The organism is Microvirga splendida (assembly GCF_016427565.1).
In the GTDB taxonomy this organism is placed as follows: Bacteria; Pseudomonadota; Alphaproteobacteria; order Rhizobiales; family Beijerinckiaceae; genus Microvirga; species Microvirga splendida.
In genome coordinates this window covers 1-50,417 of the sequence record NZ_JAELXT010000031.1, presented here as the reverse complement: position 1 = coordinate 50,417, position 50,417 = coordinate 1, and the positions used below count along the sequence as shown (strand labels likewise).

Here is a 50,417-nt window from a genome sequence, read left to right as displayed (position 1 = left end):
TCTCTTCGAGCCACAGGAGTGTTGGAACTTCCTCAAGGCAGCCGGATATGCGTCCGTGTAATCGTCCGGTGCTCTAGGGCCAGCCAGGCCAGGGTCAGGACCGCGGCTGGTGTCCCAGCGACAGCGATAAAATACGCCTCACTGATGCAGCCAGCCCACAAGGCGCCCCCACCAGCCAGCAGATAAAAGGCCGGAGCAAGAGGATAGTAGAAAAGAAACCTGTTTGAACGGACTTGCTGCGGTCGCCCTACACTTCGTTGGTTAGCGATCTCACTGGCTACAACAGCGGCCCACGCCAAAATCATCACGGCAGCAGGCGTGCCGAGAAAGGCCAAGAACTCGACACCGTTGAAGTGCCCGGTTTGCACAAGGTACCAGCCGATCACCAACATGATGGCCGGGGGAATCAGGAGCCCGAGAGCATACCTGAGGATCATGATAGACCTTCAACGATTGATCCACTTAAGGAGAGCTCGATTAAGGGCTGTGCTCCAGTTCTCTAAAGGCGTGTGGTGCATTGTATTACTTTCGAGAAGTGTTCTTCTGGTCTTGCTCAAAAAGATGGTCCCAGTTGCCTGACGTCAGCTCTGTGGTCGGGAGGGGGAGCCCCAGCATCGCGCGCGCTGCCGCCCAAGCCCGGTAATCCGCCACTCTCGTCCGAGCATCAATCTTATGGACGAGGCTCAGAAGCTCCTGCTGCTGAACGAAGAGAGCTGACACGTCTGTTGGCGCTTGGTCGGCTGTGCTTTCCTCCATGGTGCGCTCCAACCATTCGAGACCGATCCAGTCGACGATGTAAGCAACAATCGCAGGGGTTCCCTTCAGTACCGCGCTGCTTGTCGAGGTATTCTGGTAGGGACGCTTTCTTGTGAGGATGCGCCCGTGTCCTCGACACCATTGTTCGAAGCTGTAGCGCCAGTCCATACGGGCTTGGAGCGGCCCCTCGGCCGAAATATGAATCTCGTAGGCTGGTATCTGCCGATCAACAACCTGGATCGAACTGCTGAAGACCAGGGTCGGATAGTCGGGCAGGCTGTAATCGAAACACTTCATGAGGGGCCTAAACGTCATTCGATCCTATGTCTCCTTCACGAGCCGTAAGCCAGCCGAAATGGCTGCGTTAGATGAGCAGCAAACCATTCGACTGGTTCGGAAGGGACTATGCCGAGAGGTAGGGGGCAGTTTCCAGCGGGTAAGACCATTTTGTAGAGTATACTCCGTGTAAGAATACTCCACAAGGCGGTGCGATCTCGGGTATGTCGATCCGGGATGTGCTCGCCAAGAATGTAAGAAGATACCGAAAGGCTGCTGGGCTTTCGCAGGAGGAGCTTGCCCATCGGGCGGAGATTGACCGGACCTACATCAGTTCGATCGAGCGCAGTGTCTACGCGGCTACCATTGACGTGGTGGATCGGCTTGCCAAGGCTTTAGGTGTCGAGGCAGCCGATCTTCTTGTTAGGCCGCGAAAGCGGTCCGCGCCGGAGACACCTTCGTCCGCTCGCTAAGCGAGAAGCGTTATCGAATGCGTGCAGTCTGTCATTTCAAGTATGGCTGCTGTTCCCGGACAATCTTGGTCGGCTCCACGGACGTCAGTCAAGTAATCACGACTGGTGGGCGTCAAAAGGATTGAGATTGCGCCGCCCGGACATCGCAGTGATCGGCGAGCAGGCGCTCCACTACGGCTCGCCACCAAAACCATGAAGGCCAGACCTATCCCGAGGGATTGAAAAACAAGAAGCATGGATTCCTCCATGCTCCGTGCATTACGATGTATTGCAATGTATGTATCCATCGCAACATTATGTTACTCAATTCACTGAAGATATTGATCTATTTGCCACTCACTCACTTACGATGTACGCTTAGGGCATAAGTCCCAGAGGCCGCGTTTTCGTATTCGGCTATGGGCTGGGATCCGCTCAGTCGAACCGGCCGCTGGCGTGGGCCAGCATCGTATAGACCTTGCCGGTCTCCGACGTGAGGTAGGTCTTCGTCAGCATGGAGTCCCGGTCGTCGCGGGAGACCTCGGCGAGCAGGCGCTCGAACTCCTCCACGTAGCGGTCTACCGTCTGCCGGAACTCATCGTCACGGCCGTACTTGCGACGGATCTCGTCGAAGGTCTGCTGACCCTGAAGGGTATAGAGCCGGCGGGTGAACACGTTGCTCTCGCCCCGGCGGTAGCGGTCCCACAGCTCCACGGCCGCGTCATGGTCGATCATGCGGGCGATGTCGACCGAGATCGAGTCGAGCGACTCGAGGCTGTTGACCCGTGCACGGTCGGTGCGTCCTGCATTGCCGCGGGCCGGTTCTACCGTCTCCTCGCGGGAGGCGCGGTTCAGGAGGTCCGACAGCCAGCCGCCACGGGCACCGGCCTCAGGGGCGGGGGCCTCCTGACGGCGGGGAGCCGGGCGCTCGGCCGCCGGAGCAGCCTGACGCGCAGGCGCCGGAGCAGGGGCCGGCGTCGGAGCGGGAGCAGGCTTCGGCTCGGCCTGACGGGCCACGGGGGCAGGCGCAGGGGCGGGTGCCGGAGCCTGGGCGATGCGCTGCTCGACCGCGGCGGCAACCGCCGCCATGGTCGCGGCGACCGGGGTCTCGTTGACGGCGGCCTTGCGCGGCTGGGCCGCGGGAGCTGCGTCGACGAGGCGGTTGGAGCGCGAGACCAGGGCGGACAGCTCGTTGAGAGCCTTGATCTGGTCGGCGACCACGCGGCGCATGTTGGCGGTGGTCTCCTGGGTCTCCTGCGGCAGCTCGACGACGCCGCGGCGGAGTTCGGCCCGGGTGGCCTCCAGCTCGCGCTGGATCTGGCCCGTCATGCCGCGCAGCTCGCCCATGGCGTCGCGGAACTTCGTGGTGGCGCTGCTCAAGGCGCCGGCCATCTCGGCGGTCGCCTGCTCGTAGCTGGCGCGCAGGGCCTCGGCCGTCCGCTCGCTCTCCGCACCGGTGGTAGCGCGGATGCGCTCGAACTGCTCGCCGATGGCGGTCGTGGTGGTGTCGGCCGCGGAGGCCAGAACCGAGCCGATCTGGCGCGCCTTGGCCTCGGCGTCCTGGAGCGAGCCCTCCACCAGGGTGGTGAAGGAGCGGGTCACGGATTCGAGATCCTGCGAGCGCTCGCTGATCCGGGTCAGGAGCTCGTCCAAGGCCTGCTGGCGGCTGGAGAGAGCCTCGTTCATGCGGGCCTCGACGCGCTCCAGGGCAGTCGCGGCCTCGGTGAGGGTGCGGGTCTGCTCGCCCGTGGTGCTGGCGAGCGCCTGGCCGCGCTCCTCGAGGCTGCGGGCCAGTTCCTGCGCCTGCTGGATCGCACCCGACGACACGTTGCGCAACTCGTCGACCTGCTCCGCCACCTGGTCGGAGGCGCGGCCCGTCTGGGTGGCGATCTCCGAGAGAAGCGTCTCGATATGCAGGACGCGTCCGGCCAGGCCATCCTCGACAGCGCCGAGATTGCTGCTGGCGGAAGCGGCCACCTGCTGGAGCATGCGGTTGGCGTCGGTCAGGCGGCCAAGCACATCGGTGAGCTCGCCCCGCAGGCGCTCGTTCGCGCTGGTGAGGGCCTCCACCGTCTGCTCGGTTCCTTCGCTGAGCGAGACGCGGACGGCCTCGGACGACTGCATGTAGGAAGCGGTGAGCTCCATCGTGCGCTCCTGGAGCGACGAGAGGAGGGTAGTGCTTCGATCCTGCAGGCTCTCGATGACGGCGTTGCTGCGCTCTTCGAGGCTGCGCAGGGTCGTGTCGCTGATGGCCGCAACCTCGCGGCCGATGACCTCTCCCCGGCTGCCCAGGCTCTCGACGAGCGAGGCGCCCTCGGTGTCGAAGATCGAGCGGATCTCGCCGATGCGGCCGGTGAGGGAGCCGAGAATGGCTTGGCCGCGCTCGTCGATGGTCTCTGCTGCGCCGGTCAGACGGTTGACGACGCTATCCTCGAGCATCGTGACGCTCTGGTTGAGAGCGGCGGCCAGCTCCTCGGTACGGCTGCCGAGGGTCGCGGCGATCTCTTCCGCGCGGCTGCCCAGGGTCTGGTTGATCTCGAAGGCGCGGGTGCCGAGGGTCTCGGCGATCTCATCGGCACGGCTGCCCAGGACCTCGTTGATGGAGGCGATGCGGCCGTCGAGGGACTGGCCGATCTGCTCGGCCCTGGAGGCCAGGGTGTCGGCGATGGCGTTGGTCTTGGCGGTGATCGCCTGACTGATCTCGTCCACGCGGGCCTGGAGGGCCGTGGCCACGTCGCGGCCGCCTTCGGCCATGACGCGGGCCATCTCGCCGGTGCGCACCACGAGGGCCTCGTTGAGGGCCGTCGAGCGGGCGCCGAGCACGCTGTCGACACGTTCGACAATGGTGTCGAAGCTGGCCGTGATCTCGGTGGTGCGGCGGGAGGCATGCTCTTCGAGAGCCGAGAGCTGCGTCTCGATGGCGGTGGTCGCCTCGCGGGCACGTTCGGCGAAGGACTCGGCTACGGTGCGACCCTGGACGGTGATCAGGCGGTCCATCTCTTCGAGGCGGCCGGTGATGGTTTCCGTCATGCTACCCACGTCGCGGGAGATGCGCTCGGCCACTTCGCTGCCGCGGGTGGTGACGTCCTCCAGGGCCGTGAGACGGGCCACGAGGGTCTCTTCCATCTCGCGGGTGCGGGTGTCGACGGTGGTAGACAGGGTCTCGGCCGTGCGGTTGAGGGCCTCGTTGACGCGCGAGCCCTGGCTGGCGATGGCGAGCACGATTTCCTTGGCCGTGTTGGCAAGACGGGTCTGCGCGTCCTCGGTGTGAAGGGACAGGGTCTCGGAGAATTCCTGGCCGCGGTGTTCGAACGCGGAGCGGAACTCCTCCACCTGGGTCCCCATGAGGGTCGACAGGCGCTCGCCGGCCTGGGTGAGGCTGGTCTCGAGGGCCTGGCCCTGGACCGTGACGGATTCGCTGACGCGCAGGCTGGCGCTTTCGAGGCGCGTGGCGAGATCCTCGACACGGGTGCCGATGGACTCGTCGGCGAGCCGTACGGCGCCCTCAAGGTGCTCCCGCACCTCGGTGCCGCGCTGGCCGATCTCGCGGGTGACGTCCGCGGCGGTGGCCGCCAGATTCTCGCGGAACTCGTTGCCGCGCAGAACGATCTCCTCGACGACGCCGGCGCCGGTGCCGGCAAGCTGCTCGCGCAGGGAGCTGCCGCGGGTGGCAAGCTCTTCGATCAGCGAGCCGGCCGTGAGGGCAAATTCCTCGCGCACGGTGCTGCTGCTGGTGGTGAGGGCCTGGACCAGCGTGGTCCCGGTCTCGGAGAGCTGCTCGCGCATCTGGGTGCCGCGGGTCACGATCTCTTCGCTCACGGATGTGCCGGCTGCTGCGATCTGGTCGCGCATCTCGGCCGTGCGAGCGGAGATGTCGTCGGCGATCACGCCGCCGGTGGCAGCGAGCTTCTCGGTGATCTCGGCGCCGCGCTGGGTGAAGCTGTCCTCCAGGGTGCGGGCCGTCTGCTCGAAGGCCTCGCGCACGTCGTTGCCCTGCTGGGCGAGGGCGTCGATCACGCCGCGGCCGGTCTCGGCCAGAGTGCGGGTCACCTGGCTCGCACCGTCCTGCAGGTGGCGGGTCAGCAGGTCGCCGGTGCGCTCGAAGGCGCCGGTGATGTCCTGAGCCTTGCTCTCGAGGGCGGTCGTGATGGTCACGCCCACTTCCGAGATGCCGTTCTTGATCTCGTCGCTGGAGCCTGCGAGGCGCTCGACCAGCTCGACGCCGCGGCTCGCCATCTCCTCGACGACGCGCTCGCCGGCGCGGCCGAGAGCCTGGGTGATGTGATCGCCCTGCTTCTCCAGCGAGGCGGTGACCTTGTCGCCCGCGCCGCTCACGGCGGACACGACGCGCTCGCTGGCGCCGTCCAGATCCTGGATCAGGTTCTGATGCACGCCGGTGATCGAGCCGCGCACGCGCTCCGCGTTCGACACGATGGCCTCGCGCTGCGCCACGAGCTCGTCGATGAGGGAGCGGATGCGGATCTCGTTGTCGGAATAAGCGCGCTCCAGCGTCGAGATTTCGCTGCGCACGAGAGTCTCGAGCTCGCCGGCACGGGCGAGCGCCCGCTCGACGCCGTCGCCGACGGCCGCCACTTCGCGGCGCACGGCCTGGGAGACGGAGAGGACGGCGTCGGTGGAGAAGTTCTCGGGCTGGGCTAGGCGGGCGGCCACCTCGCCGACCGCGCGGGCCACCAGCTTCATTTCCTGCGAGCGGACGGTGAGCATGGCGGCGATGAAGAACAGGAAGACCGGAGCCACGAGGCCCACGGCGCCCAGCGCCAGCTGGGATGTGGAGAAGGCAGCGAGCAACTGCTCGGGTGTGGTGATACCCTGGGTGTAGACGAGGGCGCCGATGCCGCCGAGCCACAGGAGGGACAGGAGAGCCGCCATCCAGTAGGCGCGGCGGGAGGGGCGAACCTGAAGGGCCTGCAGCATCACTCCGACATTCTGGCGGTCATCGTTGGCGACGGCATTCCGGTCGGGGGCGACGAAACCGGAGCGGACCATGTCGTCGAGCCGCGGATCGTGATCGTCGGCCTGCGCGGAAAGGGAATCCGACCCAAGGCCGAAGGGGCCCTTGGTGAAGTCGTGGTCGTCGATGTCGGGCAGCTTGGGATCGTCGCCGAAGGGCTTGTCGCCAAAGGACTTGTCTCCTGACCGACCCGGAGTGTGGATCACGAAAGTCTCGTCAAGGTTCAGTGCCTGCTCGACAGCCGTCAGGGCTGCCTCAGCCGGGTCCTTCATCTTCTTGTTCTCGGTCGCCATGATCCGCCCTCGTGACGCAACTGATGATTCTGAAGCCGCACTCAATCCACGAAAAGCAAGGTGAATGCATGGCCTCAGCCGCTACGGATGAACCTAAAGGCACTTCCGCACGGTAATCTGTCATTTACCAAGCAATTCTAGCGGCCGAACTGAAACAAGGAAACCAATTGTCCCCTGCCACTTGCGAACGTCGTTAACGGCTTAGTAACCTGCAGTACGGGGCACAATGCGGCAAAAAGACGGCATAGATGGAGCCCGTCTCTCGTATTCCGATGCAGGCTGTCATAAGTATGCGCCGACAAGCAGAGGTCCGCAATGATCCAGATCACGTTCATCGATGCCGAAGGAACCTCCCGCACCGTCGAGGCGGAGGAGGGCGCAACCGTCATGGAAACCGCCATCCGCAACGGCGTTCCGGGTATCGAGGCCGAGTGCGGCGGCGCCTGCTCCTGCGCGACGTGTCATGTCTATGTCGCCGAGGAGTGGGAGGCCGCCACGGGCCAGCCCCAGCCGATGGAGGAGGACATGCTGGACTTCGCCTACGACGTGCGCCCGAACTCGCGGCTCTCGTGCCAGATCCGTGTGCGGCCGGAACTCGACGGCCTCGTCGTTCACACTCCCACGCGGCAAGGCTGATCCGGAGGCAGACCCATGTTCAAGACCATCCTGGTTCCCGTCGAACTCGGTGACGTGGAGGCGGCCCAGCCCGCCATCGACAAGGCGGTCGAGCTGGCCAACGGCTCGGGCGGCTCCCTGCGCCTGATCTATGTGCGCGCCATCGTGCCTGTGACCTACATGGAATTCATGCCGCCGGCCTTCGACGAGGAGCAGCAGGGCCAGGCGGAGGCCAAGCTCGCCCAGATAGCGGCCGGCATCGCGCTTCCTGCCGAGCGCGTCTCGGCGGTGGTCCGTCTCGGCTCTGTCTATGCCGAGGTGCTGGACGAGGCGGAGAAAACCGGCGCCGACCTCATCGTGGTCGGCTCGCACCGGCCCACCATGGCCACCTACCTGCTCGGCTCCAACGCCTCCACCATCGTGCGCCACGCCCGGTGCTCGGTGCTTGTGGTGAGGGCAGGGTGAGTTCCCGTCGTCATGCCCGCAACAAGTGCGGGCATGACGACGAAAGGTGATGCGCGAGCGTTCAACCCGCCTTAGGCAAAAGCTCCTCCGGCAGCGCTTCCGTGCGGAAGCGGCGGGGCTTGTTGAGGCGGATCATCGGCTCGATCTGCCAGTAGCCGACGACCGCCAGGAGTATCCCCAGGAGCGCAACCGGGGTCGCTCCCATCTGGAAGGCCTGCCAGACCAGATAGGCCATGGCCAGGAGCGAGGCGACCGCGAGCGCCGAACTCGGCAGCCACAGGCCCATGGGCTTGCCGGCCACGAACCGCGCCTCGGGGTTTGCCCGAACGATGGCCTCGCACAGGGCCTTCACGAAGGCGCGGTACTCCCGGGTCAGTTCCTGTGCCTCCACGAGGCTCTTCCAGTCGAGGGAGTTGAAGGTGAAGGACTTGCCGTCCTTCATAATGACCTTTGTGCGGAAGGACCGTTGCGCCAGCCGCCCGGGCTCGAAGGTCATGCGCACGGTGTCCACGGCGCCGAGCTGGACCTCGTGCATCTTGCGGCCCGTATCCACCGTGAGCTTGTCGCCCTTGAGGGTGAAGGAAATCGGCCCGCTGAAAGGCTTGGGGCTGTGGCTGTAGGTCTGCTTCATCGGTTCAACGTACCAGTTCGCGCATGGCGTGGTCGATGCCTTCGAGATTGAGCGGATACATGCGCTCGCCGAAGGTCTGGCGGATCAGATTGATCGACTGCGTATAGCCCCAGTGCGGCTGCGGCACCGGGTTCAGCCACACGGCTTTGGGGAAGTGATCGAGAATCCGCCGCAGCCAGGCCTGGCCGGACTCCTCGTTCCAGTGCTCCACGGAGCCGCCGGGATGCGTGACCTCGTAGGGGCTCATGGAAGCGTCGCCCACGAAGACCACCCGGTAGTCGGACGGGTAGGTGCGGATCACGTCGAGGGTGGGGATTGTCTCGTCGAAGCGCCGGCGGTTCTCCTTCCACACGTTCTCGTAGACGCAGTTGTGGAAGTAGAAGTGCTCGAAATGCTTGAACTCGAGCCGCGCGGCCGAGAACAGCTCCTCGGCGATCTCGATGTGCCAGTCCATGGAGCCGCCGACGTCGAGAAAGAGCAGCACCTTCACGGCGTTGCGGCGCTCCGGCCTCAGGCGCACATCGAGATAGCCCTTGTGGGCGGTCTCGTGGATCGTCTCGTCGAGGTCGAGCTCTTCTGCCGAGCCGGTGCGGGCGAAGCGGCGCAGGCGCCGGAGCGCGATGCGCATGTTGCGCACGCCGAGTTCGACGCTGTCGTCGAAATCCCTGAAATCGCGCTTGTCCCACACCTTCACGGCGCGGAAGTTGCGGTTCTTGTCCTGGCCGATGCGCACGCCTTCCGGGTTGTAGCCGTAGGCGCCGTAAGGCGAAGTGCCGGCGGTGCCGATCCACTTGTTGCCGCCCTGGTGACGCCCTTTCTGCTCGTCGAGACGCTTCTTCAGGTTCTCCCAGAGCTTGTCCCAGCCCATGGCCTCGATCTGGCGCTTCTCCTCGTCGGTGAGGTAGCGCTCCGCGAGCTTGCGCAGCCATTCCTCAGGGATCCCGGTCTCCTCGACGGCCTGGCCCATGCTTTCGAGGCCCTTGAACACATGGGCGAAGACCCGGTCGAACTTGTCGAAGTGCCGCTCGTCCTTCACCAGGCAGACGCGGGAGAGATAGTAGAACTCCTCTACGCTCTTGTCGGCGAGGTCCCGGTCGAGCGCTTCCAGCAGGGCCAAGTACTCCCGGAAGGAGACCGGCACCTTGGCTGCGCGCAGCTCTGTGAAGAAGGTCAGGAACATCCGGCCAATGTCGCGCAAGGGCCGGGAAGGTCAAGCGCCAATCGGCAGCGCCGGACCGAAGCCGTCACTTCCCGATGGTCCGCCGCGCCCGGAACTCGATGCGGTCGGGCTTGCGGGTGTTCTTCGTCTTGAGGATTTCCCGGAACTCATCCCGCCGCTCGTGGATCGAGGCGATCACGAGGCCCATGGGCACGCCGATATCCGCCAGCACCGCCTCGCTCAGCTGCAGGGAGGCCTCGATGGTCTCCGGCACGGCATCGTCTACGCCCAGGTCGTAGAGCTGGGCCGCGTGCTTGTCGTCGCGGGCGCGGGACACGATGGTGATGTCGGCCCGCTCCTGCCGGGCTGCCGCGACCACCGCTCCGATGGAACTCGGCGTGTCCAGGGTGATGACGAGGGCGCGGGCCTGCTCGATGCCGCAGGCGCGCAGGAACTCCGGGTAGGAGCCGTCGCCGAAATAGACCGGCTTGCCGGCCTTGCGCTGCTCGGCCACGCGGGCCGGATCCATGTCGATGGCGAGATAGGGCACCTTGTGGCGCTGGAGCATGTCGCCGACGAGTTGCCCGACGCGGCCGTATCCGGCGACGATGACACGCCCGGGCTCTTCCGGAGGCGGCGGAACGGCAGCGGCCGGGTCCGTGGGGCGCTTCCTTTCGAGCTGCCGGCCCAGGCGGCGCGCCAACCGGGCGAGAAACGGGATGGCCACCATGGTGAGCGTCGTCACGAGCAGGAGATTCTGCCCGACTCCCTCGGGCACGAGCCCTGCCGCGATGGCGCTGCCGAGGATGACGAGGGCGAACTCGCCGCCCGGTCCCAGGAGCAGGGCCGTCTCGGCCGCCTCTGCCGCGTTCAGGCCGAATGGCCGGCTGAGCCAATAGATGATCACGCTCTTGATCGCGACCAGGAAGGTCGCGACGGCCAGGATCGTCAGCGGCGTCTCGAGAAACTGGAAGATGTCGAGGCTCATGCCCACCGAAACGAAGAACACGCCGAGCAGCAGGCCCTTGAAGGGCTGGATCGTGGTGTCGACGGCGCGACGGTACTCGGTCTCCGACAGGAGAATGCCGGCGATGAAGGCGCCGAGCGCCATGGACAGCCCGCTCACCGCGGCAATCAGGCTCGTGACCAGCACCACCAGCAGGCAGGCTGCCATGAAGAGTTCCGGGCTCCTGGTGGCCGTGACCATCTGGAAGAATGGACGGAGGACCAGGCGCCCGATGCCGACGATGACCGCGAGCGCGAAGGCAGCCTGGCCGAGGGCGAGTAGGAACGAGAAGATGGTCGCCTCGGGCAGGCGCGCGTCCAGGGCCGCAATGGTGAACAGGATCGGGGCGACCGCGAGATCCTGGAAGAGCAGGGCGGAGAAGGTGGCGCGTCCGGATGTGGTGTTGAGCCGCTTCTGCTCCGCGAGCACGGGCAGGACGATGGCCGTCGAGGAGAGGGCGAACGCAATGCCGATCAGGGCGGCGGCCGTGATGGTGTCGACGACCTTGTAGGCGAAGAGCCCGACGGCGATGGTGCACAGCAGAACCTGAAGGGTGCCGAAGCCGAAGACAAGGCGGCGCAGGATGCGCAGGCGCTGCCAGGACAGCTCGATGCCGATGGTGAAGAGCAGGAAGACCACGCCGAATTCGGCGAGCCGGGATGTGCCTTCCGGATTCGTGAAGGTGAGCCAGTCGACCCAGGGATGGTCGGGGATGAGACGGCCAAGCCCGTAGGGTCCCAGCAACGCGCCGGCTGCCAGGAACCCCAGCACCGGACTGATCCTCAGCCGATGAAAGAGGGGAACGACGATGCCTGCCGTTGCCAGAAAGAGAATGGGTTCCTGATAGGCATGCAGGTCTATCGCAGCGGCCATTGCTTCCTTCCGGTTGACGATATTGTCCTTCTAGCCGCGAGGGGTGCGCAAGGGGTTAATGCCGCTCAAGGCGGAATGGCGGGCGCGACATGAACGCATGGGCTCGGGGCTCACGCCTCTGCCCTAAACCTCCCCGAGCGGAAGGCGGCACGCGCCCTGTTCCGCCTGCGATCCCGGACCCGCGTTGAGCCTCGTCCGGGACGCCCCGCCCGCCAACCGGCTCAGATCACGAAAAAGTCCTTGTGCGTGAGGGCGACTTTCTCCGCGATCTTGAGGATCTTGACCGCAGCGCTCCTGCCTGTGCCGTCCGCATCGTAGAACACGTCGCCGGTCTTCTTGTTGTAGAGGATCCGGTCGTTCGCATCCTTGGCCTTGGTGCCGAGCACGAAAGCCGATTTGGACACGGTCCCTGTCTTCTTGAGGCCCTTGAAGATGGCGTTCTCCAGGCGGATCGTGTCGTCCTTGGCCGAGAAGTCCAAGATCGTATCGACATTGGTCTTCTTGTTGGGGCGGCTTTCGAAAACGAACAGATCCTTGCCTGCGCCACCGGCAAGAATGTCCTTGCCGGTCCCGCCATAGATCAGATCGTCGCCCAGAAGCCCTTCGAGGCGGTCGTTGCCCGACGAGCCCTTCAGGGTGTTCTTGCCCGCATTGCCGACAAGCGTATTCGCCAGGGCATTGCCGGTGAGGCTGATGGCCGTCACGTCCTCGGCCTTCTCGACCTTCAGGTTCTCGACGGCTCCAAGCGCGGCAAGGCTGAAGTCGAGGGTGGTCAGGACGGTATCGGTGCCCTGGCCAGCCACCTCCACGATGGTATCGCCGGCATCCCGGATCAGGAAGGTATCGTTGCCTGTCCCGCCGATGAGGGAGTCGATGCCGCTACCGCCATAAAGCTCATCGTCGCCACCACCGCCGTTCAGGGTGTCAGCGCCGAGATAGCCTTCCAGCGTGTCGGCGAGAGCGCCGCCGGTCAGCTTGTCGTTGCCCGAGCCGCCCACAAAGTCGACACGCTCGATTCCAGAAGTCTCGGTACCATCCGCCAGCTTCTGCGGCCCAAGCGATGTCAGGTCGAATTCAAACGCCTCTGTCTTCCGCATTCGATCGATTACAGCGAGATCGATACCGCTCCCGCCGTCGATGACTTCGCCGACCGCTCCTCCCGTGACGTTTCTGGTGCTTGTGCTGATCAGCCGGTCATCGCCTTCGCCACCCTTCAAGGTGTCATTGCCCAGACTGCCATCGATGGTATCGTTGCCAGCACCGGCCGATATGATGTCGCTGCTCACTGTGCCTACGACTTGATCGTGCTGCGACGTATCCCCAGCGAGCAGGTTGACCTCCGTTGTCAGTCTGGTGCTGACCGTCCACCCCGAAAGGTCAAGGTTGGCGGCTCCGGTGCCTGTCCGGTTGATGACAAGGGTTGCGGTTGCCGTGCTTGGGGCCACCCCCACCCTCAGCGTTGGTGAAAGCCCATTGGGGCCTAGCATGTCTGTTCCGATGGTCGCTTTCAAATCGGAGCCGAGGAATGCCACCGCGTCGATGGCGACGATTTTCGCGAACTCAACGCTCTGCCGGATTACCACCGTGTCCATTTCGTCGCCGACGCTCGTGCCATCCGCGTTGCCGCCGATCACAACGATATCTGAGAGGGTCGATTGAGCATTGATGATGAACTCATCGTCTCCGGCTCCCCCAATCAGGGTAGCGTTTGATTCATCAGCGGTAAGGAAGTCGTCGCCATCCATGCCTTCGAGGGTATCGCCCATTCCAGAGGTTTGTAGATGGTCGATGCTCGTAGTTCCGATATAGTGGTCGGAGGTCGAGAATAGCTCATCAATGGCATCCTCCGACCCCGAGCTCATCAATGTGGTATAAAAATCCGCAAGAGATTTATTGATGCCTGTCGCTGTAGCAATCGTATTGCCGCTCGCGTCCTGGATCTCGAGGCTCTCAATCGTGCCGGATATTGGATTATCATTGACGTCGTAACCGAAGCCAACGCCATTCAGGATGAACCGGTACCCCTCGACATTGCCATACGAGCTCAAGACTACATCAGGAGCAACAAGGGTATACTTGGTGGGTTCTTCGATCTTGTTACTTGCCGGGTACAAGAAGACGTGAAGCGGAGCATTGACGCCCCGCTGATTGGTATAGAGAATCTCAGCCATAACATGCCCCCTAAGATGGCGGCATGTTATAGTGTGCTGACGCTATGTAAAGCGAGGGTTCCGCCCATTTTACAGGGCGGAGGGCCGGTGAAGGGTTCTCCTCACCCCAGCGTCGACAGCGCCTGCGCCAGGTCGGCCACCAGATCGTCCGGATGCTCGATGCCGATGGACACGCGGATCGTGGCGTCCGAGACTCCGAGGCGGTCGCGGGTTGCCTTCGGCACGCCGGAATGGGTGGTGGAGGCCGGATGCGAGATGAGCGACTCGGTGCCGCCCAGGCTGACCGCCAGCTTGAACACCTGGAGCGCGTTGAGCACCCGGAAGGCCTCGGCCTCGCCGCCCTTCACGTCGAAGGAGAAGGTGGAGCCGGGGGCGTCGCACTGCTCCTCGTAGACCTCACGGGCGCGGGAGCCCTCGGGCAGGTAGGCGAGGTGGTGGACCTTGGCCACGCTCGGGTGCTCGTGCAGGAACTGCGCCACGATCTCCCCGTTGCGGTTCGCCGCGTTCATGCGCAGCGCCAGGGTCTCGAGCGAGCGGCCGAGCATCCAGCAGGAATGCGGATCGAGCTGGGTGCCGATGGAGGAGCGCAGCAGGCGCACCGTCTTCATCAGCTCCTTGGAGCCGAGCGCCGCACCGGCGATCAGGTCCGAATGGCCGCCGACATATTTCGTGAGCGAGTAGACCGAGATATCCGCGCCGTTCTTCAATGGCTTCTGGAAGACCGGGCCGAGCAGGGTGTTGTCGCAGACGATCACCGGGCGGTGGCCCTGGGCGGCGGCGATCTCCTCCGCCACGGTGCGGATGAGGGCGATATCCACGAGGGTGTTCATGGGGTTGGACGGGGTCTCGATCTTGATCACCGAGACGCGGCCCTTGGCCATCGCCTCCTTGGCGGCGGCCCGGATGCCCGCCTCATCGACGCCGTCGCCGAAGCCGACGGCCCCGATGCCCATGTTGGCGAGCGTCTTGGCGATCAGGGTCTCGGTGCCGCCGTAAAGCGGCTGCGAGTGGAGAATCACGTCGCCGGAACGGGCGAAGGCCAGGATCGTGGTGGCGATGGCCGACATACCGGAGGAGAAGAGGAGGCCGGCTTCCGCCTCCTCGAAGATGGCGAGCCTGTCCTCGACGATCTCGGAATTCGGGTGGTTGAAACGGGAATAGACCAGTCCGGCGGTCTCTCCTTGAGGCGGCTCGCGCCGGCCCGCCACGTAATCGAAGAACTCCTTGCCGTGCTCGGCGCTGTTGAACACGAAGGTGGAGGTCAGGAAGACCGGGGGCTTCACCGCGCCTTCCGACAGGGTCGGATCGTAGCCGTAGCCCAGCATCAGGGTCTCGGGCTTCAGCTTATGATTGCCGATACGGTCCTTGTGATAGCGGTTTGCAGCCATAGGTCATGTCTCCCATTTGTTTGTCATGGGCTTAGCCTATGAAGACGATTGCCGAAAGGCCGGGGCAGGACTTAGGGTCTGATTAGAGCGAGGAAGTGTGAAATGGCGCGTTTTGCCGGAACGGAATCCTATGTGGCCACCGAGGACCTGACGGTCGCGGTCAACGCCGCGATCACCCTGGAGCGCCCGCTCCTGGTCAAGGGCGAGCCCGGCACGGGCAAGTCGGTGCTGGCGGAGGAGATCGCCCGGAGCTTGAACGCCCCGTTGATCACCTGGCACATCAAGTCCACCACCAAGGCCCAGCAGGGCCTCTACGAGTATGACGCCGTCTCCCGCCTGCGCGACAGCCAACTCGGCGACCCGCGCGTCTCGGACATCCGCAACTACATCAAGCGCGGCAAGCTGTGGGAGGCCTTTGCCTCGGACCGGCGCCCGGTGCTGCTGATCGACGAGATCGACAAGGCCGACATCGAGTTTCCGAACGACCTGCTGCTCGAGCTCGACCGCATGGAGTTCTTCGTCTACGAGACCGGCGAGACAATCAAGGCCGCCCAGCGCCCCATCCTCATCATCACGTCCAACAACGAGAAGGAGCTGCCGGACGCCTTCCTGCGCCGCTGCTTCTTCCACTACATCAAGTTCCCGGATGCCGAGACCATGTCCCGGATCGTCGAGGTGCATTACCCCGGCATCAAGCACCGGCTGGTCGAGGAGGCCTTGAAGATCTTCTTCGACGTGCGCGAAGTTCCGGGCCTGCGGAAGAAGCCCTCCACGTCGGAACTGCTCGACTGGCTCAAGCTCCTTCTCGCGGAGGATATCGGCGCGGAACAGCTGCGCGAACGCGACACCCGCAAGCTCATCCCGCCGCTGCACGGGGCGCTGCTCAAGAACGAGCAGGATGTGAGCCTGTTCGAGAAGCTCGCCTTCATCGCCAGACGGGAAGGACGCTGATGCTCCGCCTTCTGCTCCTCCGCCACGCCAAGGCCGCCTGGCCCCCGGGGACCCTCGACCTGGATCGCCCCCTCGCCAAGCGCGGCCAGGACGCCGCGCTCGTCATGGGAAGCTACCTGAAAAAGGAGCGGCTCGAGCCCGACCTCGCCATCGTCTCCTCGGCCCGGCGCACGCAGGAGACCTGGGAGCGGGTTCAGCCGATCCTGGGCGAGATCGAGATGCGGCCCGACGGGAGGATCTACGAGGCGCCCGTGGGGCGCCTGCTGGAGGTGATGCGCGAGGTGGAGCCCGGGACCGGCACCCTCCTGCTCATCGGTCACAATCCCGGGTTCGAGGAACTGGCCAAGCACCTCATCGGCGAGGGCGACATGGACAGCATCCTGCGGCTCGGCCAGAAATACCCGACCGCCGGTCTCGCCGTGATCGACTTCGAGCTTGAGAGCTGGGGCGACGTCGCTCAGAAGTCCGGCCGTCTCGAGCGTTTCGTGACGCCGAAAACGCTGGGCAGCGACGACGACGATTAGTCCTCTGCCGGCTGCGGCAGGTCGAGAAAGAGCAGCTCCTCGTCGTAGAACGTGTCGCCGACGCGGAGGGCCTTGCGCTGGATGCCGTATGGCTGGAACCCGAGGGCGTGATAGGTGCGCCGGGCGCCGTCATTCGTGAGCCCCACGGCCGCCTCAACCATAATCACATGTCGGGCGGCGTGGTCGATCACGCGCTGAACGAGCCTCTTGCCCACATGGTGCCCGCGCCATTCCGGCTTCACGTAGACGCCCCAGAGCACGCCCTTGTGGCGGGCCTTCACCCGGTCGTAGACGGCAAAGCCCGCCATGCCGACGAGCGTATCGCCTGCGAATGCCCCGAACACGGCATTGGGGTGGGACGACAGGCGCGTCCGGATGGTTTCGAGCGGGAGCGCCTCATCCTCCTCGTAGCTGGCGCCGAACGCCTCCGGCGAGCCGGCGAGCGCTTCAAGCCTCAACGTGCGGAAGGCCTGGGCGTCGGACGCATCGAGAGCGCGGATCTGGATGTCGGGCGTCATGGATCCCTGCTGCACGGTTGGGGCAGAGCATTCGTGGGATGTGCGGCCGCGCCGGTCAAGGCAAAGGTTTAAGGTGAACCTATGGGCTCCCACCATCGTTTGGCCTGAAACCTTCCCGATTGTTCTCGGCCGAAGCGGGGGCTGATCCTCATCATGGTGCTTCAGACGTTCTACGCGCTCGCCCTGGCGGTTCGTGGGCTCATGCCGGGCGACGCGCAGCCTCCCGGCGGCGATGCTGCGCAGGCGGAGCCGCAGGTCCTCGCGGCACGCTACGAGCCCGAGAGCCGCGAGGTCACCAACTGGCGCTCCGAGGCCATGGATTCCCTGGAGCCGAAGCCTGTGGTGGCGGTGGCGGCCCTGTTCCGGGCCGAGCGCCCGTTCGTCACCCGCTGCGTGAAGCTCAACAATTACTGGTGCATCAAGAGCGCCCGCTGGAACGGAGAGCTGGCCACCGATAGCGAAGGCCATGTGGGCTTCGCCTCGGCCGATCACAGCGCCGATGCCGCCGCCACCCTGCTGCGGCGCTATTATCTCGAGTTCAACCGCAAGTCCGCCCTCGACATCGTGCGCCGCTGGGCGCCGGCCGAGTGCAACGTCGCCACCGGCATCGGCGGCATGGCGATGCTGGCCGTGCGAGGCATCGGCGGCACGGTGCGGGCTCAATACCTCGCCTCGCGCAGAAAGAAGGGTGGGGCGGTGCGCTACACCGCGAAAGCCGGCCCCAGCGGCAAGCCCGGCCGGGTCTCCATGGTGATCCCGATGGCGCCGAAGACGCCGCAATATCGGGTGCCGAGCATCGCGGCCGGCATGGGTGAGAAGCCGAAGCCCGCCAAGCCGCTCGTCGCCACTCGCCGCAAGCCTGCGCAGAAGCCAGCCATTGCGTCCAAGCCTGCCGCGAAGGTTCAGGTCGCGATGGCCTGCCCCTCGGAAGAGCAGCGCCACCGCAACTATGCTGGCCGGATGGTGGAGGGCCTGGGCCTTGGCCCGAGCGATGACCTGAGGCTGTTCTCGGAGGACGGAACCCCTCTGCCCAACCTCGCGCACGTGATGCTTGCCATGTCGGCCTTCGAACTCGGTGCCCTGCGCGCGAGCCCCGATCTCGTGGAGGGTGCGATCGAGCGGGCGGTCGCGAAGGTTCAGGAGACCGCGAAGGCATCCGCGCAGAAGGCCGAAGCGTCGCAGAGCGGACCACAGAACATCGAGCGATGACAAGGCCGGGCTTGCCTGACAAAAGGTTGAGCGGACCTGCCAGGGGCAGGCGTGCCGTGTGCCGATTTCACATCCCCTGTGCGCTCAGGCGGTTCGCGCGCCTCATGGTGTCAACCGATGCGGCTCTCGGCATTGCTGCGATCTACGTTTCCCTGCCGCTTCACGTCACCTTTAGGAATATACAGCCCCGAAGCTCTGTGTAATAAAACGGTGTTGCTTTGAATCCCCTTGCATCATGCAGGTGGTCTGAAAGCGGTGCTCTCATTCTGTGGCAGGGGAATTTCAATGGCTGTTCAAGTATTTACGGTTGCTCAATATCGCGCGCATATCGTTTCAGGGATACCGCTCCCCGCGGGAGACACCATCGAGATCGTCGACAGCTCGGGCGCCCTCCAGACGCTTCACGAAAACGATATCCAGCTGCTGGCCGGCAACCACGTCACCCTGCTCAACGCGACTGACAATGTCCTGACCCTGAATCTTGCACAGTTCCAAGCACTTGGAACCGTTGGCTTCGGCGCCGATGATAAGGTGACCCTGAAGGATGCAAGGAATCTCATTTCTTCTTATCTGGAGGCTGGGGGCGCCCAGGCTCTGAGTGAGAAAGGCGTCAGCGTCATCGACCCTAGTTGGGTTAGTTTCATGCTCACTCTTGAAGTGGCAAGGGAGCTCCTAGCAACCGATATCGTATTCTCTGAGCCGACAAGTCTCTTTATCGAAGATGTACCTCTCGGCACTCTTAACGCCACTTTCTTCTCAGCCCCTGAAATCATGGCCCTTCAGAACATGGGCGTCGAGTGGATTGGATTTATTAGCGTAACTACATCAACCGGATGGGTCCCGGTAAGGCTCGGTGCCGCTCAGGCTAAGGCGCTGGTGGCATCAGGCATCTCAATCGAGAAACCTGGCATCATTGTTCTTGCGGACGATGGAGTGGACATTGCCCGTCTGTCGGTCGCTGAGCTTGCCGATCTCGCATCCAGGGACCCCTTTGTTATCGATGCAATCGATAATGTGCTGACCCTATCATTCGACCAGTACAATGTTCTCAAAGCAGACTATACCGGCTCGTACCCGCCTGAATGGCCTCGGTCGGTCGTGTTCGATCCCTTTGACGAGTTCACCGTGGAATTGAGCGCTGCCGATCTGACGGGTCTGGGTGCGACAGAACTCGCGAAAATGGCCCAACGGGGCGTCGATATTCTCTCCGTCAAGGAAACAGGGAGTGCTCTGTCCTCCTTGAGCGTCCAGCAGATCGAAGCTTTGAAAAGCAAAGGCGCGGACGTTCTCGATGCGAGCGACGATGCCCTGTCGCTCACCTACGCGCAGTACAAGGCCGCGGCTGGGATGACCTTTGCCGCCTCGGATGCAGTCACGGTGTCGCTGTCTGCCGCTGAGGCGCGGGCGTTGACCAATACGCAAGCGGCCGAGGCGAAGGCAAAGGGCGTCGACAACCTGATCCTGGTGGATCATGGGCACGCCGTGGCTGCTCTCACGGCCGCCGAAATCGCGGCTCTGTCATCCAAGGGCGTCAGCCTTATCGATGCCACCGACGGCCGTCTTGCCCTGTCGCTGGATCAGTTCAATGCACTTGGGTCAACGAAGCTGACGTCATCCGATGCCATCAGTGTGCGGGATTCCGGTGCGAAGCTGAGCAGCCTTTCGGTTGCGCAGATCGCGGCCTTGTCTCTTGCCGGCATCGATGAACTCGATGCAAGCGACGACAGCTACACGCTGTCGTCAGCCCAGTACAATGCCCTCGGCTCCATCAAGCTGGCTGCGGGCGACCGCACGACGGTCCTCGCTGAAAGCGATGTCGTCCTGTCGAATGGCAGCACCGATCTGACCCTGACCGGCAACGCCATTCGCGGCACCGGCAACAGCCTTGCCAACACCCTCAGCGGCAATGCGAAGAACAACATCCTCGCCGGACTGGAGGGTAACGATTTCCTCTATGGCGGGCTTGGCAAGGATCAGCTGAGTGGCGGATCTGGCAAGGACACGTTCGTGTTCGACACCCGGCCGCACAAGTCCCGCAACGTGGACAAGGTGCTGGACTTCAAGAGCCGAGACGACAGCTTCCATCTCGACAACAAGTACTTCACCAAGCTGGGCTCCGGCACGTCCAATGGCAAGAAATTGAAGAAGGACATGTTCACCGAGGGCAAGAAGGCGCAGGATCGCGAGGACCGCATCGTCTACGACAAGAAGACGGGTAGCCTCTATTACGATCAGGACGGCACCGGCTCCAAGGCCCAGGTGAAGATCGCCACGCTTTCCAACAAGGAAAAGCTCGCCTACCACGACTTCTTCGTCATCTGAGGCTGTTGAAGTTCGCAAACGCCTGCCGGGCCATCCGGCGGGCGCCCTGTTCGTCACGGCGTGCAGGGCTGCGGCTGCCGGAAGGGAATGAGACGTCGGTCGGCTCGTCCTCGGTCTTGTGAATGCGCGGCTGCTGCAGCCTTATCCCGACCCCGGCGAGAGCCCGCCAATCTGCAGAGGCGGCATTAAGCTAAACCGAAATCCCTATGCACCAGGATATTGCGCTTACGAAACAATGTAATGTAACATATACATGGTTGCGAGCACTTCTGCCGAAACGGCAGGGCTCCCATTCGTCAGTGTCAGGACCCGACCATCATGGCTCTAAGAGAATTTTCAGTAGCCGAATACTTCGAGTACCTCGCGGATCAGAGGGAGCTGCCTCTCGGAGACAAGATCGTAATTCTTGATGGCCCAGAGGTGATCGCCAGCATGAGCGTTGATGATTTCCTAGGGCTGCAGGACAACAACGTCGTCTCGATCAATTCCACATCCGACGTCCTGACATTAACACCCGATCAGGTTTCGTGCTTGAGAGACGTGACCTGCAGCGCCGGCGACAGGGTCACGATGGAGGATACGGGCGCAGAGCTTGGTCGCATGTCCGACAACTTCATCAATGCCATCAAGGCGAATGGCATCGACATCATCAACGCAACCGATGACTCCATCCGCTTGAGCCATGAAGCTGCCCGCGCCATCGCCAGTTCGGAGATGAGCTTCTCTCCCGAAGACGCCGTGACCATCAACAGCACAAGGGTTGATATCGGGTTTTCGGCCGAGGAAATCAGGGAGCTGTCCGCGAAGGGCTTCGATGCGATCTTTCTGATGGCGAATGGGGAGAACATAGTCGAGCAAAGCCTCGACGCATCCCAGGCTAAAGCAATCGCCGACACCGGTATCGTTCTCACCGGAGACCAGGGCACGGGCACGGTCACGGTCACGGTCAGGGACGAAGGCGAGAACTTTGCCGATCTCTCGGCGGACGACCTGGCCAAACTCGTCGCAAACCGCATCAACGTGATCGAGGTGACCGGCGGCAAGCTTGTCCTGACATGGGACAAGTACAGCGCCATCAAGGAGATCGCCCTGCAAGGGCAGGGCACGGTCACCCTGGAGGTCAGCCTTGCCGAGCTGGAGGACCTCACAGCGGAGGATATCGCCGCCATCAAGGCAGGTGGAATCGGCACTGTGACTCTGGTCGAGACCGGCCAGGTCCTGGCGTCCTTGAGCGACGCAGCGATGGAGGAATTCATCGTCAAGGGCGTCGATGCGATCGATGCGTCCGACGATGTCCTCGATCTGTCCCTGGAGCAATTCCGAACGGTGGGGATGCTGCCGTTCACCCATTCCGATGCACTGACATTGTCGGTCACAAAGGCTGAACTGGACGGCCTCGAGGACACTCAGATCCAGTCCTACAAGCTCAGTGGTGTCGATTTCCTGGTGCTGAAGGACGCGGGCGCGGCTTTCGGTGCGTTTACGGCCACGCAGTTGGATGCCCTGTCCGCTCGGGGCATCGATCGCCTGGATGCCGCCGACGACAGGTTCACCCTGTCGATGGAACAATATGCGGCGCTCGGCTCCCTGCAGCTCTCGGAAGCGGACACCGTCACCCTGTCCGGCGCCGGCGATGCCCTGTCGGCACTGACCGCCGGGGGGCTCGCCATCATGGCTGCCAAGGGCATCGACGAGCTCGATGCATCCGACAACCGGCTGACCCTGTCGATGGAGCAGTACGCGGCTCTCGGCTCACTCAAGCTCACTGCCTCGGACACAGTTGCCCTGTCCGGCACCGGCGCGACCTTGGCAGGCCTCTCGGCCGGGCAGATCTCCTCGCTCGCCGCCAGGGGCATCGACGTGCTCGATGCCTCCGACGGCAGGCTCACCCTGTCCATGGAGCAATATGCGGCGCTGGGTTCCCTGCAGCTCTCGGAAGCGGACACCGTCACCCTGTCCGGGACCGGCGCCAGCCTGGCGGGGCTCTCGGCCGCGCAGATTTCCGCGCTCGCAGCCAAGGGCGTGGATATGTTCGATGCCCGCACTGGCAACAGCTACACCCTCTCCCTGGCACAATACGGCGCCCTCGGCGGCATGATGCTGTCCGGTGACGACAGCGTGACGATCCTGGCGGATCGGGATGCCGCCCTGACGAATGGCGGCACCAACCTGACCTTGACGGGCACCGCCGTTCGCGGAACGGGGAACGAGCTGTCCAACACCATCACAGGTACGGCCACAAACAATGTGCTCCGTGGGATGGACGGCGACGACACGATCGATGGCGGCGCCGGCAAGGACACGCTCTTCGGAGGCGCGGGCAGGGACCTCTTCGTGTTCGACACCAAGCCGAACAAGAAAAAGAACCTCGACAAAATCTCCGACTTCAAGGCGAAAGACGACGCGATCTGGCTGGACAACAAGATCTTCAAGAAGCTCGGCAAAGCGGGCTCGGAGGCTGCTCCGGCCAAGCTGAAGAAGGCCTTCTTCAAAATTGGCGACGAGGCCAAGGACAAGAACGACTACCTGATCTACAACAAGGCCAAGGGCGTGCTCTCCTACGATGCCGACGGTTCAGGGTCCGGCCGGGCCATCGAAATCGCCGAATTCAAGAAAAAGACCGCTGTCACCGCCAACGACTTCTTCGTGATCTGACAGGCCCTCTCGAGGCAGTGCGCCTGTCGGGTTCATTCGGCGGGTGCCTGGCTCGTGGCCGGGTGACCGACAGCCCTCGCAAGCCTGGGCTTGGCCTATTCGGGCCTGGCTTGGCAATTGGCCCATTCGACCCCATCTGAACTCGAACGCTCACAACGTCCGGGTTCCAGTGCCTATTCTGACTGATCTCGCCTCCCGCGCCGGGTCTGCTGCGCAATCGCTCTGGGAGGCTTCCGGCCAGCTGGTCCAGCCCTCCCTCCGCATCGGCGTCACCGGGCTCGCCCGTTCCGGCAAGACCGTCTTCACCACGGCTCTCGTCCATCATCTGACGCGGGGCACGAACCTGCCGGCCTTCCGGGCCTCCGCCGAGGGGCGGATCCGGCGGGCGCATCTGGCGCATCAGCCGGACGATGCGGTGCCGCGCTTTCCCTATGAGGAGCACATGGCGGCCCTCACGGAGAGCCGTCGCTGGCCGCAATCCACCAACCGGATCAGCGAACTGCGGGTGGATGTCGAATACGAGCGCAAGGCCGGCTGGCGCACGGGACCGGCCTCGCTCGCCCTCGATATCGTGGATTACCCGGGCGAATGGCTGCTCGACCTGGCGCTGCTCGATGCCGGCTATGCCGAGTGGTCGCGCCAAACTATCGAGGCAAGCCGCAAGCGCGACCGCGCGCCGGTGGCGGGCCACTGGCATGAAACCTTGAAAACCCTCGATCCGTCCGGCGCGTCCGACGAGCTGCTCGCCGCGAAGGCGAGCGAGGCTTTCAAGGATTACCTCACGGCGCTTCGTGCCGGATCGGAGGCGGTGGCCACCACCCCGCCGGGGCGGTTTCTCATGCCGGGCGATCTCGCCGGCTCGCCGGCGCTCACCTTCGCGCCTCTCGATCTGCCGGAAGGCCAGCCGATTGCGGCCGGGAGCTTCGCGGCCCTCATGGAGCGGCGTTTCGAGGCCTACAAGACCCATGTGGTTCGGCCGTTCTTCCGCGACCATTTCCAACGCATCGACCGCCAGATTGTGCTGGTGGACGTGCTCGCCGCCATCGATGCGGGACCGGTCGCCCTCGCGGAGCTCGAGGAGGCGCTGGACCAGGTGCTCATGGCTTTCCGGATCGGGCGCAACACGCTTTTGTCGCGCCTGTTCTCGCCCCGGGCCGACCGGGTCCTGTTCGCGGCCACCAAGGCCGATCACATCCATCACACGGATCACGACCGGCTCGACGCCATCCTGCGCCTGCTCGTGAACCGGGCCTCGCGCCGGACCGAGGCCGCCGGGGCGAGGGTCGGGACCGTGGCGCTCGCCTCCGTGCGCGCCACCCGGGAGACAACCATCCGCGAGGGGCGCGAGACCCTGCGGGCCGTCGCCGGCGTCCCGGAGGCCGGCGAGCGGGTGGGCGACGAGATCTTCGACGGGGAGGCGGAGGCGGCGATCTTTCCGGGCGAGCTGCCGGAAAGTGCCGAGGCCGTGTTTCAGGGCGCGGTGCCGCCGGGCTCGTTCCGCTTCCCGCGTTTCCGGCCCCCAAAGCTGCCGGTCGATGCGGCCGGCCGCATGGCCAAGATGCCTCATATCCGTCTCGACCGCGCCCTTGAATTCCTGCTGGGGGATCGCTTCGCATGAGCCGCCAACCTCGCGCCTATCGTCTCGACGATCCGAACATCACCAACGGTGCCGTGCAGGTGACGGAGGAGCCCTTCGACGCCATCGAGGCCGCCGATGGCGTCGTGGTGCCCATGGGCGCGAAGCGCCGGGCACCCTGGGTTGCCATTCTGCTGTCCGCGCTCTCAGGGCTCCTTCTGCTGGGGCTCGGGCTCGCCGTCGAAAACCTGATCGTCGATCTCTACCGCGTGGCGCCGTGGCTGGGCTGGGTGGCGCTGGCTCTCGCGGTGCTGGCCGTCCTGGCCTTCCTGGCGATCATCGGCCGGGAGGTTGCGGGAATCTGGCGCGAGCAGAAAATCGAGAGCCTGCGCGAGGCGGCCATCGATGCGCTGGCCGTCAAGGACCACAAGGCCGCGAAGGGCATCGTGCAGGATCTCATCGCCCTCTACGGCGGCAGGGCTGCGGCGGCGCGGGGAAGCGCTCGTCTCAAGGGCCTCACCGACGAGATCATCGATGCGGATGACCGCCTCGCCATCGCCGAGCGCGAGTTGCTCGCGCCCCTGGACGTGCAGGCCAAGCGTGCGATTGCGGGCGCGGCCAAGCAGGTGTCCCTTGTTACGGCGGTGAGCCCCCGGGCCATTATCGATGTGGCCTTCGTGATCTTCTCGGCGGTGCGGCTCCTGCGGACGCTGGCGCGGATCTATGGCGGCAGGCCCGGCTTCTTCGGCTTCCTGCGGCTTGCCAAGGCGGCCTTCAACCACCTTGCGGTCACCGGAGGCGTGGCGGTCGGCGACAGCCTGATGCAGCAGGTGCTGGGACTGGGGCTCGCGGCCCGCATTTCCGCCAAGCTCGGCGAGGGGGTGCTGAACGGGCTCATGACCGCCCGGTTCGGCCTGGCCGCTCTGTCCGTGTGCCGGCCGCTTCCCTTCATCCGCGAGGAGATGCCCAAGATCGGCGACGTGGCCGGCGAGCTCGTCAGCCGGGCCGAGGCGGCGGCCTCCTGACGGTGCGACATATCGTTCGCCTCACGCCTGCCCAGGGCTCTTAAGGGGTGCCGGGACCCATTAGACAAATCGATGACGCTTAATCTCGTTGTCGCGGTCCCTCCTTGCCTATATAGGGGCGCCACGGTTCATCGGGGAAGAACGGCTGAACATGACAGAGAACGTAGTTGATGAAGGCTACCGTCCGACAGAAGACGAGCCTTTCATGAATGAGCGGCAGAGGGAGTATTTCAGGCGCAAGCTGATCCGCTGGAAGCACGACATCCTCAAGGAGGCCCAGGAAACCCTCGCGACGCTGCAGAGCGAGAACGAGAATCATCCTGACCTCGCGGATCGCGCCTCATCGGAAACGGATCGCGCCATCGAGCTTCGCGCCAGGGATCGTCAGCGCAAGCTGATCGCTAAGATCGACGCCGCGTTGGCGCGGATCGAGGACGGCTCTTACGGCTATTGCGAGGAGACGGGCGACCCCATCTCCCTCAAGCGCCTGGAGGCCCGCCCCATCGCGACGCTCTCCCTCGAAGCCCAGGAGCGCCACGAGCGCAACGAGCGGGTCTATCGGGACGACTGATTTCATCCTGCTTCGAACACGAAAAAGGGCTCCGCTGGCGGAGCCCTTTTTCTTTGGACCTCAGGGGAGGGGCGTTGCCCTCAACCCTTCTTGTTCGGGTCCAGCGGGCGCCCGAGCAGGCGGGCGAACTCCGCTTCGATGTCCTCGACGGAGAACGGATCGGCGGCCTTCTGCGCCGCGGTCTGCTCCTTCGCCTGAGGCGGAAGCGGAGCCGACGCGGGCGCAGGCGGCGGGGGAGGAGCGGCCCGGACCGGCTCGACGGGCGGCGCGGACGGGGCAGGGGCGGGGGTTTCGGTCTCCTCGACCCGATCCTCTTCCTCGACCGCAGGCTCTTCATAGGACGCGGCGGGCTCCTCCTCGCCCGGCGTCGGCTCGAGAGGGGCGTCCTCCTCATCGCTGATGTCTTCATAGACCGACGGCATGGCCACGGCGGCCGGGGCCGCCGGTGCTGCTTCCGGCGGGGGAGGAACGGGGCTTGCCGGGCGCTTCAGGGCCTCTTCGAGCTGCTTTGCCATGTCGGACAGCAGGTTGGCATCGGCGGCAGGCCGCTCGCTCGCCGCCGGCTCGGGCGGCCGGACGGGCTCAGGGGGCGCCGGCGGCACGGGCGTCGCCCGCGACTGGAAGGGCGGCGGAGTGAAGTGCGAGCGCGGCTCCGGGCGCTCCGCCGCAGAAGGCGGGGAGACGGGAGGTGCGGGCGGCGCAGGAGGCGTGTTCTGGAACGACGGAGGCCTCGCCTCGGTGCGCAGACCCTGGACGTTGGAGGACGCGGAGACCGCGACGGCATCGGGCTTCAGGACCGGCTCGGGATGGGCCGGAACCGGCGCGCTGACGGTCGCCACCGGGGCGAGCTCCTCGTCCATGTCGGATTCCTCCGACGGGCGGCGCACGAAGGCTCCGAGCTGGGCGGCGAGTTGGCTCTCGATGGAAGGCCGGCCGTTGGGCTCGACCTGCGGTGCGCGCGGCGCCTGCTCCAGCGAGGGCTCGAAGCGCTCCGCGCCCATCTCCACCGGAGGAGCCGGAACGCGTGCGCCGGCCACGCGGACGATGTTGGTCTCGATCACCACATCGTTGGGCCCGCCGATGAGGAGGAGGTGCTCGACGTTGTCGCGGCGGAGCAGAAGCAACTGCCGCTGGCGGTCGAGATCATACACATCCACGATGCCGAGACGCGGTTGGCGGCTGCGGCCGCTGCGGTCGCTGCCCGGCATGATCAGGCGGCCACCCCACACCTTGCGCAAGACGAGCCCTAAGAGCACGAGCAGGATCAGAATGATCGCGAATGCGATTGCAAATTGAACTGCCCGCGGTGCTTCGAGACCGAAAAGAGATGACACGATGAACTCTCAAACGTTGGCTGACCTTCGCAGGCCACTTCTGTGTTGGTTGTACCACATTGACCGCCAAAGCCACCGGCAAGGTTAACAGATGGTTAACGGAAGCCCGGCTTCGGCATGGGGCTGACGAGAGAGGAAAGGCTCTCCGTGATCCGTCCAAGATGGGGCCGATTGCCTCTACATCAAGGAAAATAAGGATTTCCTGTGGCGGCTCTCATGGCTGATGTCTGCATTGCCCTGACCGGCCCTTGCATCTGCCTGTAGCGTCGCCTTAGAGGTCGATCAAGAAATACCGTGTACTATGATCGGGACAGATCGAGCGGGTGGCCGCAAATTTGCAGCCGGTGCCGTGAGGCACATCCGCCTCCGTTGAGGATGTTGATATTCCATGGCTTACGAAGGCGACACGCCAAAGGGTTCGGCCATCGACCGCTCCGACCGTCACGGCCATATCGGATGGGTGCTGCTCCTGGCCGGCCTTCTCGTCGGCGCGACGCTGGGCCTTCGCTATCTCGGCATCGAACAGGCCCAGCCCCTGATCCTCGGGCTTCTGGCGTTCTTCGCCATGGCGGGCGTGTTCTTTCTCTTCGCCATGGCGATCGGCGTCGTGCAGTTCTCCGGCCAGACGGTCCGCAACGATATCACCAAGCTCATGTCCGACACCTCGGGCGATGGGCTCGTCGTGGTCGAGGACGATGGGCGCATCGCTTACGCCAATGAAGCGTACCTCGCGTTCGCCGGGCTGCAGGGCGGCGAAGTGCTGCCGGTCGAGCGCCTGTTCATCGGCACGCCGGAAGTCTCCGAGGCGATCTACCGGCTGGCGCAGGCGGCGCGCGAGCATCGCACGGGCACGGAGGAGATCCGGCTGTCTCCGTCGCTCAACAACGCGCGGGAATTCGGCTGGTACCGCGTGCGCGTGCGGCCCGTGCCGCGCCCCAAAGGGCGGCAGGCGGCCCTCTGGACCATCTCCGAGGTGACCCATGAGCGCGAGCGCCAGGAGAACGTGTTCCAGGAGCTCCAGCATGCCATCGACTATCTCGATCACGCGCCCGCGGGCTTCCTGTCCGTCGATCCCGGCGGTGCGGTCATCTATCTGAACGCGACGCTCGCATCCTGGCTCGATTACGATCTCGCGCAGGTCGGCTCCGGCGGCCTGAAGCTGGCCGACATCGTGCCGGGCGACGTGGCGTCGATGATGACGTCGTTCTCCGGCGAGCCGGGCAGCGTGCGCACCGAAACCTTCGATCTCGACCTGCGCCGGCGCAACGGCCAGTTCCTGCCGGTGCGCCTCTATCACCGCATCGCCTTCGGCCAGGACAGCCGCATGGGCGCATCGCGCACGCTCGTTCTCAACCGTTCCGCAGGAGGCGAGGTGGACGAGGGGCAGCGCGCCGCGGAGGTGCGCTTCGCGCGCTTCTTCAACAACACGCCCATCGCCATCGCGACCGTCGATCGCGCCGGTCGGATCGTCCATGCCAACGCGCCGTTTTCCAGGCTCTTCGGCACGCTGCCGCGCACGGGCGAGAACGGCGCGGACGGGCCCTCGATTCCCGATGCCTTCCGGGAACGCGACGCCATCGAGGCCGCGCTCAAGGCGGCGGCTGAGAACAAGGGAGACATCGCACCCCTCGAGCTGCAGACGGCGGCCGAGGGCGGCGGCTCTGTCCGCGTTTGGGTCACGCCCGTCGGCGACACCGGCGCGGATGGGGAGACGGCGATCCTCTATGCCCTCGACACCACCGATTTCCGTAAAGTGGAGGAGCAGCTGGCGCAGGCGCAGAAGATGAACGCGGTGGGCCAGCTCGCCGGCGGCGTGGCGCACGACTTCAACAACGTGCTGCAGGCCATCATCGGCTACAGCGACCTGCTGCTCGCCAACCATCGCCCGACCGATCCGTCCTTCCAGGACATCATGCAGATCAAGCAGAACGCGAACCGGGCCGCGGGCCTCGTGCGCCAGCTGCTCGCCTTCTCACGCCGCCAGACGCTCAGGCCCGAGGTGCTGAACCTCAACGACCAGCTCTACGATCTCTCCATGCTGCTCAAGCGCCTCCTCGGCGAGCGCGTGGCGCTGGACCTCAATCACGGCCGCGACCTGTGGTTCGTGAAGGCGGACGTGAACCAGTTCGAGCAGGTGGTGGTGAACCTCGCGGTGAATGCCCGCGATGCCATGCCGGGCGGCGGCAAGCTCGCGATCCGGACAGCCAACGTCACGGCGGCCGAGGCCGCGCGGCTCGATGTGAGCGGCATGCCGGCAACCGACTACGTGATGGTCGAAGTGTCCGACACGGGCTCCGGCATGACGCCCGAGATCATCGAGAAGATCTTCGAGCCGTTCTTCACCACCAAGGAGGTGGGCAAGGGCACCGGCCTGGGGCTCTCCACCGTCTTCGGGATCGTCAAGCAGTCCGGCGGCTACATCGACGTGGATTCGACACCAGGCGAGGGCACGACCTTCCGCATCTACCTTCCGCGGCACATTCCGGCCGTGCAGGAGACGCCCGAGGAGGTGAAGCCCGAGACGGCCAGGAAGCCCGCCGCCGACATGACCGGGCAGGGGACGATCCTGCTGGTGGAGGACGAGGATCCCGTGCGCGCCGTGAACGCCCGCGCGCTCTCCGCCCGCGGCTATACGGTGCTGGAGGCGGCCTCCGGAGTCGAGGCCATGGAGATCATCGAGCAGCGCGGCGCGCCCGTCGATCTCGTGGTGTCCGACGTCGTCATGCCCGAAATGGACGGCCCGACCCTGCTCGGCGAATTGCGCAAGCTCTACCCGGACCTCAAGGTGATCTTCGTCTCCGGCTATGCCGAGGAAGCCTTCCGCAAGAACCTGCCCGAAGGGGAGGAGTTCAACTTCCTGCCCAAGCCCTTCAGCCTGCGCCAGCTGGTCGAAACCGTGAAGCAGGTCATAGACCGTTAAGTCGCTGATTTAAATATTCTTTAACCCTGTGGCATCGTGACCTGCGCGGGATCTGTGAATTCCCGAATGAGAACGAAAAAAGAACTTGTAAGGGGGAACAAAGTGAGTACATATATTCTCTCAACACCGCGTTGAGATTCACTCTTCCTCCTGCCATAAGGATGTTAGGTCATGTCACAGTCCTCCCTGAGACTGGTGGAAAGCTCATCAATGGATAAAGATAAATCGAAAGCTCTCGACGCGGCGCTCTCCCAGATTGAGCGGTCCTTCGGCAAGGGCTCGATCATGCGGCTCGGCAAGGGCCAGCAGCCGGTGGAGATCGAAACCGTCTCGACGGGTTCGCTCGGCCTCGACATCGCGCTCGGCGTGGGCGGCTTGCCCCGCGGGCGCATCATCGAGATCTACGGGCCCGAATCGTCCGGTAAGACCACGCTGGCGCTGCACACCATCGCCGAAGCCCAGAAGAAGGGCGGCGTCTGCGCCTTCGTGGACGCGGAGCACGCGCTCGATCCGGTCTATGCCCGCAAGCTCGGCGTCAACCTGGACGATCTCCTGATCTCCCAGCCCGACACGGGCGAGCAGGCTCTCGAGATCTCCGACACGCTGGTGCGCTCCGGCGCGGTCGACGTGCTGGTCATCGACTCGGTGGCGGCCCTGACCCCGAAGGCCGAGCTCGACGGCGAGATGGGCGACGTTCAGCCGGGCCTCCAGGCCCGTCTCATGAGCCAGGCCCTGCGCAAGCTCACCGGTTCGATCTCCCGGTCGAAGACGATGGTGATCTTCATCAATCAGATCCGCATGAAGATCGGCGTCATGTACGGTTCGCCGGAGACGACCACGGGCGGCAACGCGCTCAAGTTCTACGCCTCGGTCCGCCTCGACATCCGCCGCGTCTCGACCCTGAAGGATCGCGACGATCCGATCGGAAACTCGGTGCGCGTGAAGGTCGTCAAGAACAAGGTCGCTCCTCCCTTCAAGCAGGTCGAGTTCGACATCATGTTCGGCGAGGGCGTGTCCAAGGTGGGCGAGCTCATCGATCTTGGCGTCAAGGCTGGCATCGTCGAGAAGTCCGGCGCCTGGTTCTCCTATGACAGCCAGCGCCTTGGCCAGGGTCGTGAGAACTCGAAGCAGTTCCTGCGCGACAACCCGGAGGTTGCCGACAAGATCGAGGGTCTCATCCGCCAGAATGCCGGCCTGCTCGCAGACCGCATCCTGGACCAGGCGACCCCGACCGCCGACGATCTGGACGAGGGTTCCGCAGAATAATGCATGGCCCGGATAAGTGGGGTCCGGTTATCCGATAAGGCTATGCACAAAGAGGTTTGCTCTCCTTCAAGGGCAAAGTGAGGCCGTCGCGAGAGATCGCGGCGGTCTTTTCATTTGGATGTCGGTGAGATCGATTGTCCTCGGCCGGGCCGTCCCTACCGCAGGTCCACGCGGATCCCGGCACCGATGAAGTTCGAGCCCGATTCCTTCGGTGCGATGAACCCGAAGATCCCGGAGCGGTGATGAACCCGTGGGACGAAGTATACGCCGGGCAGGGATGCGTGCGAGAACTCCGCCTCGAAGGCGAGGTAGTTGAGGAAGCGGGTCGGCTCGACCCGGAAGCTGCCCTCGAGCGCTGGCCGCTCGGACGCGTAGGAGAGGCCTTCGCCGAAGGCCAGGTTGACGCTCAATCCGCCGAAGAGCGGGATCTGGCCCGTGCGGAACATGAGCGCGATCGTGCCCTCCCAGTGGCTCTGCTCGCCGAAATGGCGCAGGACCTGCCCCTCCAGCTCGATCCGGTTGCCATGGAAGGCGAAGTCGGTCCCCAGCAGCGGAATGGAGAAGGAGGGGACGATGACCCGCGACAGGCCGGCGCCGACGAAATAGGCGTCCTCGGACCTCAGGCGGCCCGTCAGGGACCGTTCCGGGATCTCCAGCAGATCGGCATTCACCCACCGGCTGCCGTAGGCGGTCACATGCCATTCCCGCTCGCTGCCTTGAGCCATGGCAGGATTGCCGAGAGAGAGCAGGCCAAGAACCGCGGCGGCCGCCATCGCGCGCGCCCGTCGAGGGGAGGCCTTGAGCCATTCCGGCTGAGCAACAGCCGCCAGGTGCAATACCGTCATCAAAAGAACCGGAGACATCCGAGGCCACAACGGCCGAAGCGAGGTTAGCATCAACAGGGCCGGACTCAACCCGCAGGTCGGTTGCGCCGATCCGCGCAGGGCGGCACAACCCGGCCTCCGGCGCGGATCGGCTTCATGATGGCGGGGATGCAGAGTGCAGGTGCCCCTCAACGACCTATTCGCCCGCCCTGCCGAAACGCCGCCTCGACAGCGCGGGCGTAGGCGGCTAAAACCGGCCACCATCACGTCTTTTCGGGCCCTGAAAAGCCCCATTCCCGAGCTTGAGAACCCATGAGCGGCGCCAACGAACTTCGGTCCATCAACGCAATCCGGTCGACCTTCCTCGATTACTTTGCCAAGAATGGCCATGAGGCGGTGGCCTCGAGCCCGCTCGTGCCGCGCAACGACCCGACCCTGATGTTCACGAACGCCGGCATGGTGCAGTTCAAGAACGTCTTCACGGGAGCCGAGAAGCGCCCCTACAGCACGGCCGCGACCGCGCAGAAATGCGTGCGCGCCGGCGGCAAGCACAACGATCTCGACAATGTGGGCTACACCGCGCGCCACCACACCTTCTTCGAGATGCTCGGCAACTTCTCCTTCGGCGACTACTTCAAGGAACGGGCCATCGAGCTCGCCTGGAACCTGATCACCAAGGAATTCGACCTCCCGAAGGACAAGCTCCTCGTCACGGTCTACCACACGGACGACGAGGCGGCGGACCTGTGGAAGAAGATCGCCGGGTTCTCGGATTCCAAGATCATCCGCATCCCGACCTCTGACAATTTCTGGCAGATGGGCGATACCGGCCCCTGCGGCCCGTGCTCGGAAATCTTCATCGACCAGGGCGACAAGCTCTGGGGCGGCCCTCCCGGCAGCCCCGAGGAGGACGGCGACCGGTTCCTCGAGTTCTGGAACCTCGTGTTCATGCAGTACGAGCAGATCGAGCCCGGCAACCGCATCGCACTGCCGAAGCCCTCCATCGACACCGGCATGGGCCTCGAGCGCGTCGCGGCGATCCTGCAGGGCGTGCATTCGAACTACGACACGGACCTGTTCCGCACCCTCATCGAGGCCGTGGCCCATGCCACCGGCGTCGCGCCCGAGGGCGACCGCAAGGTCTCGCACCGGGTGATCGCCGATCACCTGCGCACCTCGTGCTTCCTCGTGGCCGACGGCGTGCTGCCGTCGAACGAGGGCCGCGGCTACGTGCTCCGGCGTATCATGCGCCGCGCCATGCGCCATGCGCAGCTGCTCGGCGCGCGCGACCCGATCATGTACCGCCTCGTGCCGGCGCTCGTGCGCGAGATGGGGCTGGCTTACCCTGAGCTGATCCGCGCCGAGGCGCTGATCGTCGAGACCCTGCGGCTCGAGGAGACCCGCTTCCGCAAGACCCTGGAGCGCGGCCTCACCATCCTGGACGAGGAGACCCGCAATCTCGGCGAGGGCCAGAGCCTCTCCGGCGACACGGCCTTCACCCTCTACGACACCTACGGCTTCCCGCTCGACCTCACGCAGGACGCTCTGAAGCCGCGCGGCATCGGCGTCGACACGGAGGCGTTCAACGCCGCCATGCAGCGCCAGCGCGAGAAGGCCCGCGCGGCCTGGTCCGGCTCCGGCGAGGCGGCAACGGAAACCGTGTGGTTCTCGGTCAAAGAGCGCACCGGCGCCACGGAGTTCCTGGGCTACGACACCGAGGCCGCCGAGGGCATCGTCCTGGCGCTGCTCAAGGACGGTAAGGAGGTCTCCGAGCTGAAGGCCGGCGAGAGCGGTCTCGTGGTGCTCAACCAGACCCCGTTCTATGGCGAGTCCGGCGGTCAGGTCGGCGATACCGGAACGATGCAGGGCGAGGGCGCCCGCGTGTTCGTCACCGGCACCGAGAAGAAGCTCGGCGACCTCTTCGTGCACCATGTCACCGTGGAGCACGGCCCGCTGAAGCTCAATCAGTCGCTGGAACTGAACGTCGATCACGGGCGCCGCTCGGCCGTGCGGTCGAACCACTCGGCCACTCATCTCCTGCACGAGGCCCTGCGCCAGGTGCTCGGCGATCACGTGGCCCAGAAGGGCTCGCTCGTGGCGCCCGACCGCCTGCGCTTCGACTTCAGCCACCCCAAGCCCATCGAGGATGCGGAACTCGCCAAGGTCGAGGAGATCGCTAACCGGGTTCTGCTCCAGAACGAGCCGGTGGTCACCAAGCTCATGGCCGTGGACGAGGCCATCGAGTCCGGCGCCCGCGCGCTCTTCGGCGAGAAGTACGGCGACGAGGTCCGCGTGGTCTCCATGGGCAAGGCCGACGACAACAGGACCTTCTCCATCGAACTCTGCGGCGGCACGCATGTGAACCGCACCGGCGACATCGGCGTGGTCACCATCGTGGGCGAGAGCGCGGTCGCGGCCGGCGTCCGCCGCCTTGAGGCCATGACGGGCGATGCGGCGCGGCGCTACCTCGCGGAGGAAAGCCGCAAGCTGCGCGAGGTCGCCAGCCTCTTGAAGACTCCGGTGGACGAGGTCTCTTCCCGCCTGTCGGCGCTTCTCGAGGAGCGCCGCAAGCTGGAGCGGGAACTGGCCGAGGCCCGGCGCAAGCTCGCCATGGGCGGAGGCAGCTCCGATGGCGGCGACCCGGTCAAGGACGTGGCCGGCATCAAGCTCATGGCCCGTGCGGTGAGCGGTGTCGAGATGAAGGATCTCAAGAGCCTCGCCGACGAGGGCAAGAAGCGCCTCGGCTCCGGTGTCGTGGCCATCGTGGGCGTCGGCGATGACGGCAAGGCCGGCATCGTGGTCGGCGTCACCGAGGACCTCACCGCCAAGATCGATGCGGTCGCGCTGGTGCGGGTCGGCTCGGAGAAGCTCGGCGGCAAGGGCGGCGGCGGACGCCGCGACATGGCCCAGGCCGGGGGCCCCGACGGCGCCCAGGCCGAAGCGGCGCTCGCGGCCATCGAGGCGGCCCTGGCGGCTGCTTAAGAACAAGCGCATCCCGGACGGCGCAAGCCGATCCGGGATCGCCTGATGAAGAGCCTGTCAGGGGTTCGTTCTCGTCACGCGCCAGATCGTGTTCGACAGGTCGTCGGCGACGATCAGGGCGCCGCGCGGGTCCACCGTCACGCCGACCGGGCGGCCCCGTGTGTTCTCCTTGTCGACCAGGAAGCCGGTGACGAAGTCGATCGGCTCGCCGGCGGGCTTCCCGTCGCGGAACGGCACGAAGATCACCTTGTAGCCGACCGGGTTGCTGCGGTTCCAGCTGCCATGCTCGCCGATGAACACTCCCTCGGCGAAATTCTCGCCCATGGCCGGGGTCGAGAAGTCGAGGCCGAGCGCGGCCACGTGGGATCCCAGGGCGTAATCAGGGCGGATCGCCGAGGCGACCTTCTCCAGGTCCTGCGGCTGGGCGCGCGGGTCGACGTTCTGGCCCCAATAGCTGTAGGGCCACCCGTAGAAGCCGCCCTCCTGCACGGAGGTCAAGTAGTCCGGAACGAGGTTGGGGCCGATCTCGTCCCGCTCGTTCACCACCGCCCAGAGCTGGCCCGTTCCCGGCTGCACGTCGAGGGCCGTGGGGTTGCGCAGGCCGGCCGCGTAAGGCTTGTGCGCACCGGTCTGCGCATCGATCTGCCAGATCATCGCCCGGTCTTCCTCGACCTCCATGCCGCGCTCGGCGATGTTGCTGTTGGAGCCGATGCCCACATAGAGGAAGCGCCCGTCCTCGCTGGCGGTCATCGCCTTCGTCCAGTGGTGGTTGATCACGGCCGGGAGGTCGGTCAGCTTCTCCGGCGGGCCGCTCGCCTGGGCCTGCCCGTCCTGATAGGCGAAGCGCACCAGCGCATCCTGGTTGGCGACGTAGATGAACCCGTTGGCGAGCGCGAGCCCGTAGGGCGCGTTGAGGTTGTCGGCGAAGACGCCCTGCATCTCGTAGGTGCCGTCGCCGTCGGCGTCGCGCAGCAGCGTCAGCCGGTCGCCACCCTTCACGGAACTCTTGCCGAGGCTCTTGATGAAGCCCGCGATGAAATCCTTCGGGCGCAGCGTCGGCGCATAGCCGCCGGATCCCTCGGCCACCAGGATGTCGCCGTTGGGAAGGACCAGGGTCTGGCGCGGGATCCTGAGATCCGTGGCGATGGCCTGAATCTTGTATCCCTCCGGCACCTTGGGGAGCTCGTTGCCCCAGTTGGCCGGCCTCGGGATCGTCATGGAGGGCAGCAGGCCGCGCTGCGGTTCGGGCAGGTTCGGGTTGGGGCCCGTCTGCGGAATATCGGCTTCGCCGTTGCAGGCGGCGAGCGTGACGGCAAGGGCGCCGATCAGGACGGACGAGCGGATCATCTCACCTCTCCGGTACGAAACTCTCGGGTGTGGAACCCGGAATAACCGATCCAGGCGGCGACGAGGGCCAGGAGCGTCGTGATGGCCGAAAGGTAGAGGCCTTCCGGCATGGTCGCCCAGGCGTCCTTGGCGTGGACGAGGGCGTTGATGAGCCCGAGCCCCCACATGGCGAGCAGCACCACGAAATAGACGACCAGCCGCCCCTTGCGGGCCGGGCCCCTGCGAAACAGGTTGATCAGCGCCCAGAGCAGGGCGAAGCCGCCGACGAGCAGCCCGCCGGCGATGAGCCAGGACGAGAAGTTGGCCCACTGGATCTGGAAGGTCGACCAATAGGCGAAGTCGCTCGCCAGCGCGCCCGCGAACAGGGGGAGCGGGAAGGCGAGAAGGATGGCGTGAAGGGGGTGGAGATGCCTCAGATAATCTGGGCGGGACAGGGCAACCACAGCGTCTCCTCCCGTGCATGAAACCGGCCGCGCGACACGCGTCCTGCAAAGGTTCGATGGATCAATGCACGAACGGGCACTAGGTTGCGAAAACAGTCCTGAACCTCACCGCCTCCGTCGGATCTCCACAGCTCCGCAGGTGATGGATCCTGGTGCCGCTGCTTGGCTCCAGGGCAGCAGAGAGGCCCGGCATTCCCTCAATCGTGATCCGGATGCTGCCGCGAGGCCATCTTGCGCAGCTCCTCCGGTGAGGCGTCATCCTCCGTCCGCTGGCCGGGGAGGGTGTGCAGCCTCTCGAAGGCGGGCAGCCTGCTCTCGATGCCGTACTGGATCTCCGGCATGATCCGGCCCGGCTCATCGAGGCTGCCGATCGAGACGGTGATGCGGTCCCGCTCCACGTAAGAGAAGGTCAGCGGCGTGCCGCAATCCCGGCAGAAGCCGCGCTCCACGGCCTCCGAGCTCTTGAAGATGCCGGGCTCGCCCCTGGTCCAGACCAGATCGGCGCGCGGCACCCCTGTGAGTGGCGCAAAGTAGCTGCCGAACGCCTTCTGGCACATGCGGCAATGGCAGATGCTGGCATGGGTCGGCTCGGACATGAGCGCATAGCGCACCGCGCCGCACTGGCAGCCGCCGGTCATCACTGGTTTAGGCTCCGGCATGGTCCTCGTCCTCCTTGATCCTACGATGGCGGCGCCCAGGCATACCGGGGCAGGGCGAATTTGTGAGAGCTGGTGTGATGAAGCTCAAGCTGGGGGTGACCAAGCATCCTCTGGCAGGGAAAACCACAGCCCGCCCGGATCCTCGTTCTGCGCGCCATTGGCCAGCCATTCACGGATGACGTTCTCGATGATCTCCTCTGGTCGCGAGCCGTACTGGCGCTGCAAGATCCAAAGGTGTGGTCCGTCAGGCCCGCCGCCGATGACGGGCACCGCGCCGCGGGACAGGAGTTCGGCAATGCAGCGGCGGACATAATCGGTCAAGGCGTCGCCTTCGAGATCGAAGTCAAGACGCCCTGCCGGCACAATCTGCCACATCCCCACAGCATCGAGGGGCAGTTCATTGGCGACCTGCACGATGTAGTCGCTCATCGTATCGCCGAAGCGTTTGTGTCTGGGTTCCTCACTCATTTCTTATGTAACTTCTCTCCATCGCGAATGGATGGGTGATTGCTGCGAATGACATCAATCGTGATGCCGCTATTCCTGCTTCGCCTGATGCCGAAAACGGAACCATCCGGCCGCTGATACCAGAATCCCTCATAAGATCGGGGCGATGGCACTGGCTGTGCATTTGGACTTAGAGCTTCAAGCAGTTCACTGAACTCCGGTCGTGTAACTGTACGTGTTCCTTCTGAAGCTCGCCCATGCCGAGAGCCTAGGAGCTTTCCTGCTGGCCGTAAGATATCATGCAACGGCTTTGTTGCAGGTTCCCTTGCATTCAGCTCCCTCAAACGCGCAGCCGCTTGTTGAGCTTCCGACTGGTTCGCTAGAATGCGTCCTTCGACGCCTTCATAGATGCTGGGTTTAGGTTTCCAAGACGGATCGCGTCTCTGAACCTCTCGAACCAGTGCACGGGCCTGAGCAGCGGTCACGTCCAAGCGTGCTTCTTGCGCTGGTGTGACGGGATACGCTCGACCGCCGATGATCCTGTTTCCGGTCGGGAGACGGCGTGGTTTGAGCTGAGCATATTCCGAGCGAGGACCGCCTCCACCACCTCCATCAGTCCATTGCCCGCCATCGGCATTGCCAGCAGGAACACGCGGCTGGTTCGGATTGTACTGCTTGCGAGCTCTTAAGATGAGCAGCTGTCGCAGCTCCAACTGGGCGACAGCGAATGCATAGCGAGCCTTCAACAAAACACTCTTTGAGTCGGCGGATCGAAACATCCAGAAACAACCTCAGCAAAACATGCCGCATTGTTAGAATGAAACATGGACATTGCCAAGCTTCGCGTTGATGGATGCAGGCAACAAAAAAGCCCGGCACATGGCCGGGCTTTCCGTCTTTCCAGAGCGTGGAAGGCTTCGCTTAAGCCGCCATCGCCTTCTTGAGGTTCTCGTCGATCTTGTCGAGGAAGCCGGTGGTGGAGAGCCACTTCTGCTCGGCGCCGACGAGCAGCGCGAGGTCCTTGGTCATGTAGCCGGACTCGACCGTGTCGATGCAGACCTTCTCGAGGGTCTGGGCGAAGCGGGCCAGTTCCTCGTTGTTGTCGAGCTTGGCGCGGTGCGCGAGGCCGCGGGTCCAGGCGAAGATCGACGCGATGGAGTTCGTCGAGGTCTCCTTGCCCTTCTGGTGCTCGCGGTAGTGGCGGGTCACGGTGCCGTGGGCGGCTTCCGCCTCGACGGTCTGGCCGTCCGGCGTCATCAGCACGGAGGTCATGAGGCCGAGCGAGCCGAAGCCCTGGGCCACCGTGTCGGACTGCACGTCGCCGTCGTAGTTCTTGCACGCCCACACATAGCCGCCCGACCACTTGAGGGCCGAGGCCACCATGTCGTCGATGAGGCGGTGCTCGTAGTGGATGCCGGCGGCGTCGAACTTCGCCTTGAACTCGTTCTGGTAGATCTCCTCGAAGATGTCCTTGAAGCGGCCGTCATAGGCCTTGAGGATCGTGTTCTTCGTGGAGAGATAGACCGGATACTTGCGGTTCAGGCCGTAGTTCAGCGAGGCGCGGGCGAAGTCGCGGATCGACTCGTCCAGGTTGTACATGCCCATGGCGACGCCGGCATCCGGGAACTTGAAGATCTCCTTCTCGATGACCGTGCCGTCCTCGCCCTCGAACTTGATGGTCAGGCGGCCCTTGCCGGGCACCTTGAAGTCGGTGGCCTTGTACTGGTCGCCGAAGGCGTGGCGGCCGACGATGATCGGCTGGGTCCAGCCGGGCACGAGGCGCGGAACGTTCTTGCAGATGATGGGCTCGCGGAAGATCACGCCGCCGAGGATGTTGCGGATCGTGCCGTTGGGCGACTTCCACATTTCCTTCAGGTTGAACTCCTTCACGCGGGCCTCGTCCGGCGTGATGGTCGCGCACTTCACGCCGACGCCGTACTTCTTGATGGCCTCGGCGGCCTCGACCGTGACCTTGTCGTTGGTGGCGTCGCGGTGCTCGACGCCCAGGTCGTAGTACTTCAGGTCGATGTCGAGGTAGGGGTGGATCAGCTTGTCCTTGATGAACTGCCAAATGATGCGGGTCATCTCGTCGCCGTCGAGTTCGACGACCGGATTGGCAACCTTGATCTTCGCCATGATCTCACCTTGCGCTTGATTAGCTGGAACGGCCCTGCCGTCGGGCAGGTGTTGCGGCGGCTATAGCGCGGTTAAGGCCGGCGGGGAAGGTGGGGCGGGCAGGGGAATTCAGCGCTGTCCCGCCCGGCGTGGCATTTTTGGGGTCTCGGTGCAGAGCGTCGCGCTGAAGAGCGAGTTCACGGTGGCGGCCTTGCCGCGCACCGTCTCCGGGATCCTGCGGCTTTTGACGAGGGCGGCGGTGGCCTTGAGAAGGGCTCTGTCGCATTCGCAGGCGCCGCGTCCCGCCCGCTCGTAGCAGAGGTCATGGGCCCGGCAGGCGGAGTCGAGGGCATCGACCGGAGCGGCCCGGTTCAGGTCGCCTGCGCCGCACCAGTTGCCATGGAACAGGGAGGAGGGGGCTCCCGACGCTCCGGCCGCCACGGGCGCCGCCATGGCCGGGCCTGCCGACCAGAGGATCAGGGCCACCACGGCTCCTGCCGCTGAGCCCAGGCCCAGGAGCCTTTGCCCCCACGATCCGACCCGGAATTGTGATGCACTAACGTCATACATGGAGGAAATAAGAGACATCTGTGGGTTCAAGTTCCCGGATGAAGAATATTAGCCACATCGCGTGTGCTGCCGCACGGAAAGCCAAGCTTAACCGTAGTTCAGATCATCCCGTTCCGGCGGCTTCCTCAAGGGCATGAAGCGCAGGCCGAAGCCGAGAGGCTGCCGGAAACATGGTTCAACATGAAGGGAGCTGACATGCGTCTTGCATTTATTCTCGGAGCGACGGCCTTGGTTCTGGCCGGCTGCCAGACGGCCGAACAATCCATGAGCAACGCCGAATCCGTCTGCCGGGAAACCGGGCTGAAGCCCGGCACCGCCACCTACACCCGCTGCGTGAACGCGGGCTACCGGAACAACGTGGCCCAGTCGAACGCCGCCGCCAATCAGGCTGCGGCCGGTGCCGCGGTCGGCGTGGTCGGCGGTGCCGTCCTCGGCGCCGCAGCGGCCCGTCCGCATTACTACTGCGGCTGGGGTTGCTGGTAGGCGCCTTGCCGGAAGACCTTTCCAGAATTGCACGGGCCTCCTCGACGATGTCGGGGAGGCTTTTTGCCTTGTATGAGGTCACTGCATCGGCACGCCTAGGCGCGGAAGTGCCTTTCGCTGTATGGGAGGGCAACTGATCCCGATTGGCTTCTCCCGAACATCCCATGACCCGACCGATCATCATCCTCGTGGAACCGCAGCTGGCCGAAAACATCGGCATGGTGGCCCGGGCCATGGCCAATTTCGGGCTCTCGGAGCTGCGCCTCGTGTCGCCGCGCAACGGCTGGCCCAAGAAGGGCGCGCATTCGGCGGCATCCGGGGCGACCCATGTGCTGGAAGGAGCCACGCTCTACGACACGGTCGGCGAGGCCATTGCCGACCTGAACTTCGTCTTCGCCACCACGGCCCGCGAGCGGGGGCAGATGAAGCGGGTCTTCGCGCCGGACGCCGCCATGAAGGAAGCGCAGGGGCGGCTCGGGGCGGGGCAGGGCATCGGCATCCTGTTCGGGCGGGAGCGCACGGGCCTCGAGAACGACGAGGTCTCGCTGGCCGATGCCATCATCACCTTTCCGGTCGATCCGAGATTCTCCTCGCTCAACCTGGCGCAGGCGGTCCTTCTCGTCTCCTACGAGTGGTACAAGCTCGCCACCGGCGGCGCGCTGCCTTTCGAGGGCGGCAGGATTTCTCCCCCGGCGACGCGGGAGTCGGTGCTGTCGTTCTTCGACTACATCGAGGCCGAGCTCGATGCGGTGAACTTCTATCCCGAGGATAAGAAGCCGATCATGGCGCGCAACATGCGGGACATCTTCCACCGCCTGGAGATGACCGAGCAGGAGGTGCGCACCCTGCGTGGGGCGATTCGTGCCCTTGCGGAAGGACGCAGGTTGAGAAAACCTTAAGCAAATCGTGGCTTTATAACGGTCGGGCTCTATCTGCCCGATTGTACAAGAGTTCGAGACGACGATGCGCCGCTTCCTGCTGCCTGTTCTGGTCCTTGGCGTCTCCCTGGCAGCCCCCTGGGCCCATGCCGCGACCCCGCCGCAGCAGCCCGAGCAGGGGCCGGGCGGGCGCGACTACAAGGTCGCCGAAGTCGTCAAGCGCGCGGTCGGCACCGCAAGCGCCGGAACCTTCGTGTTCCACGGCAGCGATACGCCCGCCAAGCCCCGCCCGATCGTGATCTTTCTCCACTCCTGGGGCGCGGTGAACCCGGCGCTCTATGGCGGCTGGATCGAGCATCTTGCGCGCAAAGGCTACCTCGTCCTCTTCCCCCGCTTCCAGGATGTGAACCGCTCGCGGCCGGCGGACGCCACCAACCTGGCCGAGACCCTCATCGAGAACGCCCTGGCGGAATTGTCCAATGATCCGAACGCCAGGCCGGACAGGGAGCGCGTCGCCCTCATCGGCCATTCGGCGGGCGTGCCGCTCGCGCTCAACCTCGCGGCCGGGGCCGGTTCGGGCAAGGTGCCGACCCCGAAGCTGATCTTCGGCCTGATGCCGGGCGGGATCGCCTCCACCGAGAAGGAACGCGGCATCATGCTACGGGACCTCTCGGCCATCGACCCGCAGACCCTGATCGTCACCATGAGCGGCGACCGGGATTACCTGCCTGCCGACCGCGCCTCGCGGCTGATCCTGCAGCAGGCGAGCGCCGTGCCGGCCAACCGCAAGCTCTTCATGCGCGCGGCCTCCGACGATCACGGCTTCCCGGCGATCACCGCAACGCTCGCCTCGCCTGGCTCGCCGAAGGCCGATTACGATGCCGCCGCCATCAAGCTGCCGCCCGATCCTCCGCGCGACCCGAAGCAGAAGAACACCTGGCGCTGGAGCGCCGACATGGCGCTCTCGGGACCGCAGACCATCCTGACCCAGCAGCTCGGCAACAACGTCACCGACACCCTCGATTATCTCGCTTACTGGAAGACCTTCGATCTCGCCGCCGATGCGGCGTTTTCCGGCAAGGACGCCGCCGCTCTCACGCGCGATCCGAAATTTGTCGACATGGGCACCTGGAGCGACGGCTGGCCCGTGCGGCGCCTCTCGGCGCAGATGCCCAAAGCGGAGGGGCAGGAGAAGAAGGAAGAGCCGGGGCCGCGCCGCAAGCTCAACATGGCGCCTCCCGAAACCAAGCAGGGGCTGTCGGACTTTATCGGCAAGTTGCGTTCGTAAGGGTGTGTCATGCGCGTCGATCTTCTGGCAGGGGCGACCTATAATCCTGCCGTCATGCCGTCTCCTGTCCCCACCATTCTCGTGTTCGATTCCGGCCTCGGCGGCCTCACGGTCTTCTCGGAGGTTTTGAAGGTCCGTCCCGATGCCCGCTACGTTTATGCGGCGGACGATGCGGGTTTTCCCTATGGACGCCTGAGCGAGGTGGTGCTGGCCGAGCGGGTCGTGGCCGTCATGGAGCGACTGGTCGAGCTCCATGATCCCGACCTCGTGGTGGTGGCCTGCAACACGGCGTCCACAATCGTGCTGCCGCATCTGCGCGAGCGCTTCTCCATCCCCTTCGTCGGCACCGTTCCGGCCATCAAGCCTGCCGCTCAGATGACCCGGACAGGCTACGTCACGGTGCTGGCGACCCCCGGCACGGTGGCGCGGGACTATACCCGCGACCTCATCGAGACCTACGCGGCCGGCTGCAAGGTCAACCTCGTGGGCTCCCGCCGTCTCGCGGGCATCGCCGAGGCCGAGATGGCCGGCGAGCCCGTTCCCGATGCCGAAGTCCTCGCCGAGCTGCAGCCCTGCTTCATCGAGGACGAGGGTGGGCGCACCGACGTGGTGGCCCTGGCCTGTACCCATTACCCGCTGTTGCTGCCGCGCTTTCAGGCCCTGGCGCCCTGGCCCGTCACCTGGATCGACCCGGCGCCTGCCATCGCCCGCCGCGTGACCCAGCTGATCGGTCAGCCGGTGCCCGGCCATGAGGCGGACGAGAACGAAACCGTCGCCGTGTTCACCAGCGGCGCCGGGATCAGCCCCGCCCTGCGGGGTGCCTTGCAGGACAAGGGCCTGCCGGTCGTGGCCGTCGAGGACATGCCGCTGGTGTATGGATAAAGGGCAAGATGACGAAAACTGTCAGGATCGACTTATCCGCCGATGAAGCCCTTGTCCTGTTTGAGTTTTTGCGCGGTTTGAGGACGAAGGCGTTTTTCGGTTGCGGAATATCGCTGAGTATATAGCGTTTTCGCGACTTAGCGCGCAGCTAGACAAGTCTTTGGTTGAGCCTTTTCGGTCGAACTATGAGGAGATCTTGAAGCAGGCTCGTAGCCGACTTGCGGAGGGGTACCAAGGAATGGCGCCTGGGGTTGAACTGGATTCGCCCCATCAATGAGGTTGTGACGCCACTCTCGTCGCGCGATCTCGGGTTATGCTGCGCAGCCCCGGGATGACCAGATGCCGATTGACTTTCCTTCGCTTTCCGCCTAAACCCCACCCGTTCGCGCGGTCCTTAACGGGGCCGCGTAACTTTTTACGCTCCCGTGGCCCGGCTTCGGTCGGCCTGTCGTCCTGTCCCTCGAGACGGCCCTTTGGGCCTCCTCGGGAATGACGGGAAGAGGAGGGCGCGTTCCTCGCAAATTCGACAACAAAGAGGAACAGCGATGTCGAAGCGCATTCAGGCCAAGCATAAGCTTGACCGTCGTATGGGTCAGAATATCTGGGGCCGCCCGAAGAGCCCTGTGAACCGCCGCGAATACGGCCCCGGCCAGCACGGCCAGCGCCGCAAGGGCAAGATGTCCGACTTCGGCACGCAGCTGCGCGCCAAGCAGAAGCTCAAGGGCTACTACGCCAACATCACCGAGAAGCAGTTCCGCCGCTACTACGCGGAGGCGATCCGCCAGAAGGGCGACTCCGGTGAGAACCTGGTCGGCCTGCTCGAGCGCCGTCTCGACGCGGTCGTGTACCGCGCGAAGTTCGTCGCGACCCCCTTCGCCGCCCGTCAGTTCGTCAACCATGGTCACGTGAAGGTCAACGGCCGCCGCGTGAACATCCCGAGCTATCTCGTGAAGCCGGGTGACGTGATCGAGGTGAAGGACAAGTCGAAGCAGCTCGAAGTCGTCGTGGTGGCAAGCCAGCTCGCCGAGCGCGACGTTCCGGACTACATCGAGGTCGATCACTCCAAGATGACGGCCCGCGTGACGCGCATCCCGACCCTGTCGGAAGTGCCGTACCCGGTCCAGATGGAACCGAACCTCGTGATCGAGTTCTATTCGCGCTAATCGCTGCGAAAGCTCACTCACAAACGAAAAGGCCGCCCATCGGGCGGCCTTTTTGCTTTTGAGATTACTGCGGCTGAGCCGGGGAGCCTGGGCCGCCGTGGCCCATGTTGCCGCGTCCGCCCATGCGGCCATGGTCCATCCCGCCGCGACCATGATCCATCATTCCCATGCGACCATGCTCCATCATGCCCATGCGGTGGTATCCGCCATGATGGCCCCGACGGCCGCCGCGGTGATGCCAGCGCGGGCTGTCCTCATTGACGGCTTCGCGCATGAGGCGGGGGGCGATCCGCTTCTGGTCCTCGGTGAGCGTATCCCAGAGAGGGCGGAGAGCCGTCGCGACGGTAGCCGAGCGCTGGGCCCGTTCCGTCATCATGCCGCTGCGCCGCTCGAGGCGCTGCATGAAGTCCATGGACCGGCGCTCGTCGCGGTCGGGGCGCTCCTGCATGTTGGTGAAGCGCTCGGTGGCAGCCGTGCGGATGGCGCTCTCCACCGGCGCCCAGAGGCGCTCCTGATCGGCGGTGAGCTTCAGTCCGGCCTTGATCGAGGCGATGCGGGCATCCACGAGGCGGTTGAAATCGTCCTGGCTCAGCCGGGGGCGGCGATCCTGCCGGTCCTGGTCCTGATCCTGGTCTTGCGCCTGCGGAGCGGCCGGCGCCGCCGGGGCGGGCGTCTGCTGGGCCATCGCGTAGGTGCCGGAGCCGGTCAGCAGGGCTGCAAGAGCGAGGGTGGCGACTGTCTTCATGCGGAAATCCTCCGTGGTGACGATAAGGACAAGATTGCTCCCGCCCTGTTCACCCCGAGGTGACCCGGAGGTGAACTTTTCGTCATGTTGAAGAGGTAACCTTCCACCGCGGGAGAGGGTCCCTGCAGGCCTCAAAGCTGCTTCAGGAATCCCGCAAACCGCATGAGCCCCTCGGGCCAGGGGCCGTGGCCGCTCTCCGTGTTGAGGTGGCCAGCATCCCCCGCGTCCACGATGGCCGCGCCCCAGGCATAGGCAATGTCCTCCGCCTTGGCGTAGTCGCAATGCGGGTCGGTGCGGCTCGCGACGAGGACCGAGGGAAACGGGAAGGGATCGCGCGGGATCGGCGCGAAGGCGCGGTCGATGGCCGGGATGAAGTCAGGCCGTTCCACGTCGGGCAGGCTGACCAGGAAGGCGCCCTGGACCTTGCCCCTTGCCAAGACCGGGGCCGCATGCGCGATGGCCAGCACGCCGAGGCTGTGGCCGACCAGCACGACGGGCTTTTCGGCCCGCTTCACGTCCCGGGCGATGCGCTCGACCCAAGCGTCCTTATCGGGCGCGTCCCAGTTCTCCTGCTCGACCCGCCACGCGGTCGAGAGCTGGCGCTCCCATCGGCTCTGCCAATGGTCCGCACCGGAATTCGTGTAGCCTGGAACGATGAGGATGTCGCAATCGGAGGTTTTCATGACCCGGAGATAAAGGGCGCTCGAGCCTCGTTCAAGCGCTCCTCTTCAACTCCATGGTCTCCGCAGCCTTCAGGACTGCTTCGCGCTCCGCGATGTAGTCGCGGGTCAGGGGCACCACGTCGTTGCGCCGGGCGAGCTGGATCTGGAACACCACCGCATCCTGCCAGCGGAAAGCCGATTCCGACATGGCGAGATAGCATTCCCACATCCGGCAGAAGCGTTCGTCATAGAGCCGCAGAACCTCCTCCCGGTGCGCCAGGAAGCGCTCGCGCCAAGCCTGCAGGGTATACGCGTAGTGCAGGCGCAGGATCTCGATGTCGGTCACGATCAGCCCGGCGCGCTCGATGGCGGGCATCATCTCCGACAGCACGGGCAGATGGCCGCCCGGGAAGATGTACTTGGTGATCCACGGATTGGTCGGATAAGGCGTGCCGGAGCGACCGATGGTGTGCAGGAGCATCACCCCGTCCTCCTTCAGGAGGTTGCGGCAGGTCCGGAAATACTCGTCGTAGGAGGGTGGGCCCACATGCTCGAACATGCCCACCGAGACGATGCGGTCGAAGCGGCCGGAGGTGGAGCGGTAATCCTCGAGCTCGAAACGGACCCGGTCGAGCAGGCCCGCTCCCGCGGCCCGCTGGCGCGAGGCCCTCAGCTGCTCCTCCGAGAGCGTGACGCCCCTGACCGAGCCTGCCCCGGCCACCTGCGCCAGATAGAGCCCCATCCCGCCCCATCCCGAGCCGATATCGAGCACGCTATGCCCCCGGTCCACCATCAGCTTGGCCGCGATGTGCCGTTTCTTGGCGAGCTGCGCCTCCTCGAGACCCGCGTCCGGACGATCGAAATAGGCGCAGGAATACTGACGGTCACTGTCGAGGAAGAGGGCGTAGAGCCTGCCGTCGAGATCGTAATGATGGGCGACGTTGCGCTTTGCCCTCGCCACATCGTTCTCGGCCCGGCGCATCATCCAGTGCCGGATCCTGCGCAGGCGCTTTAAGGGCAGCTCGTCTAGTTGCCCGTGGATGTCTTGGAGGAGGAGCTGGAACAGGCCGAGGATCGTGCCCTGCTCGATCACGAGGCGCTCATCGACGAACAATTCGCCGAGCTTCAGTTCCGGATGGAGGCACAGGGCCATCTGGGCCGCCGGATCCGTGAAGCGGATTGAGACCGCCGGGCTGCCGCCATCGCCGAAGGTGAATTCTCTGCCTTCAGCGGTGATCATCTTCAGGGTGCCCCGCTTCACGGCGCGCGTGAAGGCGGCGGCAAGGATCTTCTCTGACAGCATGGTTGCAATCCCCGTGCCGTTGATCTCCTGCACGGGGATTGTCTCTTACTAGGGAAAAATGTCCAGCCGGGAGCTATAGCATCGGACCCAAAAGTGAATTCCACTTTTGGGTCCGATGCTCAATCTCTTAAGCGGCGCATCGTTCGGCGCGGATCCAGCGGGCCGCGCCGAACGATGCGCTAGGCTTTGCCGGCGCCGAAGACCCGCGTGAAGATCGTATCCACATGCTTGAAGTGGTAGCCGAGGTCGAAACAGGTCTCGATCTCGTCCGCCGACAGGTACTTCGTCACGTCGGCATCGTTCTTGAGCAGGGTCAGGAAGTCGCCTTCGCCGCGCCAGACCGGCATGGCGTTGCGCTGGACCAGCCGGTAGGCGTCCTCGCGGGAGGCGCCCTTCTGGGTGAGCGCCAGAAGAACCCGCTGCGAGTGAACGAGGCCGCCGAGGCGGTCCAGATTCTTCTGCATGTTCTCAGGATAGACCACGAGCTTGTCGATTACGTTGGTCAGACGGGCCAGAGCGAAGTCCAGGGTCACGGTGGCGTCGGGGCCGATCATGCGCTCCACAGAGGAGTGGGATATGTCCCGCTCGTGCCACAGCGCCACGTTCTCCATGGCCGGCATCGCATAGGCGCGCACCATGCGGGCGAGGCCCGTCAGGTTCTCGGTGAGCACCGGGTTGCGCTTGTGCGGCATGGCGGACGAGCCCTTCTGGCCGGCCGAGAAGAACTCCTCGGCCTCCAGAACCTCGCTCCTCTGCAGGTGGCGCACTTCCGTGGCCAGCCGCTCGATGGAGGAGGCGATGACGCCGAGCGTCGCGAAATACATCGCGTGCCGGTCGCGGGGGATCACCTGGGTCGAGACCGGCTCGACTGACAGGCCCATCTGCTCGGCCACGTATTCCTCGACGGAGGGGTCGATGTTGGCGAAGGTGCCGACCGCGCCGGAAATGGCGCAGGTGGAGATCTCCCGCTGCGCCTCGATGAGCCGAAGCTTGCAGCGCTCGAACTCGGCATAGGCCTGGGCGAGCTTGAGGCCGAACGTGGTGGGCTCCGCGTGGATGCCGTGCGAGCGGCCGATGGTCGGCGTCATCTTGTGCTCGAGGGCCCGGCGCTTGATGGCAGCGAGGAGCTCGTCCATGTCGCGCAGCAGGATGTCGGTGGCGCGGGCAAGCTGCACGTTGAACGTGGTGTCGAGCACGTCCGAGGAGGTCATGCCCTGGTGGACGAACCGGGCCTCGGGGCCGACGATCTCGGAGAGATGCGTCAGGAACGCGATGACGTCGTGCTTGACCTCGCGCTCGATGGCGTCGATCCGCTCCACGTCGAAGGTGGCCTTGGAGCCCTTCTCCCAGACCTTTTCCGCCGCTTCCTTGGGCACGACGCCGAGATTGGCGAGCGCCGTCGTGGCGTGGGCCTCGATCTCGAACCAGATGCGGAACTTGGTTTCCGGCGACCAGATGGCCACCATCTCGGGACGGCTGTAACGAGGGACCACTAGACTTCTCCTTAATGCGGGACGCGACGTTCACCGAAATCCTTGGAAACGTTGGGTTTGACCGCATTCAACGGTTGGGCCGGAACGTCCAGATAACGATGTGGATGCCTTTCGTGTGATGGCTATTTGATGACTGTCATGGTGACAAGGGATTTGCATCCTCAGCGTATGGATGTCTGATCCCGAAAATTCCCGTAACCGTCTG

40 protein-coding genes are annotated in these 50,417 nt (G+C 64.8%); 19 read left to right on the top strand and 21 right to left on the bottom strand.

Going from position 1 to position 50,417, the window contains the following annotated elements; all coding sequences use genetic code 11:
* Positions 1–32 precede the first annotated feature (32 nt).
* A complete protein-coding gene (locus tag JAO75_RS20585; protein ID WP_199051018.1) occupies positions 33–437 on the bottom strand; it encodes a hypothetical protein in 405 nt (134 codons plus the stop codon).
* 85 nt (positions 438–522) lie between these two features.
* Positions 523–1,071 (bottom strand): hypothetical protein, encoded by a 549-nt coding sequence (locus tag JAO75_RS20580; protein WP_199051017.1) that lies wholly within the window; start codon positions 1,069–1,071, stop codon positions 523–525.
* 185 nt (positions 1,072–1,256) lie between these two features.
* On the opposite strand from JAO75_RS20580, the gene JAO75_RS20575 reads away from it, so the two are divergent.
* Positions 1,257–1,505 (top strand): helix-turn-helix domain-containing protein, encoded by a 249-nt coding sequence (locus JAO75_RS20575; protein ID WP_199051016.1) that lies wholly within the window; start codon positions 1,257–1,259, stop codon positions 1,503–1,505.
* A gap of 414 nt (positions 1,506–1,919) precedes the next feature.
* On the opposite strand, the gene JAO75_RS20570 is transcribed toward JAO75_RS20575, so the two are convergent.
* Positions 1,920–6,749, bottom strand: a complete 4,830-nt coding sequence (locus JAO75_RS20570) for an apolipoprotein A-IV repeat region-like domain-containing protein (protein ID WP_199051015.1) — start codon at positions 6,747–6,749, stop codon at positions 1,920–1,922.
* A 315-nt stretch (positions 6,750–7,064) separates the two neighbouring features.
* Between JAO75_RS20570 and JAO75_RS20565 the strand changes: the two genes are divergently transcribed.
* Positions 7,065–7,385 (top strand): 2Fe-2S iron-sulfur cluster-binding protein, encoded by a 321-nt coding sequence (locus JAO75_RS20565; protein WP_199051014.1) that lies wholly within the window; start codon positions 7,065–7,067, stop codon positions 7,383–7,385.
* A 15-nt stretch (positions 7,386–7,400) separates the two neighbouring features.
* Complete coding sequence (locus JAO75_RS20560) at positions 7,401–7,829, top strand: universal stress protein (protein ID WP_199051013.1); 429 nt, start codon at positions 7,401–7,403, stop codon at positions 7,827–7,829.
* Positions 7,830–7,890: 61 nt separating this feature from the next.
* On the opposite strand, the gene JAO75_RS20555 is transcribed toward JAO75_RS20560, so the two are convergent.
* From JAO75_RS20555 to JAO75_RS20535, 5 genes are all read right to left on the bottom strand, one after another.
* Entirely contained in the window at positions 7,891–8,460 is a 570-nt protein-coding gene (locus tag JAO75_RS20555; RefSeq protein ID WP_199051012.1) for a hypothetical protein, read from the bottom strand.
* Between the two features lie 4 nt (positions 8,461–8,464).
* Positions 8,465–9,640 (bottom strand): vWA domain-containing protein, encoded by a 1,176-nt coding sequence (locus tag JAO75_RS20550; protein ID WP_199051021.1) that lies wholly within the window; start codon positions 9,638–9,640, stop codon positions 8,465–8,467.
* A 64-nt stretch (positions 9,641–9,704) separates the two neighbouring features.
* A complete protein-coding gene (locus tag JAO75_RS20545) occupies positions 9,705–11,498 on the bottom strand; it encodes a cation:proton antiporter domain-containing protein (RefSeq protein WP_199051011.1) in 1,794 nt (597 codons plus the stop codon).
* Between the two features lie 221 nt (positions 11,499–11,719).
* The gene (locus tag JAO75_RS25255; protein ID WP_199051010.1) at positions 11,720–13,669 is read right to left on the bottom strand and encodes a calcium-binding protein; all 1,950 of its coding nucleotides are present in this window, start codon (positions 13,667–13,669) and stop codon (positions 11,720–11,722) included.
* Positions 13,670–13,770: 101 nt separating this feature from the next.
* Positions 13,771–15,057, bottom strand: a complete 1,287-nt coding sequence (locus tag JAO75_RS20535) for a cystathionine gamma-synthase family protein (RefSeq protein ID WP_199051009.1) — start codon at positions 15,055–15,057, stop codon at positions 13,771–13,773.
* Between the two features lie 102 nt (positions 15,058–15,159).
* Here JAO75_RS20535 and JAO75_RS20530 point away from each other — a divergent pair, with 102 nt between their 5' ends.
* Both JAO75_RS20530 and JAO75_RS20525 read left to right on the top strand, forming a co-directional pair.
* Entirely contained in the window at positions 15,160–16,008 is an 849-nt protein-coding gene (locus tag JAO75_RS20530; protein ID WP_199051008.1) for an AAA family ATPase, read from the top strand.
* Entirely contained in the window at positions 16,008–16,532 is a 525-nt protein-coding gene (locus JAO75_RS20525) for a SixA phosphatase family protein (RefSeq protein WP_199051007.1), read from the top strand. The genes JAO75_RS20530 and JAO75_RS20525 overlap by 1 nt, the downstream gene beginning before the upstream one ends.
* Here the strand turns inward: JAO75_RS20525 and JAO75_RS20520 are convergent.
* The gene (locus JAO75_RS20520) at positions 16,529–17,050 is read right to left on the bottom strand and encodes a GNAT family N-acetyltransferase (RefSeq protein ID WP_199051006.1); all 522 of its coding nucleotides are present in this window, start codon (positions 17,048–17,050) and stop codon (positions 16,529–16,531) included. The two genes, JAO75_RS20525 and JAO75_RS20520, sit on opposite strands and share 4 nt — an antisense overlap.
* 153 nt (positions 17,051–17,203) lie before the next feature.
* On the opposite strand from JAO75_RS20520, the gene JAO75_RS20515 reads away from it, so the two are divergent.
* From JAO75_RS20515 to dksA, 6 genes are all read left to right on the top strand, one after another.
* Positions 17,204–18,259, top strand: coding sequence for a hypothetical protein (locus JAO75_RS20515; RefSeq protein WP_199051005.1), 1,056 nt, complete (start codon positions 17,204–17,206; stop codon positions 18,257–18,259).
* A gap of 285 nt (positions 18,260–18,544) precedes the next feature.
* Positions 18,545–20,581: a calcium-binding protein gene (locus tag JAO75_RS25250; protein WP_281433538.1), complete on the top strand. Its 2,037-nt coding sequence runs from the start codon at positions 18,545–18,547 to the stop codon at positions 20,579–20,581.
* Positions 20,582–21,013: 432 nt separating this feature from the next.
* Positions 21,014–23,236: a calcium-binding protein gene (locus JAO75_RS20505; RefSeq protein WP_199051004.1), complete on the top strand. Its 2,223-nt coding sequence runs from the start codon at positions 21,014–21,016 to the stop codon at positions 23,234–23,236.
* 169 nt (positions 23,237–23,405) lie between these two features.
* Positions 23,406–24,854, top strand: a complete 1,449-nt coding sequence (locus JAO75_RS20500) for a YcjX family protein (RefSeq protein WP_199051003.1) — start codon at positions 23,406–23,408, stop codon at positions 24,852–24,854.
* Complete coding sequence (locus JAO75_RS20495; RefSeq protein WP_199051002.1) at positions 24,851–25,837, top strand: YcjF family protein; 987 nt, start codon at positions 24,851–24,853, stop codon at positions 25,835–25,837. The genes JAO75_RS20500 and JAO75_RS20495 overlap by 4 nt, the downstream gene beginning before the upstream one ends.
* A 151-nt stretch (positions 25,838–25,988) precedes the next feature.
* Positions 25,989–26,408, top strand: a complete 420-nt coding sequence (gene dksA / locus JAO75_RS20490; protein WP_199051001.1) for an RNA polymerase-binding protein DksA — start codon at positions 25,989–25,991, stop codon at positions 26,406–26,408.
* Between the two features lie 80 nt (positions 26,409–26,488).
* On the opposite strand, the gene JAO75_RS25245 is transcribed toward dksA, so the two are convergent.
* Positions 26,489–27,742 (bottom strand): hypothetical protein, encoded by a 1,254-nt coding sequence (locus JAO75_RS25245; protein WP_199051000.1) that lies wholly within the window; start codon positions 27,740–27,742, stop codon positions 26,489–26,491.
* A 388-nt stretch (positions 27,743–28,130) separates the two neighbouring features.
* Here JAO75_RS25245 and cckA point away from each other — a divergent pair, with 388 nt between their 5' ends.
* On the top strand, positions 28,131–30,662 hold the full coding sequence (gene cckA, locus JAO75_RS20480; protein WP_199050999.1) for a cell cycle histidine kinase CckA: 2,532 nt from the start codon (positions 28,131–28,133) through the stop codon (positions 30,660–30,662).
* Between the two features lie 171 nt (positions 30,663–30,833).
* Positions 30,834–31,928, top strand: a complete 1,095-nt coding sequence (recA, locus tag JAO75_RS20475) for a recombinase RecA (RefSeq protein ID WP_199050998.1) — start codon at positions 30,834–30,836, stop codon at positions 31,926–31,928.
* A gap of 155 nt (positions 31,929–32,083) precedes the next feature.
* Here the strand turns inward: recA and JAO75_RS20470 are convergent, their stop codons facing one another.
* Positions 32,084–32,773, bottom strand: coding sequence for a hypothetical protein (locus JAO75_RS20470; RefSeq protein WP_199050997.1), 690 nt, complete (start codon positions 32,771–32,773; stop codon positions 32,084–32,086).
* 291 nt (positions 32,774–33,064) lie between these two features.
* Between JAO75_RS20470 and alaS the strand changes: the two genes are divergently transcribed.
* Positions 33,065–35,734, top strand: coding sequence for an alanine--tRNA ligase (gene alaS / locus JAO75_RS20465; RefSeq protein WP_199050996.1), 2,670 nt, complete (start codon positions 33,065–33,067; stop codon positions 35,732–35,734).
* Positions 35,735–35,791: 57 nt separating this feature from the next.
* Here alaS and JAO75_RS20460 read toward each other — a convergent pair whose 3' ends face one another.
* The 6 genes from JAO75_RS20460 to JAO75_RS20435 all read right to left on the bottom strand — a co-directional run bounded on the left by JAO75_RS20460 (position 35,792) and on the right by JAO75_RS20435 (position 41,231).
* Positions 35,792–37,081 (bottom strand): PQQ-dependent sugar dehydrogenase, encoded by a 1,290-nt coding sequence (locus JAO75_RS20460; RefSeq protein WP_199050995.1) that lies wholly within the window; start codon positions 37,079–37,081, stop codon positions 35,792–35,794.
* Positions 37,078–37,524 carry a DUF2231 domain-containing protein gene (locus JAO75_RS20455; RefSeq protein WP_199050994.1) on the bottom strand — a complete coding sequence of 149 codons (447 nt, stop codon included), beginning with the start codon at positions 37,522–37,524 and terminating at the stop codon, positions 37,078–37,080. The genes JAO75_RS20460 and JAO75_RS20455 overlap by 4 nt, the downstream gene beginning before the upstream one ends.
* 197 nt (positions 37,525–37,721) lie before the next feature.
* The gene (locus JAO75_RS20450) at positions 37,722–38,183 is read right to left on the bottom strand and encodes a GFA family protein (RefSeq protein ID WP_199050993.1); all 462 of its coding nucleotides are present in this window, start codon (positions 38,181–38,183) and stop codon (positions 37,722–37,724) included.
* Positions 38,184–38,267: 84 nt separating this feature from the next.
* Positions 38,268–38,612, bottom strand: coding sequence for a hypothetical protein (locus JAO75_RS20445; RefSeq protein ID WP_246742631.1), 345 nt, complete (start codon positions 38,610–38,612; stop codon positions 38,268–38,270).
* A gap of 939 nt (positions 38,613–39,551) precedes the next feature.
* Positions 39,552–40,766 (bottom strand): NADP-dependent isocitrate dehydrogenase, encoded by a 1,215-nt coding sequence (locus JAO75_RS20440; RefSeq protein ID WP_036350640.1) that lies wholly within the window; start codon positions 40,764–40,766, stop codon positions 39,552–39,554.
* A 108-nt stretch (positions 40,767–40,874) separates the two neighbouring features.
* Positions 40,875–41,231 (bottom strand): phospholipase A2 family protein, encoded by a 357-nt coding sequence (locus tag JAO75_RS20435; protein ID WP_199050991.1) that lies wholly within the window; start codon positions 41,229–41,231, stop codon positions 40,875–40,877.
* Between the two features lie 279 nt (positions 41,232–41,510).
* On the opposite strand from JAO75_RS20435, the gene JAO75_RS20430 reads away from it, so the two are divergent.
* From JAO75_RS20430 to rpsD, 5 genes are all read left to right on the top strand, one after another.
* Positions 41,511–41,798, top strand: coding sequence for a hypothetical protein (locus JAO75_RS20430; RefSeq protein ID WP_199050990.1), 288 nt, complete (start codon positions 41,511–41,513; stop codon positions 41,796–41,798).
* 164 nt (positions 41,799–41,962) lie between these two features.
* Positions 41,963–42,697 (top strand): RNA methyltransferase, encoded by a 735-nt coding sequence (locus JAO75_RS20425; protein WP_199050989.1) that lies wholly within the window; start codon positions 41,963–41,965, stop codon positions 42,695–42,697.
* 64 nt (positions 42,698–42,761) lie between these two features.
* The gene (locus tag JAO75_RS20420) at positions 42,762–43,964 is read left to right on the top strand and encodes an alpha/beta hydrolase family protein (RefSeq protein ID WP_199050988.1); all 1,203 of its coding nucleotides are present in this window, start codon (positions 42,762–42,764) and stop codon (positions 43,962–43,964) included.
* Between the two features lie 9 nt (positions 43,965–43,973).
* Positions 43,974–44,846, top strand: coding sequence for a glutamate racemase (gene murI / locus JAO75_RS20415; RefSeq protein ID WP_199050987.1), 873 nt, complete (start codon positions 43,974–43,976; stop codon positions 44,844–44,846).
* A 545-nt stretch (positions 44,847–45,391) separates the two neighbouring features.
* On the top strand, positions 45,392–46,009 hold the full coding sequence (gene rpsD / locus JAO75_RS20410) for a 30S ribosomal protein S4 (RefSeq protein WP_199050986.1): 618 nt from the start codon (positions 45,392–45,394) through the stop codon (positions 46,007–46,009).
* 64 nt (positions 46,010–46,073) lie between these two features.
* Here the strand turns inward: rpsD and JAO75_RS20405 are convergent, their stop codons facing one another.
* The 4 genes from JAO75_RS20405 to purB form a co-directional block, all read right to left on the bottom strand.
* Complete coding sequence (locus JAO75_RS20405) at positions 46,074–46,754, bottom strand: Spy/CpxP family protein refolding chaperone (protein ID WP_199050985.1); 681 nt, start codon at positions 46,752–46,754, stop codon at positions 46,074–46,076.
* Between the two features lie 131 nt (positions 46,755–46,885).
* Positions 46,886–47,437, bottom strand: a complete 552-nt coding sequence (locus tag JAO75_RS20400) for an RBBP9/YdeN family alpha/beta hydrolase (protein WP_199050984.1) — start codon at positions 47,435–47,437, stop codon at positions 46,886–46,888.
* Positions 47,438–47,468: 31 nt separating this feature from the next.
* Positions 47,469–48,719: a cyclopropane fatty acid synthase gene (locus JAO75_RS20395; RefSeq protein WP_199051019.1), complete on the bottom strand. Its 1,251-nt coding sequence runs from the start codon at positions 48,717–48,719 to the stop codon at positions 47,469–47,471.
* Positions 48,720–48,898: 179 nt separating this feature from the next.
* On the bottom strand, positions 48,899–50,212 hold the full coding sequence (purB, locus tag JAO75_RS20390; protein ID WP_199050983.1) for an adenylosuccinate lyase: 1,314 nt from the start codon (positions 50,210–50,212) through the stop codon (positions 48,899–48,901).
* Positions 50,213–50,417: the final 205 nt, after the last annotated feature.

What these genes read in the sequence shown, in the direction of transcription:
- JAO75_RS20585 (WP_199051018.1), bottom strand. Translation starts at nt 437, where the DNA reads ATGATCCTCAGGTATGCTCTCGGGCTCCTGATTCCCCCGGCCATCATG.
- JAO75_RS20580 (WP_199051017.1), bottom strand. Translation starts at nt 1,071, where the DNA reads ATGACGTTTAGGCCCCTCATGAAGTGTTTCGATTACAGCCTGCCCGAC.
- JAO75_RS20575 (WP_199051016.1), top strand. Translation starts at nt 1,257, where the DNA reads ATGTCGATCCGGGATGTGCTCGCCAAGAATGTAAGAAGATACCGAAAG.
- JAO75_RS20570 (WP_199051015.1), bottom strand. Translation starts at nt 6,749, where the DNA reads ATGGCGACCGAGAACAAGAAGATGAAGGACCCGGCTGAGGCAGCCCTG.
- JAO75_RS20565 (WP_199051014.1), top strand. Translation starts at nt 7,065, where the DNA reads ATGATCCAGATCACGTTCATCGATGCCGAAGGAACCTCCCGCACCGTC.
- JAO75_RS20560 (WP_199051013.1), top strand. Translation starts at nt 7,401, where the DNA reads ATGTTCAAGACCATCCTGGTTCCCGTCGAACTCGGTGACGTGGAGGCG.
- JAO75_RS20555 (WP_199051012.1), bottom strand. Translation starts at nt 8,460, where the DNA reads ATGAAGCAGACCTACAGCCACAGCCCCAAGCCTTTCAGCGGGCCGATT.
- JAO75_RS20550 (WP_199051021.1), bottom strand. Translation starts at nt 9,640, where the DNA reads ATGTTCCTGACCTTCTTCACAGAGCTGCGCGCAGCCAAGGTGCCGGTC.
- JAO75_RS20545 (WP_199051011.1), bottom strand. Translation starts at nt 11,498, where the DNA reads ATGGCCGCTGCGATAGACCTGCATGCCTATCAGGAACCCATTCTCTTT.
- JAO75_RS25255 (WP_199051010.1), bottom strand. Translation starts at nt 13,669, where the DNA reads ATGGCTGAGATTCTCTATACCAATCAGCGGGGCGTCAATGCTCCGCTT.
- JAO75_RS20535 (WP_199051009.1), bottom strand. Translation starts at nt 15,057, where the DNA reads ATGGCTGCAAACCGCTATCACAAGGACCGTATCGGCAATCATAAGCTG.
- JAO75_RS20530 (WP_199051008.1), top strand. Translation starts at nt 15,160, where the DNA reads ATGGCGCGTTTTGCCGGAACGGAATCCTATGTGGCCACCGAGGACCTG.
- JAO75_RS20525 (WP_199051007.1), top strand. Translation starts at nt 16,008, where the DNA reads ATGCTCCGCCTTCTGCTCCTCCGCCACGCCAAGGCCGCCTGGCCCCCG.
- JAO75_RS20520 (WP_199051006.1), bottom strand. Translation starts at nt 17,050, where the DNA reads ATGACGCCCGACATCCAGATCCGCGCTCTCGATGCGTCCGACGCCCAG.
- JAO75_RS20515 (WP_199051005.1), top strand. Translation starts at nt 17,204, where the DNA reads ATGGTGCTTCAGACGTTCTACGCGCTCGCCCTGGCGGTTCGTGGGCTC.
- JAO75_RS25250 (WP_281433538.1), top strand. Translation starts at nt 18,545, where the DNA reads ATGGCTGTTCAAGTATTTACGGTTGCTCAATATCGCGCGCATATCGTT.
- JAO75_RS20505 (WP_199051004.1), top strand. Translation starts at nt 21,014, where the DNA reads ATGAGCGTTGATGATTTCCTAGGGCTGCAGGACAACAACGTCGTCTCG.
- JAO75_RS20495 (WP_199051002.1), top strand. Translation starts at nt 24,851, where the DNA reads ATGAGCCGCCAACCTCGCGCCTATCGTCTCGACGATCCGAACATCACC.
- dksA (WP_199051001.1), top strand. Translation starts at nt 25,989, where the DNA reads ATGACAGAGAACGTAGTTGATGAAGGCTACCGTCCGACAGAAGACGAG.
- cckA (WP_199050999.1), top strand. Translation starts at nt 28,131, where the DNA reads ATGGCTTACGAAGGCGACACGCCAAAGGGTTCGGCCATCGACCGCTCC.
- recA (WP_199050998.1), top strand. Translation starts at nt 30,834, where the DNA reads ATGTCACAGTCCTCCCTGAGACTGGTGGAAAGCTCATCAATGGATAAA.
- JAO75_RS20470 (WP_199050997.1), bottom strand. Translation starts at nt 32,773, where the DNA reads ATGACGGTATTGCACCTGGCGGCTGTTGCTCAGCCGGAATGGCTCAAG.
- alaS (WP_199050996.1), top strand. Translation starts at nt 33,065, where the DNA reads ATGAGCGGCGCCAACGAACTTCGGTCCATCAACGCAATCCGGTCGACC.
- JAO75_RS20460 (WP_199050995.1), bottom strand. Translation starts at nt 37,081, where the DNA reads ATGATCCGCTCGTCCGTCCTGATCGGCGCCCTTGCCGTCACGCTCGCC.
- JAO75_RS20450 (WP_199050993.1), bottom strand. Translation starts at nt 38,183, where the DNA reads ATGCCGGAGCCTAAACCAGTGATGACCGGCGGCTGCCAGTGCGGCGCG.
- JAO75_RS20445 (WP_246742631.1), bottom strand. Translation starts at nt 38,612, where the DNA reads ATGAGCGACTACATCGTGCAGGTCGCCAATGAACTGCCCCTCGATGCT.
- JAO75_RS20440 (WP_036350640.1), bottom strand. Translation starts at nt 40,766, where the DNA reads ATGGCGAAGATCAAGGTTGCCAATCCGGTCGTCGAACTCGACGGCGAC.
- JAO75_RS20430 (WP_199050990.1), top strand. Translation starts at nt 41,511, where the DNA reads ATGCGTCTTGCATTTATTCTCGGAGCGACGGCCTTGGTTCTGGCCGGC.
- JAO75_RS20425 (WP_199050989.1), top strand. Translation starts at nt 41,963, where the DNA reads ATGACCCGACCGATCATCATCCTCGTGGAACCGCAGCTGGCCGAAAAC.
- JAO75_RS20420 (WP_199050988.1), top strand. Translation starts at nt 42,762, where the DNA reads ATGCGCCGCTTCCTGCTGCCTGTTCTGGTCCTTGGCGTCTCCCTGGCA.
- murI (WP_199050987.1), top strand. Translation starts at nt 43,974, where the DNA reads ATGCGCGTCGATCTTCTGGCAGGGGCGACCTATAATCCTGCCGTCATG.
- rpsD (WP_199050986.1), top strand. Translation starts at nt 45,392, where the DNA reads ATGTCGAAGCGCATTCAGGCCAAGCATAAGCTTGACCGTCGTATGGGT.
- JAO75_RS20405 (WP_199050985.1), bottom strand. Translation starts at nt 46,754, where the DNA reads ATGAAGACAGTCGCCACCCTCGCTCTTGCAGCCCTGCTGACCGGCTCC.
- JAO75_RS20400 (WP_199050984.1), bottom strand. Translation starts at nt 47,437, where the DNA reads ATGAAAACCTCCGATTGCGACATCCTCATCGTTCCAGGCTACACGAAT.
- JAO75_RS20395 (WP_199051019.1), bottom strand. Translation starts at nt 48,719, where the DNA reads ATGCTGTCAGAGAAGATCCTTGCCGCCGCCTTCACGCGCGCCGTGAAG.